The organism is Lysobacterales bacterium (assembly GCA_019634735.1).
Lineage (GTDB): Bacteria > Pseudomonadota > Gammaproteobacteria > Xanthomonadales > UBA2363 > Pseudofulvimonas.
On record JAHCAT010000015.1, the window covers coordinates 1 to 54828 of the forward strand.

The window sequence follows — 54828 nt, forward strand, 5'->3', positions numbered from 1 at the left end:
GTGTTGCACTCCAGTCTAGAGACCACCGCTACTTTCTCTTGGGCGAGCAAGAGAAAGTAGCTCGGCGCACAAGGATGTGCGACGAAAACGCCAGGGACGGCACCCCCACGCGTGCGGAGCACCCCAGGTTGCCGGGAAAGCCAGGCTATCGGCACGGCAATGGAGATCATCGCCAGTGCGAACCCTCTCCCCCGGCCCCTCTCCCAGAGGGAGAGGGGAGTACAACCTGGAGCGCGCAGCACGACTCGACCCGACCGCGCCCGCGGCGCGACGGAATTCAGCGCATGCTGGCCCGCTGCAACATCTCGCCGACACCGCGCAGCCCCTTGCGGTCCAGCCCACTGACCGTGCCGGCGCTGGTGCCGGCCTCGTCGAAGGCGGCGCGGTCCTTGCGCTCCAGCGGCGGCTGGCCGGCGCGTTCCAGGCGGCGGTTGGCGTCCGGCAGGCGGCTGGCCATCAGGTCCTCGAAGCGGCGGGTGGCGGCGTCCAGCTCGCCGCGCAGGCGCTGGTGGCTGGCGACCTGGGTGGCGGTCGGGCGGCCGTCGTAGCCGACCACGGCGCCGTACAGCTTGCCGTACTCCTCGCGCAGCTTCTCCTCGCCGGTGATCATCCCTGCCTTGCTTGCCGACAGGGCGTCGATCTGGGTCGCCAGTTCCCGGTCCAGCGCCGCCAGCGGCCGCGCCAGCGCCGGCGCCGCGGCGCTGCGCGCGGCGATCTGGGTGCGCAGGTCGGTGATCGACTCGGCCAGGAAGGTCAGGTCGGCCAGTTCCTCGTAGATCGCCACCGACAGCGCCTGCTGGGCGCGGCGGTCCTCGGCGCTGTGCGGCGAACGCGGGTCGGCGACCAGCTCGATGCTGCCCTCGACGCGCTGCTCGCCGCGCACCAGCTCGACGCGGTAGCGGCCTTCGGCCAGGCGCGGTCCGACGAAGGCGGGCACCAGCTGGGTCGAGGCCGGCAGGCGCGGCGCCTTCATGCGCATCGGCCAGTCGACGCGGTTCATGCCGCGGCGCTTGCCGCCCGGCAGGCTGGCGATGCGCTCGCCGGCCTCGTCGTAGATGTTGACGCGCAGGTCGCCGAACATGTGCCGGCGCTTGAGGTGGTAGGCGATCACCGCCGACTCCGAACGCGACTGCCCGTAGAACTCGTCGTTGCCGCCGAACTCCTGCAGGGCGCCGCCGCTCCACATCGCCTGCGGCCGGCTGGGCAGCAGGGTGGCGTCGGCGGCCAGCGCCTGGGCGTCGAGGGCGCGCAGCGGCGTCAGGTCGTCGATGATCCAGACGCCGCGGCCATGGGTGCCCAGGATCAGGTCGTGGTCGCGCGGGTGGATCACGAGATCGTGCACCGGGACCGGCGGCAGGCCTTCCTCGAAACGCGCCCAGCGCTCGCCGGCGTCGATGCTGATGTACAGGCCGGCCTCGGTACCCAGGTACAGGATGTGCGCGGCGACCGGGTCCTGGCGGATCACCCAGGCGAAGCCGGCCACGCCCTCGGTGGGCAGGCGCCGGAAGCTGGCGCCGAAGTCGGTGGTGGCGTACACGTAGACGCCGTCGTCGCCGCTGCGGTGGCCGTCGACGGTGACGTAGGCGGTGCCGGCGGCGTGCGGACTGGCATCGACGCGCGAGATCCACAGCCCGCGCGGCAGGCCCGGCAGGTTGCGGGTGACGTTGGTCCAGTCGCCGCCGCCGTTGCGGGTGACGTGCACGAGGCCGTCGTCGGTGCCGACCCAGATCACCTGCGCGTCCAGCGGCGATTCGCTGATCGTGTAGATGGTGGTGTTGTTCTCGGCGGTGGAGTTGTCGATGGTCAGGCCGCCGGACTGCGCCTGGCGCTGGCGCTTCGGGTCGTTGGTGGTCAGGTCCGGCGAGATGCGCTGCCAGGAATCGCCGCGGTCGTTGCTGCGGTGCAGGTACTGCGAGCCGTAGTACAGCGTGCCCGGGCGCGAAGCGCTCAGGTGCAGCGGCGTGTTCCAGTTGAAGCGCAGGCGCGGCTCGCCCGGCGCGTGCGCGGGGGCGATCTGCCGGACCTCGTTGGTGCGCCGGTCGACGCGCATCAGGTTGCCGCCCTGGTACTCGGAATAGACCAGGTAGTCGAGCTCGGGGTCGGGGAAGGTCCAGAAGCCGTCGCCGAAGCCCACCGAGTCCCAGTGCTTGTTGCGGATCGCGCCGCTGCGGTGCGAAGGGCCGACCCAGGAGCCGTTGTCCTGCAGGCCGCCGTAGACGTTGTAGGGCACCTGCATGTCTGCGGCCACGTGGTAGAACTGCGAGACCGGCAGGCTGGCCACGAAGCGCCAGTGCACGCCGCGGTTCCAGGACACGTACAGGCCGCCGTCGGTGCCCAGGATCAGGTGCTGGGCGTCCTTGGGATTGATCCACAGCCAGTGGTGGTCCGGGTGGATGGCGCCGCCGACGCCGCTGAACATGCCGCTGAAGGTGCGGCCGCCGTCGTCGCTGGCCGTGAGCAGGAAGGCCGGCCGGTAGACGCGGTCGGGATCGGTCGGGTCGACCGCCAGCTCGCCGAAGTAGAACGGCCGGAACTGCACGCCCGCCGAGGTGTTCATCAGCCGCCAGGAACCGCCGGCGTCGTCGGAACGGTAGATGCCGGTCTGCTCGGCCTCGACCAGGGCGTAGACGCGGCTGGGCTCGCTGGCCGCCACCGCCAGCGAGACGCGGCCCAGGTCGCCCTGGGGCAGGCCCTGGCGCAGGCGCGTCCAGGTGGCGCCGCCGTCGGTGGACTTGAAGATGCCGCTGCCCGGGCCGCCGGAGCGGAAGAAGTCCGGTTCGCGCCGGAAGTCCCACATCGCCGCATACAGGGTGTCGGGCGCGGTGGGATCCATCACCAGGTCGGCGCAGCCGGTGCGCGCGTCGACGGCGAGCACGCGCTGCCAGGTGGCGCCAGCGTCATCGCTGCGGTAGACGCCGCGCTCGGCGCTGTCGGCGAAGGCATGGCCGGTTGCGCACACCCACACGCGCTTGCCGTCGCGCGGATCGACCAGCAGCTCGGCGATGTGCCTGGTTTCGGCCAGGCCGCTGTGCGTCCAGGTGTCGCCGCCGTCGCGGCTGACGTAGACGCCGTCGCCGGCGGAGACGCTGTTGCGCACCCGCGATTCGCCGGTGCCGACCCAGACCGTCTTCGCCTCGGAAGGATCGACGCGCACCGCGCCGATCGACTGCATGTGGCGGTCGAACACCGGCTGGAAGGTGGTGCCGTTGTTGCGCGAGCGCCAGACGCCGCCGCTGGCGGCGCCGACATAGATGGTCGCCGGCTCGGTGGCGGCGACGTCGAGCGAGGCGATCCGGCCGCTCATCACGGCCGGACCGATGTTGCGGGCCTTCAGGCCGGCCAGGGTGGCCGGGTCGAAGGCGGCATCCTGGCCGTGGCTGGCAGGGGCGGCCAGCGCGGCGGCGAGGGCCAGCGCGATGCGCATGGACATGGGTGTACTCCCTGGCGAGTCGGGCCGCGCCGACGCGCGGCGGGATGGCCGCGATGCAGCCCGCACGGGCTGCACCGCGGCCTGGCTGCGGCGGCGTTACTCGGCGGCGGTATCGGCGGCGGGGGTCGCCGCCTCCGGCATCTTGAAGCGGTCGTCGGCGATGCCGGTGTTCAGGGCGTAGGACTCCACGGTGTAGGTGGAGGCGCCGGGCATGCCGTCCATGGTCTGGGTGGTGGAGTGCGGCAGCATCAGCCCGTCGACTTCCTTGTAGTCGCCCTGGGAGATGCCGACCTTGACCTCCTGGCCGCGCATGGTGGTGCGCACGTCCCACTTCAGGTCCAGGAAATACTCGGCGTCCAGCCAGGTGGTGATCTGGTCGCCGCTGGCCAGGTCGATGCGCAGCTTGTAGGCGTCGGTGCCCTCGACCTGCTCGGAGCCGAGCAGCTCCACGGTGTGGCCCTTGGCCTGCCAGTCGACCAGCGGGCCGTCGATGTCGGCCTGCTGGGTGAAGCTGCGCAGCTCGTCGTCGCCCATCGGCTCGGGGTCGGTCTTGCCCATGAACGGCATGATCTGCCAGCCGCTGTCGCCGTCGACCGCCTGCACGCCGGTCATGCCCTGCAGGGTGAACTCCACGCGCAGCTTGTTGGGGCGCTTGGATTCCATGGTGAACGGCGCGGTCATCGGACCCATGGAGAAATTGCCTTCGGCGCGCACGTCCTGCACGGCCTTGATGCGCTCCAGGCCACCGCGCGCCTCGTAGTGGCGGGCCAGGACCTCGTCCAGGGACAGCTCGGCCGGGGCGGCCAGCAGGGGCAGCGGCGCCAGCAGGGCACAGGCAAGCAGGGACAGACGCTTCATGGGGATTCCTCGCGGTTGGGCGGCAATGGACAACGCCGCCATCCTAGCGGCCGGCGATGACGGCGTCGTAGTGACGAAGGTCACGGGCGTCTCCGGGGGCCGGAGGTGCCGGCCTTCACCTGCGTGACGATCGCGCGGGTCGGCCGCCCATCGCGGCGGCTGGTCGCCGGCACCCGGAGTTCGCGGCGTGGCACGCGGGGCGGCTCAGGCCCGGCGATGGCGCCGGCGCGACCACCACAGGGCGAGCACCGCACCCGGGCCGGGCGGCTGACGTGCGCCCTGCCAGGCGGCGGCGGGGCGTGCCTCGACCGCTGCCAGCAGGCGACGGGCCAGCTGGAGCTGGCCGTGCCGGTAGCCGCCGCTGGCGGCAAGCAGCGGCGCGGTGTGCGCCGACAGCTCGCCCGCGAAGCCGGCCAGGGCTGCGGCCAGAGCCGGATGCGGCGGACCGGCGCGCAGGTCGGCGCGGACCAGGCCCTGCGCCGCCAGCGCCGACAGCGGCAGGACCAGGTGGCCGGCCGCCGCCGGGGCCGCCAGGCCGGGCAGCGATTCGGCCAGCAGGGCCAGACCGTGCGCCTGGTCATCGGCAGCGTGCCCGCCGGGCAGCCAGGAGACAGTCGCCTCGGCCTGCCCCCGGGCGAACGCCTGCCAGCGCGCCAGGCGCTGTTCCGGCGTCGCATCGTCATGCCCCTGCGCCAGCGCCGTCGCGGCCTGCAGCCAGGCCAGCCCGCCGGCCGCGGCCGCCGCCGGCAACGGTGCGATCGCCGACAGCGCGCAGGTCAGCGGATGGCGTGGCGCCCTCGCCGCCAGCGCCTGCCATTCCTGCGCCCACCAGGCCAGCTTGGCGGCGCTGACCCGCGGATCGCTGGCGGCCAGGGCGGCCCGCCGCAGCTCGAAGCCCAGCGCCTCCAGAAGGCGGCGCGGCGCCCGCAGGCCGGGCGGCTCGAACAGCAGCAGCAGGCGATGCCAGGGTTCGGCGGCCAGCCACTTGCCGACGAAGGCGTCGGCACCGTCCGGCGCGGCGTCGCTCATTGCAGCCAGGCCAGCGCCTGGGCGGGGTCGTCGATCACGCGGTCGGCCCGCCATCCGGCGATCTCGCCAGGATCCGCATAGCCCCAGGTCACCGCCACGGTCAGGCTGCCGGCGGCGCGGCCGGCCTCGACGTCGCGGGCATCGTCGCCCAGGAACCAGGTCGCCTGCGGCGCCACACCCAGGCGTTCGCAGGCGGTCAGCACCGGCAGCGGGTGCGGCTTGCGCTCGGCCAGGCTGTCGCCGCCCAGCACCACCGGGAAATCCGCTGCCAGACCCATCGCCGCCAGCAGCTCCACAGCCATGCGCTCGGGCTTGTTGGTGACCACGGCCAGGGCGATGCCGTGACCGCGCAGGCCCTCCAGCAAGCCGGCCATGCCCGGGAACAGCACCGAGTCGCGGCACACCTGGCGCGCGTACTCCGCCAGCAGGCGCGCCACCCAGTCCGCCTGGCGGTCGGCATCGGCTGCGGCAAAGGCCGGGATGCCGGCAGCGAGCATGGCGCGCGCGCCCCGCGAGACCTGGCTGCGGAAGCCCGCCAGCGGCGCAGGCGGCAGAGCCTCGCCGGCGCGCAGGCGGTTCACCGCCGCCAGCAGGTCGGGCGCGGTGTCGACCAGGGTGCCGTCCAGGTCGAACAACACCGCCTCGGGCCGGCACGCCGTCACGCCGGCTTCCGCGCCGCCATCAGGTAGTTGACCGCCACGCCCTCGCCCAGCCAGGCGCGCTGCCGCAGCGGGTCGTAGTGCAGGCCGGTCAGCGGGCCGACCTCGAGGCCGGCCTGCCGGCACCAGCCGGCCAGCTCGCTGGGGCGCACCAGCCTGGCGTACTCGTGGGTGCCGCGCGGCAGCAGGCCGAGCAGGTATTCGGCGCCGACGATGGCCAGGGCGAAGGCGCGCGCGCTGCGGTTGATGGTCGACAGGCACAGCACGCCGCCGGGCCGCAACGCGACGGCGCAGGCGGCGACCACCGCGGCCGGCTCCGGCACGTGCTCGAGCATCTCCATGCAGGTGACCAGGTCGTACTCGCCGGGATGGGCCTGGGCATGGGCCTGCACGGTCTGCATGCGGTAGTCGACCGCCATGCCGGTGGCACCGGCGTGCAGGCGCGCGACCTCGAGCAGCGGCCCGGCCAGGTCCAGGGCGGTGACCGCCGCGCCGCGCGCCGCCATCGCCTCGCTGAGCAGGCCGCCGCCGCAGCCGACGTCGAGCGTGCGCGCGCCGGCCAGCGGCCGTTGCCCGGCGACGAAGTCCAGGCGCACCGGGTTGAGCACGTGCAGCGGCCGCATCGGTCCGGCCGGGTCCCACCACTGCCCGGCCAGGCGCGCGAAGCGTTCCAGTTCGGCGGCGTCGCCGTGGGTGGCGTCGTGCGCGGCGGTCATGGCCGGGTCCGGTCGGCGGTGGCGATGCGCTCGCGCCAGTCGCGGGCGCGCGCCAGTACGGCGTCGGTGTCGATGTCGCACAGAACGCCTTCGCGCAGGCGCCGGCGGCCGTCCAGCCAGACCTCGCGGACCTGGTCGCGGCAGGCCGCGTAGACCAGTTGCGAGACCGGGTCGTAGACCGGCTGGGTGGCCAGCGCCGACAGGTCGACGGCGATCAGGTCGGCGCGCTTGCCGGCCTCGACCGAGCCGATGCGCTCGTCCAGGCGCAGCGCGCGGGCGCCATCCAGGGTCGCCATGCGCAGCACCCGCGCGGCCGGCAAGGCCGCGGCGTCGCCGGCCACCGCCTTGGCCAGCAAAGCGGCGCTGCGCATCTCCCCGAACATGTCCAGGTCGTTGTTGGAGGCGGCGCCATCGGTGCCCAGCGCCAGCGTGACGCCGGCCCGGTCGAGCGCGTGTGTGGGACAGAAGCCGCTGGCCAGCTTGAGGTTGGATTCCGGGCAATGGATGACGCTGACCCCGGCGTGGGCGCACAGCTCGATCTCGGCGGCGCTGAGCTGGGTCATGTGCACCGCCAGCAGCCATTCGTTGACCAGGCCGAGCCGCTGCAGCCGGGCGAGCGGGCGGACGCCCTGCGCCTTGCGCGCCTCCTCGACCTCGTGGGCGGTCTCGTGCACGTGCATGTGCACCGGGATGCCCAGCTGGTCGGAGAGCAGGCGGATGCGCTCCAGGGAGGCGTCCTTGACGGTGTAGGGCGCGTGCGGCGCGAACGCCGTCGACACCAGCGGGTCGCCGCGCAGCTCGTCGTGCAGGGCCAGGGCCTTGCCGAAGTAGGCGTCGTCGTCGTCGGCCCAGGCGGTCGGGAAGTCGATCACCGGCAGGCCGACCACGGCGCGGAACCGGTGGCGCCGGTAGGTGGCGGCGATCACGTCCGGGAAGAAGTAGTTCTCATTGCAGCAGGTGGTGCCGCCGCGCAGCATCTCGGCGATCGCCAGCTCGACGCCGTCGCGCACGAAGTCCGGGCCGATGAAGCGCGCCTCGGTCGGCCAGATGTGCTCGTTGAGCCAGGTCATCAGCGGCAGGTCGTCGGCCAGCCCGCGCATCAGCGTCATCGGGTTGTGCGTGTGCGCGTTGACCAGGCCGGGCAGCAGCACGTGGCCGGGCAGCGGCACGTGTTCGGCGGCGCTGTACCGAGCGCGCGCCTGGGCGGCCGGCTGCACGTCGAGGATCGCGCCCTGGTGCACGGCCACCGCCATGCCGGTGCGCGGCTGGCAGTCCGGTGCCACCGTCACCAGCCATTCCGGCTCGATCAGCAGGTCGATCGGCTGCATCGTCATCCCGTGTCGGTGTGGGACCGGCAGTCTAGCCCGGATGATTCATGAGGCTGCTGCAGCGGCCGCCGATCCTGGCGCCGTGGCGCGGAGTGCACCGGTCGGCCGGCCCGACCGCGGTATCGACCACGCCCGCAGCGCAATGCGCTCCCCCGCCCGCACCCCGAGGCGGTCCGGACGACCTGGCATGCAACCCGGGCGGACGACCCGCGCCGCTCGCAGGCCGACGCACGACCGGGGCCATGGGGCGGCGCCGAAGCCGCCTTGGCGGAACCGGTGCGCCTGGCCGGCGCCGGATGCGGGCGCTGATGCGGCTACTTGCCGACGCGCGAGACGTAGGCGCCGGTGCGGGTGTCGATCTTGATCACCTCGCCGTTCTCGACGAACAGCGGCACGCGCACGGTGGCGCCGGTCTCCAGCTTGGCCGGCTTGCCGCCGCCACTGGCGGTGTCGCCGCGCACGCCGGGATCGGTCTCGACGATCTGCAGTTCGACGAAGTTCGGCGGCACGATGGTGATCGGGCTGCCGTTGTAGAGGGTGACCACGCAGCCTTCCTCGCCCTTCAGCCACTGCGCGGCGTCGCCCATCGCGGCGGCGTCGGCCTGGTACTGCTCGAAGCTGTCCGGCTGCATGAAGTGCCAGTACTCGCCGTCGCTGTAGAGGAACTGCATGTCGGTGTCCATCACGTCGGCGCCCTCGACGGTGTCGCTGGACTTCATGGTGCGCTCGACGACGCGGCCGGTCTTCAGGTTGCGGATCTTGATCCGGGTGAAGGCCTGGCCCTTGCCCGGCTTGATGAAGTCGGTGTCGACGATGGTGTAGGGGTCGCCGTCGACCAGGATCTTGAGGCCGGTCTTGACGTCGTTCAGGCCATAGCTAGCCATGGGAGCTCCGGAAGGCTGTGGGGGCGGGCGCGGGCGGCGTAGAATCGCGGACCGCTCCGGCAGACCCGCAATGATAGCCGCAAGCCCGGCCCACCCGCAGCCCACCGACCGGCAGCCCACCGACTCGCAGCCCTCCGACTGGCGGCGCCTCTGGCGCGAGGCGATCACCGACCCGGCCGAGCTGCTCGACCGCCTGGGCCTGGCCGCCCACGCCGCCCGGCTGCTGCCCGGTGCTGATACCGGTTTCCCGGTGCGGGTGCCGGCCGGCTTCCTGGCGCGCATGCGCCCCGGCGACCCGGACGACCCGCTGCTGCTGCAGGTGCTGCCGCGCGCCGCCGAGCTGCTGGAGGCGCCCGGCTTCGTCGAGGATGCGGTCGGCGACCACGCCGCCCGCGCCGCGGCCGGCGTCATCCACAAGTACGCAGGGCGCGCCCTGCTGGTCGCCACGGGCGCCTGCGCCGTGCACTGCCGGTACTGCTTCCGGCGACACTTCCCCTACGCCCGGGAACTGGCCGCGCGCGAGGACTGGCGGGAGGCGGTGGCCTGGATCGCCGGGCAGCCGGACGTGCACGAGGTGATCCTGTCCGGCGGCGACCCGCTGTCCCTGCCCACCGCGCGGCTGGCCAGCCTGACCCGGCAACTGGCCGGCATCGGCCACGTGCGCGCCCTGCGCCTGCACACCCGCCTGCCGATCGTGCTGCCCGAGCGGGTCGACGGCGAGTTTTTGGCGTGGCTGGCCGCCGTGCCCTGGCCGGTCGCCGTGGTGGTGCACGCCAACCACGGCAACGAGATCGACGCCGCCACGGCAGGCGCACTGGCGGCGCTGCGCCGGGCCGGCGCCACGGTGCTGAACCAGTCGGTGCTGCTGCGCGGGGTCAACGACCAGGTCGAGGCGCTGGCCGATCTCAGCCGGCGCCTGTACGCGGCCGGCACCCTGCCCTATTACCTGCACCTGCTGGACCGGGTGCGCGGCGCCAGCCACTTCGAGGTCGACGAGGCCCGGGCGCGGTCGCTGCATGCCGACCTGCGCGCCCGCCTGCCGGGCTACCTGGTGCCGCGGCTGGTGCGCGAGATCGCCGGCGAACCGGGCAAGACACCGGTCTGAGCCGGCCGGCCGCCGCGCGCGGCCGGCCGGGCGTGACGCAGTTCCTGTTTTCAATGGCAGCGGCGGCGGCCTGCGGTGTGGCGCTCCATCGCCGTTTCGGCCCATACTGGCCCGGCCTGGGGGGCTGGCCGCCCTCCGGTCGGCCGGGCGGCTTGGCGTCCGGCCGAATGACCCGTGGGAATCTACCGACATGGCGACTGCGCCCGTCCGGATCTGTTTCGTCGACGACCTGCTGGAAAACGCCGAGCGCCTGGTCAGCGTGCTGCGCAACGCCGGCCTGGCGGTGCGGCCCAACCACGTCGCCGACATCGAGGACTTCGCCGAGCTGATCGCCAAGGAAGCGCCGGACCTGGTCCTGGTCAGCGTGCCCGGCCCGGTCAGCCCGGCCGACCTGACCGACCAGATCGGCCGCGCCGGCAAGGACGTGGCGGTGATCGTGGTCGTCGAACAGATGGACGGCGAGGTCCGCATCAAGGGCTTCGACGACGGCGCGGTCGCGGTCGAGCTGCGCCAGCCGGCCCTGGTCGTGGCCGTGGTCAAGCGCCAGTTCGAGCAGCTGCGCACCCGCCGCGAGGTGCGCAAGCTGGAGACCGCGCTGCGCGAGAGCGAGCGCCGCTGCGACGCGCTGCTGGACAGCTCGCGCGATCCGGTCGCCTACGTGCACGAGGGCATGCACATTCGCGCCAACCGCGCCTACCTGGAGATGTTCGGCTTCGACGACTTCGAGGACATCGAGAGCATGCCCCTGCTCGACCTGGTGGCCAGCGCCGATGCCGAAGGCTTCAAGGCGGTGCTCAAGCGCATGGCCAAGGGCGAGCCGCCGCCGGACAGCCTGGAGCTGCACCTGCGCAGCCAGAGCGGCGAGAGCTTCCCCGGGCGCATGGAGTTCTCCAGCGCCAACTACGCCGGCGAGCCCTGCGTGCAGCTGATCATCCGCAAGCCGGCCGAGGACCCGGCGCTGGCCGCCGAGCTGGTGCGCCTGAAGGAACGCGACCTGGTCACCGACCTGTACAACCGCACCTACTTCACCAGCCTGCTGGAGAAGGCCGCCGACGAGGCCGCCGGCGGCAAGCGCAACCACGCCCTGCTGCTGCTCGAGCCCGACGACTTCGCCAACCTGCAGACCCAGGTCGGTGTCGGCCAGGGCGACCTGCTGCTGGCCGACCTCGCCAAGGCGACCGCCGCAGTGCTGGGACCCGACGACGTCGCGGCACGGTTCAGCGACCACCAGTTCGCGGTGCTGACCACCAGCGCCCACCTGGACGCCGCCCGCGAGCTGGCCGACCGCGTCCGCCAGCGCATGAGCGACCACATCTTCGAGATCGGCCAGCGCTCGATCTCGCTGACCATGAGCGTCGGCGGCGCGCTGATCTGCGAGAAGCTGAACCGGGTGCCGGCCCTGCTCACCCAGGCCACCGCCACCTGCCGCGCGGCGATCGCCGAGGGCGGCAATCGCGTGATCCTGCACGACCCCTATGCCGAGGAGCGCGCCGAGTCCTCGCGCAACGCCCACTGGCAGCGCCTGGTCAAGGAGGCGCTCGGCCACGACGACGGCTTCGTGCTGTTCTACCAGCCGGTGGTCTGCCTGCAGGGCGGCGACGGCGACTACCACGAGGTCCTGCTGCGCATGAACAGCCCGCGCGGCGAGATCCTGCCCAGCTACTTCCTGCCGGCCGCGCAACAGGCCGGGATGATGCCGCAGATCGACCGCTGGGTGGTCCGCCACGCCCTGCGCAAGCTGGCCAGCTACGGCAAGAAGCCGCCGACCTTCTTCGTCAGCCTGAGCGCCGAGACCCTCGAGGACGAGACCTTCGCCGGCTGGCTGGCCGAGCAGGTGCGCGAGCAGCGGGTCAGCGGCGAGCGCCTGGTGCTGCAGCTCAGCGAGAGCGAGGCGGCGACCAGCGTAAAGCAGCTCAAGACCCTGCTCGGCCACCTGTCGCAGTTGCACATCGCCTTCGCGATCAAGGATTTCGGCGCGGGTCTTGCGTCCTACCAGCTGCTCAAGCACGTGCCTGCGCAATACCTGAAGGTCGACAAGAACTATCTGTCCGACTTCGCCGGCAACACCGAGTTCCAGAAGAAGGTCACCGAGATCTGCGAGAAGGCCCATGCCAGCGGCATGATGGTGATCGCTCCGCACGTGGCCGACATGGCCAGCGTCAGCGTGCTCTACCAGTGCGGCGTGAACTTCGTGCAGGGCAACTTCCTGCATGAGCCGGCGCGCTCCATGGCCGCCGGCGCCGCAGCGGGCTGAGCGCCGCGGTCCGGCGACCGCAGGCGGCCTCGCCACGGGGGGCGCCCGACAGCCGGCATCGCAGCCCCACAGGGCGCGCATGCAGCCCGCGTGCGCCACAACCTCCGTGACGCCCCGGCGCGCGCAGTTGGATGCGGTCGCGGGGTCGTCACGCGACGACGACTGGCCCGGACATTTCCTGACGCCGCTACGGCCCGGGCTGGCGCGACCGGAAGTCGAGCGCTGCGGAGTTGATGCAGTAGCGCAGGCCGGTCGGCGCGGGGCCATCCGGAAACACATGACCCAGGTGCGAGTCGCAGTGCGCGCAGCGCACTTCGGTGCGGCGCATGCCATGGCTGGTGTCCACGTGTTCGGCCACGGCCCCGGCCCGGACAGGGGCGGTGTAGCTGGGCCAGCCGGAGCCGGAGTCGTACTTGGCGGCGCTGTCGAACAGGGCCGCGCCGCAGGCGACGCAGGCGTACTCGCCGTCCTCGTGGTGGTCCCAGTAGCGGCCGCTGAACGGCGGCTCGGTCGCCGAGCAGCGGCACACGGCGTATTGCTCGGGGGTCAGGCGCTGGCGCCAGTGCGCCTCGTCGGCCGGCAGGTCGGTTGGCTTCACGGTCGGACTCCTTGCCAGGACGGGCCGGATTGGCGGAACCGCGCGCGCGGCCGCCCCGGCGATGGCACCCGACATTGAGCCGGGCACCGCCGTGTGCGATCTTACCGGCCCGTCCCGTCGAGCCCGCGTCGCCTTGGACCGTCCCCGCCCTCCGCTCCGCCGGGCCCTGCTGCCCGCCGTGGTGGCCCTGCTGCTCGCTCCCGCGACCGCGCCGGCCCAGGGCTGCCTTCCCGGCGACAGCGACTGCCTGGAGCAGGCCCGGCGCTTCGCCCTGTGCAAGGTCAACCGCCTGCTGCCCTTCCACCGCGACGACCTCGGCCGGGCCAGCGAGCGCGAGGACGCCGAGATCCTCATGGACGCCGAGCGCTTCGACGTCAGCGACCGCCAGCGGATCACCCTGGAGGGCGCCGTGGAGCTGCGCCGGGCCGACCAGTTCCTGGCCGCCGGGCGGCTCGACTACGACACCGTGCTGCGCCAGTACGCAGTACCCGGCCCGATGACCTACCAGGACGAGGGCCTGCTGCTGTCCGCGGAGCGCGGCGAGGGCGACCTGGCCGCCGGTACCGCGGTGATGGAGGGGGTGCGTTACCAGTTCATGCGTGGCCGGGGCAACGGCCGCGCCGACCGCATCGAGGTGCTCACCCCCGAGCGCGCCCGGATGCAGTCGATGAGCTTCTCCACCTGCGACATCGACTCGCCGGACTGGGAACTGCGCGCCCGCCGCATCGACATCGACCAGGAGACCGGCACCGGCCGCGCACGCGGCGCCACCCTGCGCTTCCTGGGCGTGCCCCTGCTCTACGTCCCCTACGGCGAGTTCCCGATCGACGACCGCCGCAAGACCGGCCTGCTCTACCCCACGGTCGGGCGCTCCAACACCGGCGGCCTGGACGTCACCCTGCCGTGGTACCTCAACATCGCGCCCAACTACGACCTGACCCTGTACCCGCGGGCGATCAGCGAGCGCGGCTACATGCTGGGCGCCGAGTTCCGCTACCTGGCCGCGCCCGGCCACCGCGGCCGCCTGTTCGGCACCTGGCTGCCCGACGACAAGGACTACGGCGACAGCCGAGGCTATCTGGAGTTCGACCACCACAGCCGCCTGGGCGCGCAGTGGTGGCTGGACGCCAGCATCCGGCAGGTCTCCGACGATCGCTACTTCGAGGACCTGGGCGATTCCCTGAGCATCGCCGCGACCAGCATCCTGCCCTCGCGCGCCGGCATCTACGGACGCGGCCAGCAGTGGAACGCCGGCCTGGCCTTCGACGCCTACAAGATCACCGACCCGACCCTGCCGCCCGGTCTGGAGCCGTTCCGGCGGTTGCCGCGGATCACCTTCGACAGCCGCCACGATCTGCCGGTCGGCCTGGTCGCCGGCGTCGAGAGCGAGCTGGTGCGCTTCACCAAGAACCGCGGCCCGGAATCCGGCACCCGTCTCGACCTGTACCCCTATCTGGCGCTGCCGGTGGAGCGGTCCGGCTGGTTCCTGCGCCCCGAGCTGGGCTGGCGGCAGACCGAATACGAATTCGACCTGGGTCAGGGCAACCGCAGCGCCAGCCGCGGCCTGCCGGTGTTCAGCGTCGATGGCGGCCTGGTGTTCGAGCGGCCCCTGGCCTGGCGTGGCCGGGAGTACCTGCAGACCCTGGAGCCGCGCCTGTATTACCTGAACGTGCCCTACGAAGACCAGTCCAACCTGCCGGTGTTCGACACCCAGGAACTGACCTTCGGCTTCGGTCAGCTGTTCCGGCGCAACCGCTTCGTCGGCGCCGACCGTCAGGGCGACGCCCACCAGGCGACCGCTGCCCTGACCTCCCGGTTGCTCACCGCGGACGATGGCCGCGAGCGGGCCAGCGTCAGCCTCGGGCAGATCCGCTACTTCCGCCCGCAGCGGGTGCAGCTGCCCGGGCGACCGGTGCTGGACGCCAGCGGCTCGGCCTACGTCGGCGAGATCGGCGTACGGCTGTCGGACGACTGGTACGCCAGCTACGGCGGGCAGTGGAACCCGGAGACCGACCGCACCGATCTGTCCAACCTGCGCCTGCAGAAGCGCTTCGGCGAGCGCGGCGTGGCGAATTTCTCCTACCGCTACCGGCGTGACTCCCAGCAACAGCGCACCTTCGTGGAACAGCTCGACCTGTCCGGCTTCTACGCCCTCAACGAGCGTTGGCGCCTGGTCGGGCGCTGGAACTGGTCGATGCTCGACAAGACCACGCTGGAGGGCCTGGGCGGGCTGGAGTACGAGAGCTGCTGCTACGCGGTCCGCCTGCTGGCCCGCCGCTACGTCCGCAACACCGACGGCGACCGGAACAATGCGGTCTATCTCGAGGTCGAGCTGAAGGGCCTGGGCAACCTCGGACGCAAGTCGGAGGACGTCCTGCGGCGTGCTATCGTGGGCTACACCCGCTACGGCGAGTAGCCTGCCGGTCCGCCGCCCGGGCCCGCCGCGTGCGGCCGCCCCCAGGGCGGCCGGCCCCGGCCGACGACGCATCCACCGGCGCCCATGCGCCCACGACGCCAGCAACCGACCATGAACCTGCTCTCCCGCCTGTTTCTCCTGGCCCTGATGCCGCTGGCCGCCCTGCCGGCACAGGCCCAGTCGCTCGACAGCCAGCCGCTCGACGGCATCGTCGCCGTGGTCGACGAAGACGTGATCCTGCGCAGCGAACTGCAGCGCGCGGTCGCCAACATCGTCGGCCAGTACGGTGGCCGCACCGCCCAGTTGCCGCCCCGCGACGTGCTCGAGCGGCAGGTCCTCGACCGTCTGATCCTGATCAAGCTGCAGGCCCAGCGCGCCGCCACCACCGGCATCCGCGTCAGCGAGCCGGAGATCGATGGCGCGATCGCCGATGTCGCCCAGCAGAACGGCCTGACCATCGACCAGCTGCGCCAGGAACTGGCCCGCGACGGCTTCAGCTTCGCCGAGTTCCGCGAGACCATGCGCGACGAGCTGCTGATCCAGCGCATGCGCCAGCGGTTCGTGCAGACCCAGGTCGCGGTCAGCGACAGCGAGATCGATGCGGTGCTGGCCGGCGACATCAGCCTGGGCTCCGAGGTCCGGCTGGGCCATATCCTGGTCGCCGTCCCCGAGGGTGCCGACAGCCAGACCATCCAGGTCGGCCGCGAAAAGGCCGATGGCATCCGCCGGCTGATCGACGACGGCATGGAATTCAGCGCGGCCGCGATCCGCTATTCGAACGCGCCGAACGCACTGGATGGCGGCGAGCTGGGCTGGCGCAGCCTCAACGAGGTGCCGGTTGCCTTCGTCGAGCTCGTCAACTCGCTGCGCCCAGGCGAGACCAGCCCGCCGGTGCGCGGCCCGGCCGGTTTCCACATCATCCGGCTGCATGAGCGGCGCAGTGTCAGCCAGCGCATGGTCGACCAGTACAAGGCCCGCCACATCATGATCGGAGTCGACGAGCTGACCAGCAACGAACGCGCGCGCGCCCGAATCGAGGAGCTGCGCGCCCAGTTGCAGGCCGGCGCCGATTTCGCCGAGCTGGCGCGCGCCCACTCCACCGACCACAACACCGCGCCGCTGGGCGGCGACATGGGCTGGTTCCCGGTCGACGGCTATGGCAGCGGGGTCGGCGCCATGGTCGTCCGGCTTGCCGATGGCGAGCTTTCCGAACCCTTCCAGACCGACGTCGGCTGGCACATCATGCAGCGCGAGGGCAGCCGCCAGCAGGACGTCACCGAGTCCTACCAGCGCGCCCAGGCGCGCGAGTCGATCCGCGCCCGCAAGGCCGAGGAGGAATGGGACCGGTTCGTCCGGCGCATCCGCAACGAGGCCTATGTCGAGAACCGCATCCAGATCGGCGACGACAACGCTGGCTGACCGGCCTCGCCGGTGCCGCCCTGCGGCGGCACCGGCACCCTGACTGCGCCGACATGGCAACGACCTTCCTGCCGCGCCTGGCGGTCACGCCGGGCGAGCCGGCCGGCATCGGCATGGAACTGCTGGTGCGCCTGGCGCATGTGCCCGACCTGGCGGCGGACCTGGTCCTGGTCGGCGACGCCGACCACGCGCGGCGCACCGCCGACGCCCTGGGCCTGCCGCTGCAGCTCGATGAATTCGACCCGGCCCGGCGACTGGACGGCGAACCCCGCCCGGGTGTCGTGCGCTGCCTGCACCGGCCGCTGCCCCGCCCGCCCAGGCCCGGCGTGCTCGATCCCGACAACGCCGCCGGCGTGCTCGACACCCTGGCGCAGGCCTGCGACGGTTGCCTTGCCGGCCGCTTCGAGGCCTTGCTGACCCTGCCCGTGCACAAGGGCGTGATCAACGCGGGCGGCGTCGCGTTCACCGGCCATACCGAATACCTGGCCGGTCGCTGCGACAGCCCGGTGCTGATGCTGCTGGTCTCCGGCACCCTGCGCGTGGCGCTGGCCACCACCCACCTGCCGCTGCGCGCGGTGCCCGATGCCATCGACGGCGCCGGCCTCGCCGCCACCCTGGCGCTTCTCGATGGCGGACTGCGTCGCGACTTCGGCCTGACGGCGCCGCGCATCGCCGTGCTCGGCCTCAACCCCCATGCCGGTGAGGACGGCCACCTCGGCCGCGAGGAGATCGAGGTGATCGCGCCGGTGCTGGCCGACCTGCGCGGCCGCGGCCTGGCGCTGGCCGGGCCGTTGGCCGCCGACACCGCCTTCGTGGCCGGCCGCCGCGAGCAGCACGACGCCTTCCTTGCCATGTACCACGACCAGGGACTGCCGGTGCTGAAGGCGCTCGGCTTCGGCGCCGCGGTGAATGTCTCCCTCGGGCTGCCCGTGGTGCGCACCTCGGTCGACCATGGCGTCGCGCTGGACATCGCCGGCAGCGGCCGCGCCGACCCGGGCAGCGCCATTGCCGCGGCGCGCCTGGCGCTGGGCATCGCCGCCAACCGGGCCGCCCGGCGATGACCGCCACCGGGCACGTGCCGCGCAAGCGGTTCGGACAGCACTTCCTGCACGATCCCGGGGTGCTGGCGCGCATCGTCGCGGCGATCGCCCCGCAATCCGGCCAGCCACTGGTCGAGATCGGACCCGGCGAAGGCGCGCTCACCGATCCGCTGCTCGCCACGGGTGCGACCCTGACCGTGGTCGAACTCGACCGCGACCTCGCCGCCCGCCTGCGCGCGCGCAACGATCCACGGCTCGCCGTCCTGGAGGCCGATGCCCTGACGGTGGATTTCGGCCGCCTGGCTGCGGCCGGCGGCGGGCCGCTGCGCCTGGTCGGCAACCTGCCTTACAACGTCTCCTCGCCGATCCTTTTCCATTGCCTGGAGCACCTGGACGCCATCGCCGACATGCACTTCATGCTTCAGAAGGAAGTGGTCGACCGGATGGCGGCGCCGCCCGGCGACAAGACCTACGGGCGCCTGAGCGTGATGCTGCAGGCGCGCTGCTCGGTGGTGCCGCTGTTCGATGTCGGTCCTGGCGCCTTCCGGCCGCCGCCCAAGGTCGATTCCGCCGTGGTGCGCCTGGTGCCGCTGCCGGCCGATCGCCTTCCCGCACACGACGCCTCCCGCTTCGCGGCGATCGTCAAGGCCGCCTTCGCGCAGCGTCGCAAGACCCTGCGCAATGCCCTGTCCGGCGTGCTCGACGCCGACCGCATCGCCGCCGCCGGCATCGATCCCGGCAGCCGCGCAGAGCAGGTTCCGGTCGCAGGCTTCGTCGCCCTGGCCCGGGAACCGGCGCACACCAGCTGAGCGGTCCCCCGGCACACGATCCCGACCCGGCGCTGCGCCGGCGACGGCACCGTCGTTCGCCGGACGAACCTCGAACCGGAGCCTTTCCTGACCCCGCGTCCCGGCTATCATCCGCTGCCCGGTACAGGCTTGGACAAGGACCGTCATGTCACAACCCGATGCTGCAACCGAATTGGAAGAAACGATCAGCGACGAGATCGGGGCGCTGCCGCCCGTGGACCCGGTCAGCGAACCTGCGGCCCTGGATCGTCGCTGGCACATGGTTCGCCTGGTCCTGCTCGCCCAGGTCGTCGTCGCCCTCGTTGCCATCCTTGGCAACCTGGCGGAATACCGCCTGCTGGCCGACTTCCGGGACGGGCTCTACCAGGACGACATCACGGCGGACCGGGACGCCCAGGCCAGCGATCAGCGGCAGAGCCTGATCGGCATGACGCAGATCGCCGTGTTCGTGGTCAGCGGCGTGGTGATCCTGCTCTGGCTGTACCGCTCGGCGCGGCACGTGCGTGCCCTGGGCGCCACCCGCCTTCAGTACACGCCGGGCTGGACGGTCGGCTGGTTCTTCATTCCGCTGTTCTCCCTCTGGGTGCCGTACCTGGCCGTGCGCGAGCTCTGGGAAGCCAGCAACGATCCGGCGCGTCGACCGCGTGGCGAAGGCTGCGCGCTGCTCGGCTGGTGGTGGACCCTCTGGCTGGCGAACGGCTTCGCGGGTCAGGCCGTGTGGCGAATGGCGCGCTCCGCCGAGACCGTCGAGCAATTCATCCGCCTGAACGTCGTCGGAACCCTGGGCGAGGTCCTGGGCATTGCCCTGGCCGCGGTCAGCCTGGCCTTGTTCGCCGACATCCATGGCGCACAGCGGATGCATGCGGCCCGCCTGACGCAGCAGTCGTCGGTGCCGGGCTAGCCCGGGCTGTTTCATGGGGCCCGCTGTGGCGGCCTCATGGAACGGCCGGCACCAAGCCCGTTGCCTGCCGCGCGGGCACGCCCCCTGGCCATGGGCGCAGGCCGCCAGGCCCGGCCTGGGCTACCCTGTGCGACCCTTGGAGACCCGTCGATGAGCATTCCCCTGCCGCCGCTGCGCCTGAAGCGTGGCGAGGACCGCCGAGTCCGACATGGACACCCGTGGATCTACAGCAACGAGATCGACACCGCGCAGACGCCGCTGAAGGCCTTCGAGCCGGGCGACCAGGTGCAGGTGCAGGACAGCCGTGGCGAGCCGGTCGGCATCGCCTACGTCAATCCGCACAGCCTGATCAGCGCGCGGCTGCTGAGCCGGCGTCCGGACGGCGCCGCCGACCGCGGCCTGGTGGCGGAACGGCTGCGCGTGGCGCTGCGGCTGCGCGAGCGCCTGTATCCGACACCGCACTATCGCCTGGTGCATGGCGAAAGCGACGGCCTGCCCGGCCTGGTGCTGGACCGCTACGGCGAGGTGCTGGTCGGCCAGATCGCCACCGCCGGCATGGAACGGCTGCGGACGGAAATCGAGGCCGCAGTAGCCGAAGTGGTCGGCCCGGCCTGCCTGGTCTGGCGCAACGCCGGCAGCGCCCGTCGTCTTGAGAACCTGCCCGAGTACGTCGAGGCCGGCATCGGCGAACTGCCGGACCGCATCCAGGCGGTCGAGGACGGCGTGACCTTCACCGTGCCCCTGGTCAGCGCCCAGAAGACCGGCTGGTTCTACGACCAGCGCGCCAACCGCGACCTGCTGATGCGGCTCGGCCGGGGCGAACGCCTGCTCGACGTGTTCGCCTACCAGGGCGGCTGGGGGCTGCGTGCCGCCGCCACCTTCGCCCGCGAGGTGGTCTGCGTGGACAGCTCCTTGCCGAGCTGCGAGGCGATCGAGGCCAATGCCGCCGCCAACGGCCTGTCCGGGCGCGTCGACACCCTGCACGCCGATGCCTTCGAGGCACTAAAGGCCCTGCGCGAGGACGGCCAGCGCTTCGACATCGTGGTGCTCGACCCGCCGGCCTTCATCAAGCGCCGCAAGGACCACAAGGAGGGCGTGCAGGCCTACCGCCGGATCAACCAGCTCGCCATGAAGCTGCTGGCGCCGGACGGCATGCTGGTGACCTGTTCGTGCTCGCACCACCTGGCCGAAGAGGAACTGATGGCGGCGGTACAGGACGCCGCAGTGCGGACCGGCCGCCATGTCGCGGTGCTTGCCCGACTCCAGCAGGGTCCCGACCATCCGGTGCTGCCGGCGGTCGCCGAGACCGCCTACCTGAAGGGCCTGCTGTGCCGGGTGACCTGAGGCGCGCTGCCCGGGTCGGATGCCCCGGGCAGCATCGCGGCACCGCGGGCGGCTAGACTGGTCGCCCCGGCTGCCGTGGCGGCCGACGCCGAACCCCTGCCAGTGACCGGTCACGCCACCCGCGCCACCGCGCGCCATCTGTTCGCCGCGCTGTTCGCGGTGCTGGCGATGGTCCGCCTTTACGAGTTCGCCCGCCTCGGCCGCCCGCCGGAGCTGCTGGCGGGCTTGGGATTCGTCCTGCTCGCGGTCGCCGCCTTCCGCGACGCGCGTGCGGCCGCGCACGGCGGCGCCACCGATACGCTGACGCGGGGCGTCGGCCTGGGTGGCCTGGCGCTGGTGGCAGCGGCCATCGTGCTGCGCCTGATGGCCTGAGCCCGGACCCAGCCGTGCCCCGCCCTGGAAAAACGCTGCCGGAGGACGGACGCGTCGCCGTGGAGGCCTTCCTGGCGACCCTCGACGCACCCCGGCGGGCGACCGTCCAGGCGGTACGCCGCCTGGTCCTGGCGCTGGACCCGGCGATCGGCGAGTCGATCAAGTGGAACGCGCCCAGCTTCAGCGCCGGCCGGCACTTCGCGACCTTCAACCTGCGCCAGCGCGACGGCGTCGCGCTGATCCTGCATGGCGACGCGCGCGCCCGGCCACCGGGCGATCTGCGGGCGGCGATCGACGACCCCGCCAGCCTGCTGCGCTGGCTGGCCGCGGACCGCGCCATGCTGGTCTTCGAGGATGCCGGCCAGGTGCAGGCCCGGGCACCGGCCCTGGCTGGACTGATCCGCGCGTGGCGGCGGGCCTGGCCGGCATGAACGGACCGGCGCCGACCCGGGAAGCCCCGTTACGGTCGCATCACCCGAGGCGTGGCATGCTCCCCGCCTCGGTCCGCGGAGAACGTCGATGAAGCTCTACTACCTGCCCGGGGCCTGCCCGCTCGCCGTCCACATCGTCCTGGAGTGGATCGGCCGCCCGTTCGATGCGGTGCGGATGTCGCGCAGCGCCCTGAAGTCTCCGGAGTACCTGGCGCTGAACCCCAACGGATCGGTGCCGACCCTGGTCGAGGACGACGGCTGGGTGCTGGTCGAGAACGTCGCCATCCTCAACTACCTGGCCGACAGCCACCCGCAGGCGGGTCTCGGCGGCGACGGCAGCGCCCGGGGCCGGGCCCGCGTGAACCGCTGGCTGGGCATGCTGAACTCGGACGTGCACAAGGCCTTCCTGCCCCTGTTCCAGCCTGGCCGCTTCCTGGACGACGGCGAACAGCACGACGCACTCAAGGCGAAGGCGCGCGAGGCGGTCCGGACCCTGCTCGCGCGGATCGACGCGGACCTGGCAGGCGACGGGCGTCCGTGGCTGGCGGGCGACCAGCCCAGCATCGCCGATCCCTACCTCTACGTGGTCCTTCGCTGGGCGGCCGGCACCGGCGTCGAGCTCGACGGACTTCAGGCGCTGGCGGCGTTCCGCAGCCGGATCGAGGCCGATCCCGCGGTACAGCGGGCACTGGCTGCCGAAGGTCTCACCACCTGACCGCTGCGTGGCAGCGCGAGGCGACCGTGCCCGGCCCGGCGGCGCGGGCGCCGCCCGACGACGGCTGCCCTTTGACGCGTGCCCGGCGCCGCCGCGGGATGCTTGCCGCGCGCGACCCGCCGGGCCGGGGCGCGCAGACTCAGCGCGACTCGATCGGCGGATAGGGGCGCTCGTCCGGACCGGTGTAGTTGGCGCTGGGACGGATGATCTTGCCGTCCTCGCGCTGCTCGATCACATGCGCCGCCCAGCCGGTGGTTCGGGCGATCACGAACAGCGGCGTGAACATGGCGGTCGGCACGCCCATCATGTGGTAGGAGGAGGCCGAGTACCAGTCGAGGTTGGGGAACATCTTCTTGAGGTCCCACATCAAGGTCTCGATCCGCTCGGAGACCTCGAACAGGGTCGGATTGCCGCCCTCGCCGCACAGCGAGCGGCTGATCTCCTTGATGATCGGGTTGCGCGGATCGCCGATGGTGTAGACCGGGTGGCCGAAGCCGATGACGATCTCGCGGCGCTCGACGCGCGCCCGGATGTCGGCCTCGGCGGCATCGGCGCTGTCGTAGCGGGCGATGATGTCCATCGCCACCTCGTTGGCGCCGCCGTGCTTGGGCCCGCGCAGGGCGCCGATCGCGCCGGTGATGCACGAATGCATGTCCGAGCCGGTGCCGGCGATCACCCGCGCGGTGAAGGTGCTGGCGTTGAACTCGTGCTCGGCGTAGAGGATCAGCGACTTGTCCAGGGCGTCGACGTGCAGGTCCGCCGCCGGCCGGCCGTGGAGCAGGTGCAGGAAGTGGCCGGCCACGGTGGCGTCGTCGGTCTCGACCTCGATGCGCCGGCCGTGGCGCGTGAAGTGCCACCAGTACAGCAGCATGGCGCCGAAGCTCGCGACCAGGCGGTCGGCGATCTCGCGCGCCTCGGCGGCCGGGTGGCCCTCCCTCTCGGGCAATACGGTGCCCAGCACCGAGCAACCGGTGCGCATCACGTCCATGGGGTGGGCATTGGCCGGCACCAGCTCCAGGGCCTCCTGGACGATCGCCGGCAGGCCGCGCAGCCGCTGCAGCCGTGTCCGGTAGGCGCGCAGGCGATTGGCGTCGGGCAGCGCGCCGTGGATGAGCAGGTGGGCGACTTCCTCGAAGCTGGACCTCGTCGCCAGGTCCTTGATGTCGTAGCCGCGGTAGTGCAGGTCGTTGCCGCTGCGGCCGACCGTGCACAGGGCGGTGTTGCCGGCGGCGGTGCCGCTCAGGGCCACCGACTTCTTGGTCTTCGGCAGGGTGCTCTCGGACATGTCTGGCTCCGTCAGTTCTTGCTGGCGAACAGCGCGTCGAGGCGCCGCTCGTAGTCGTGGTAGCCGATCCGCTCGTACAGCTCCTCGCGGGTCTGCATGGTGTCGAGCACGGCCTTCTGGTGGCCGTCGCGGCGGATCGCCTCGTAGACGGCCTCGGCGGCGCGGTTCATGGCCCGGAACGCGCTCAGCGGGTAGAGCTGGATGGCGACACCGGCGCCGGCCAGCTCGTCGCGGGTGAACAGCGGCGTCTTGCCGAACTCGGTGATGTTGGCCAGCACCGGCACGCCGACGGCGTCGACGAAGCGCCGGTAGGTGTCGAGGTCGTAGGCGGCCTCGGCGAAGATGCCGTCGGCGCCGGCCTCGACGCAGGCGATCGCCCGCTCGATGGCGGCGTCGACGCCTTCCACGGCGATCGCGTCGGTGCGCGCGATCAGGAAGAAGTCCGGGTCGGTGCGGGCGTCGGCGGCGGCCTTGACGCGGTCGGCCATCTCGACGGTGGCGACGATCTCCTTGCCCGGCCGGTGCCCGCAGCGCTTGGCGCCGACCTGGTCCTCGATGTGACAGGCGGCGGCGCCGGCCTTGATCAGCGACTTCACCGTGCGCTCGATGTTGAACGCGCTCGGCCCGAAGCCGGTGTCGATGTCGACCAGCAGCGGCAGGTCGCAGACGTCGGTGATGCGGCGCACGTCGACAAGCACGTCCTCGAGACCGCTGATCCCCAGGTCGGGCAACCCCAAAGAGCCGGCGGCGACGCCGCCGCCGCTCAGGTAGATGGCCAGGTAGCCGGCGCGCCTTGCCAGCAGGGCGTGGTTGGCGTTGATCGCGCCGATCACCTGCAGGGGCGACTCGGCGGCGAGTGCGGCGCGGAAGCGCGCGCCGGGGGAGACGGTCGGGGTCATCGGAGCTCCAGTGGACGGGCCGGCGCGGGCGCCGGCCGCGAGGTTCAGATCAGATGGGCGACGCCAGCGCGCTCTTCCTCGAGCTCGGCCAGGGTCCTGTCCATCATGCTGCGGCTGAACTCGTCGATCGGCAGGTCGGCGATGCGCGTGTAGCGGCCGCCCTCGCAGGTGACCGGCACGCCGTACATCACGCCCTCGGGAATGCCGTAGCTGCCGTCGGACGGCACGCCCATGGTCACCCAGCGGCCGCCGCTGCCGAGCAGCCAGTCGCGGACATGGTCGATCGCGGCATTCGCCGCGGAGGCCGCCGACGACAGCCCGCGCGCCTCGATGATCGCCGCGCCGCGCTTGCCGACGGTGGGAATGAAGTCCTCGCGGTTCCAGGCCTCGTCGGCGATGCGCTCCCGGAGGGACGCACCGCCGGCGGTGGCGAACCGGTAGTCCGGATACATGGTCGGACTGTGGTTGCCCCAGACGATCAGCTTCTCGATGTCGGCGACGGCGACACCCGCCTTGCCGGCGAGCTGGGAGAGCGCGCGGTTGTGGTCGAGGCGCAGCATGGCGGTGAAATTGGCCGCCGGCAGGTCGGGCGCCGACTTCATCGCGATCCAGGCGTTGGTGTTGGCCGGGTTGCCGACCACCAGCACCTTGACGTCGCGGCTGGCCACCTTGTTGAGCGCCGCACCCTGGGCGGTGAAGATCTTGCCATTTTCGAGCAGCAGGTCGCGGCGCTCCATGCCCGGGCCACGCGGCCGGGCGCCGACCAGCAGGGCGACATCGGCGTCCTTGAAGGCGACCTCGGGGTCGTCGGTGCCGACCATGCCGGCCAGCAGCGGGAACGCACAGTCCTCGAGCTCCATCATCACCCCGCGCAGCGCCGCCTGGGCCTTTTCGACAGGCAGCTCGAGCATCTGCAGGATCACCGGCTGGTCCTTGCCCAGCATCTCGCCGGAGGCGATCCGGAACAGCAGGGAGTAGCCGATCTGGCCGGCGGCGCCGGTCACGGCAACGCGGACGGGAGTCTTCATGGGTGGGTCTCTTGCGCTATCGGGGAAGGGGACGAACGGGTTCAGGGGCGGCGCGCCAGCTCGAGGATGCGGCCGGGGTTGTAACCGTTGACCACGGTCTCGCCGACCAGGGTCAGCGGCACGCCGCGGCCGCCCAGGGCACGCCAGGCGTTGTAGTTGGCGGTCGACGCCTCGATGTCGCGCTCGGTCCAGGGAATGCCGGCCTGGCGGAGGTCGCGCCGCAGGCGCTCGCAGTAGCCGCAGTGCCGCGTGCTGAACATCACGACCTTGTCCTTGCCGACCACGGCGCGGGCCTGGGCCACGGCACGTTCCGCGCTGCCCGGCCAGAGCACCAGGGCGGCGAAGGCCAGACCGGCGAGGGCAAACAACAGTCGCGGCGATACGTTCATGCGGGGCGTCGGGGTGCGGTCAATCGGTCAGCTCGGCAAAGAAGTCCTGGATGCGCCGCAGACCGTCGGCGAGCTGCGCGGTCGGGCAGGTGTAGCTGATCCGCAGCGCGCGCGGCTCGCCGAACGCGCTGCCCGGCACGCAGGCCACGCCCTTGCTCTCCAGCAGGGCGGCGCACAGCTCGACATCGTTGCCGATCACCGCTCCGGCGTGCCGGCGCCCGTAGGCGCAGGAGACGTCCGGGAACACGTAGAAGGCCCCCTGCGGCTTCGGGCAGGCGACCCCCGGGATCTCCGCCAGCGCGGCCAGCACCTGGTCGCGCTTGCCCTGGAACTCGGCGCACTTGCCGGTCGGCACGTCCTGTGGCCCGGTCAGCGCGGCAACGGCCGCGGCGGTGACGATCTCGGGAATGTTGGTGATGTGGTTGGAGTTGAGCGTGGTGACGGCGCCAGCCACCGCCGCCGGCCCGGCCATCAGCCCGACCCGCCAGCCCGGCATGCCATAGGTCTTCGAGATGGAGTCAACGAAGACCACGCGCTCGCGCAGCGCCGGCACCGCCTGCACGAAGTTGTGGTAGCCGACGCCGTCGAACACCATGCGGTTGTAGATGTCGTCGGTGATCACCCAGGTGTCGGGGTGGCGTTCGATGACCTTCGCCAGCGCGGCGACTTCGGCCCGGCTGTAGACCATGCCGGTGGGGTTGCTGGGGTTGTTGAAAAGGAACACCCGCGGCTTCGCCGCCAGGGCCTCGTCGAGCTGCGCGGGGGTCAGCTTGTAGTCCTGCTCCGGCGGGCACGGCAGCAGCATGACCCGCGCGCCGACGATCTCGGCGATGTCCATGTAGCTGGTCCAGTACGGGGTCGCGAAGGCGATCGCGTCGCCCTCGTCGAGCATCGCCTCGAACAGGTTGTAGAGCATGTGCTTGGCGCCGACCGCCACCGCGCAGTTGCCGCGCGTGTAGCCATCGAGGCCGATCGCCGACATGTGCGCAAGGAAGGCGTCGAGCAGGTCGTCGCGGCCCCGGTTGGAGCCGTACTGCCCGGAATCGGCGTCCAGGGCCTTGCGGGCGGCCTCGTAGACGTGCGGGCCGGGCAGGAAGTTGGGCACGCCGATCGAGAAATTGACGACGTCGCGGCCGGCCGCCTTGAGCGCCTTGGCCTTTTCGGCGACGACCATGATGGCGCTGGGCTTGGCGCGGCCCACGCGCTGGGCGAGTTTCGGCATGGCAGGTTCCGGTCAGGCGGGTAAGCCTTGGGATTTTACCACGCTGAACGTACCCGCCCGCCCGGCGGACGCGGCCCGGGGGTCGCTCCGGCGCACTGCGCCACGCCAGGATCGCGCGCTGCGGACGCAGGGCGGTCCGGCACGCGGCCCGCCGATCCGACGGCTCGACGCCCTGCACCGTCGACGGGTCCGGCCCCGGGATCACGCACGGCGCCCCGGCGGCGCGGCCGCGCGGGGCGCCCGGCAAGGCTGTCCGTCAGGTGCGATCCAGCACGGCATTCCACTCGGCGACCCGCGCCGACTGGGCCGCCAGCAGGGCGTCGACGTCGCCGCTCACGGTCACCGACTCCAGGCTGTCGCCCTGGCGGATCGCGTCGACCACCTTCTGGTCGTCGCCGTCGACCACCACGCCGAACACGGTGTGCTTGCCGTCCAGCCAGGGCGTTGCGCCATGGGTGATGAAGAACTGCGAACCGTTGGTGCCCGGCCCGGCATTGGCCATCGACAGCACGCCGGCGCGATCGTGGCGCAGCTCCGGACGGCACTCGTCCTCGAAGCGGTAGCCGGGACCGCCAGTGCCGGTGCCGCGCGGGCAGCCGCCCTGGATCATGAAGTCCGCGATCACCCGGTGGAACGACAGTCCGTCGTAGAAGCCGCGCCGGGCCAGGTTGGCGAAGTTGGCCACGGTCACCGGTGCCTGGTCGGCGAACAGGCGCAGCCGGATCGGCCCACGGCTGGTGGTGAGGGTGGCGGTGAGCTCGGACATGCGGGAAATCCTGTGGGTATCGGGGAAGCTGAACAGTATGCCGGAGGCGGCGGCAGACCCGCCATGTTGCACTGCACAATCCCCGGCCAGCCCGCTATACTGGCGGACTTTCCCGAATAGCCGTCCGGCGGCCGTCCCAATGAGCCTGAACAACCTGCGCAACATCGCCATCGTGGCCCACGTCGACCACGGCAAGACCACGCTGGTCGACCAGCTGCTCAAGCAGTCCGGCACCTTCGCCGATCGCGACGCCGTGCCGGACCGGGTCATGGACAGCAACGACATCGAGCGCGAGCGCGGCATCACCATCCTGGCCAAGAACACGGCGATCCGCTGGACTTCGCCGGACGGCACCGAGTACCGGATCAACATCGTCGACACCCCGGGCCACGCCGATTTCGGCGGCGAGGTGGAGCGCGTGCTGAGCATGGTCGATTCGGTGCTGATCCTGGTCGACGCCTTCGACGGGCCGATGCCGCAGACCCGCTTCGTGACCCAGAAGGCCTTCCAGATGGGCTTCAAGCCGATCGTGGTCATCAACAAGGTCGACCGCCCCGGCGCCCGTCCGGACTGGGTGCTGGACGCCACCTTCGACCTGTTCGACAAGCTCGGCGCCAGCAACGAGCAGCTCGACTTCCCGGTCGTCTACGCCTCGGCCCTGCACGGCTACGCGGGCAACGAGCCGGATGTCCGTTCCGGCGACATGGGCCCGCTGTTCCAGGCGATCGTCGACCACGTGCAGGCACCGGAGCTGGATCCCGAGGGTCCGTTCCAGATGCGCATCAGCCAGCTCGACTACAACCCCTACGTGGGCATCGTCGGCATCGGCCGCGTGCAGCGCGGCCGGATCCGGCCGAATTCGCCGGTGGTGGCGATCGACCGCGACGGCAAGCGCCGCCAGGGACGCATCCTGCAGGTGCTGGGCTTCCACGGCCTGGACCGCCGCGAGGTCGAGGAGGCCCGGGCCGGCGACATCATCGCCATCAACGGCCTGGAGACGCTCGGCATCTCCGACACCCTGTGCCATCCGGACTCCCCGGAGCAGTTGCCGGTGATGACCGTCGACGAGCCGACCATCTCGATGTTCTTCAAGGTCAACAACTCGCCGTTCGCCGGCCGCGAAGGCAAGTTCCTGACCAGCCGGCAGATCCGCGACCGCCTTCAGCGCGAGCTGATGCACAACGTCGCGCTGCGCGTCGACGACACCGAGGACCCGGATACCTTCAAGGTGTCGGGTCGCGGCGAGCTGCACCTGTCGATCCTGATCGAGAACATGCGCCGCGAGGGCTTCGAGCTGGCGGTGTCGCGGCCCGAGGTGATCCTGCACGAAATCGACGGCCGCATCGAGGAGCCCTACGAGCAGCTCGTGGTCGATCTGGAGGAGAACTTCCAGGGCGCGGTCATGGAGCGCCTGGGCCTGCGCAAGGGCCAGCTGCGCGACATGATGAACGACGGCAACGGCCGCGTGCGCATGGAGTACCTGATCCCGGCGCGCGGCCTGATCGGCTTCCAGACCGAGTTCCGCACGCTCACCGCGGGCACCGGCCTGCTGTTCCACGTCTTCGAGAAGTACGGTCCCCGGCTGGACGGCGACATCGGCCAGCGCCTGAACGGCGTGCTGATCGCCAACGGCAGCGGCCCCTCCCCGGCCTATGCGCAGTTCGCCATGCAGGAGCGCGGCCGGCTGTTCATCTCGCCCGGCGACGAGGTCTACGAAGGCCAGGTGGTCGGCATCCACGCCCGCGACAACGACCTGACGGTCAACGCCCAGCGCAGCAAGCAGCTCACCAACTTCCGGGCCTCGGGCAAGGACGACGCCCTGGACCTGACGCCGCCGGTGCGCTACAGCCTGGAGCAGGCGCTGGAGTTCATCGACGACGACGAGCTGGTCGAGGTCACCCCGAAGTCGATCCGCATCCGCAAGAAGATGCTCAGCGAGACCGACCGAAAGCGCGCCTCGCGCGCCGCGGCCTGAGTCGGATCGAGGCGGCCCGGCCGGGCCCCGTGCCCGCGCGGCGCCTCAGGCGCCGCGCTTGCGGACGATCAGCATGGCCAGTTCCAGCGCCTGCTCGTAGTTGAGCCGCGGATCGACGCTGGACCGGTAGGCGCGCGCCAGGTCGGTTTCCGACAGGTCGCGCGCGCCGCCCATGCATTCGGTCACGTTGTCGCCGGTCAGCTCCAGGTGCACGCCGCCGAGCCGCGTGCCGGCCTCGCCGTGCAGGTCGAACGCGGCCTCGAGCTCGCCCCGGATGTTGTCGAAGCGACGCGTCTTGAAGCCGTTGCCCAGCGTCTCGGTGTTGCCGTGCATGGGGTCGCAGCTCCACAGCAGGCCGCGGCCGGTGCCGCGCACGGCGCGCAGCAGCGGCGGCAGGCGGCTTCCGATGTGGGCGGCGCCCATCCGGTGGATCAGGGTGAGCCGGCCGGGCTCATCGTCCGGGTCCAGGACGTCGAGCAGGCGCAGCAGGGCGTCCGGCGGCGTCGAGGGGCCGATCTTCACGGCGACCGGGTTGCGGATGCCGCGCATGTACTCGACGTGGGCGCCGTCCAGGTCGGCCGTGCGCATGCCGATCCAGGGGAAGTGCGTGCCCAGGTTGAACCAGCCCCACTGGCGGGGCACCTCGCGGGTGAGCGCCTGCTCGTAGTGCAGCAGCAGCGCCTCGTGCGAGGTGTAGAACTCCGCCCGGTTGAGGTTGCCGATGGGGTCGCCGACCAGGGTCTCCATGAACCGGATCGCGCGGCCGATGCTCTCCACCAGGCGGTGGTACTCGGCTTCCAACGGCGAATGGCGCACCCAGCTCAGATCCCAGTACTCGGGATGGTGCAGGTCGGCGAAACCGCCGTCGATCAGGGCGCGCACGAAGTTGATGGTCAGCGCCGAGCGCGCGTGGCCCTCGATCATGCGCGCTGGATCCGGGGTCCGGCTGGCGGCGTCGAAGGCGACATCGTTGACCAGGTCGCCGCGGTAGCTGGGCAGGGTGACGCCGTCGCGCGTTTCGGTGTCGGCCGAGCGCGGCTTGGCGTATTGCCCGGCGAAGCGGCCGACCCGGACCACCGGAAGCTGCAGGCCGTGCACCAGCACCAGGCTCATCTGCAGCAGCACCTTGAGGCGGTCGGCAATGATGTCGGAGCGGCAGTCCGCGAAGCTCTCCGCGCAATCGCCGCCTTGCAGGAGGAAGCGGCGGCCGGCGGCGGCTTCGGCGATCTGCTGCTTGAGCGCGAGGATCTCCCAGGAGGTGACCAGCGGCGGCAGGGCGCGCAACTGTCCGAGCGCGCCCTCCAGCGCCCGGGGGTCCGGGTAGGTCGGCTGCTGGCTGGCGGGACGCGCGGTCCAGGAATCCGGGCGCCAGTCCTGGGCCGGCCGGACGGCGGCGATCGGACTGCTGTGGCTCTTGCTCATCGGCGGGATCGTTCCATGCTGCTGCGCACCATCATGCCATAGCGCCCCACCGCGGTGGCGCCACGTACGTGGCCAGGCGGACGGCTTCGGGCCGGCCGTTCAGATCGTGCGCCGACGTGCCAGCACGGGCATCGCCAGCGCCCAGACCAGCAGGCCGACGAAGCAGATCAGGGTCCAGGCAGGCATCGACAGGCCGAGGAAGGTCCAGTCGACCTCGGCGCACTCGCCCGAGCCGCTGAACACCATGCGCAGCGTCTGGGAGAGCGGAAACGCCTCCATCATGTAGTCCAGCCCAGGCCCGCAGGCGGGCACCTGGTCGGCCGGCAGGGACTGCAGCCAGACATGGCGGCCGGCGACGCCGGCACCGAGTGCCGCGGCGGTGGCCGCGAGCAAGGCGTAGACCCACCGTCCGGCCGCCGCCGGCCCGTGCAGGGCCGCCGCCAGCAGCACTCCGCCGGTGGCGATCACCGCGACGCGCTGGAAGATGCACAGGGGACAAGGCTCGAGGCCGAGAACATGCTGGGCGTACAGGGCGTAGGCCATCAGGCCGGCACAGGCGAGGAAGCCGAGCAGCGCCAACTGGCGGAATCCTGGTTTCATGGGCGTGGCTTCCTGTGGGGTCCGGTCAACAACGGCTTTCGGATACGCAAAGGGCCCGGACGGTTCCCCGCCGGGCCCTGCCAGATCGGACACCGCGTGGCTCAGGCGGCGTCGGACTGCTCCGCGGCGTCGGTCTGCGGGCGATCGACCAGCTCGACGTAGGCCATCGGCGCATTGTCGCCGGCGCGGAACCCGCACTTCAGGATGCGCAGGTAGCCACCCGGGCGCTCGCGGTAGCGAGGACCCAGCTCGACGAACAGGCGGCCGACGGCGACGTCGTCGCGCAGGCGGGCGAACGCCAGGCGGCGGTTGGCGACGCCATCGGTCTTGGCCAGGGTGATCAGCGGTTCGGCAACCCGGCGCAGTTCCTTGGCCTTGGGCAGCGTGGTCTTGATGATCTCGTGGCGGAACAGGCTTGCGGCCATGTTGCGGAACATGGCTTCACGGTGGGCGCTGGTGCGGTTGAGCTTGCGCCCGGCTTTGCGGTGACGCATGACGGCGATTCCTGCTTGTGGACGTCCTGTCCGGATCAACCGGCCGATCCTGGCCGGTACCAATACGAGGGTTGTTATGGGTCGCCAACCTCGCCGGTCCTCACGCGGTCCGGCGGGTGGCGCCTGGTTTCTTGGTGTATCAGCCGGCCATCATGCCGGAGCCGAGCCCCGACGGCGGCCAGTTCTCGAGCTTCATGCCCAGCGACAGCCCGTGGGCCGCCAGTACGTCCTTGATCTCGGTGAGCGACTTCTTGCCCAGGTTCGGGGTCTTCAGCAGCTCGACCTCGGAACGCTGGATGAGGTCGCCGATGTAGTAGATGCTCTCGGCCTTCAGGCAGTTCGCCGAACGCACCGTGAGCTCCAGGTCGTCGATCGGGCGCAGCAGCATCGGATCGAAGCCGGCGGTCTCGGCACGCGACTTCTCCGGCTCGATCCGCGAGAAGTCCCCGAACACGGAGATCTGCTCGGCCAGGATGCCCGCGGCCTGGCGGACCGCGTCCTCGGCTTCGACCGTGCCGTTGGTCTCGACGTCCAGAACCAGGCGGTCGAGGTCGGTACGCTGCTCGACGCGGGCGGCGTCGACCTCGTAGGCGACCCGGCGCACCGGGCAGAACGAGGCATCGAGCTGCAGCTTGCCGATCGGGCGCGGCTCGTCGCCCGCCAGGCGGACGGTGGCCGGCTGGTAGCCCATGCCGCGGCTGATCTTCAGCCGCATGGTGAACTCGATGTCCTTGGTCAGGTGCGCGATCACGTGGTCGCGGTTGACGACCTCGACGCTGGCATCGCCCTGGATGTCGCCGGCGGTGATCACGCCCTTGCCCTTGCGGGACAGCTGGACCATGGTCTCGTCGCGCCCGTTCAGGCGGATCGCCACGTCCTTGAGGTTCAGCAGGACGTCCAGGACGTCCTCCTGCAGGCCCTCGACGGTGGTGTACTCGTGGAGCACGCCGTCGATCTCCGCCTCGACGATCGCCGCACCGGGGATCGAGGAGAGCAGGACTCGACGCAGCGCGTTGCCAAGGGTGTGGCCGAAACCGCGCTCGAGCGGCTCCACCACGACCTTGGCGCGGTGCGCGCTGAGCTTTTCCACGGTGACGCCGCGCGGACGCAGCACGCTGATGGGAGCGCTTGCCATTCAGGCTTTCTCCGGATTGCTTACTTGGAATACAACTCGATGATGAGGCTTTCGTTGATGTCGGCCGGCAGGTCAGAGCGCTCGGGGAGCGCCTTGAAGACACCGGTCATCTTCTTCGAATCGACCTCGATCCAGCCCGGCACCAGGTCCATCTGCTCGGCCACGGTGAGGGCCTCCTGGACGCGGAGCTGGCCCTTGGCGCGCTCGTGGATGGCGATCTCGTCGCCCGGCTTGACCGCAAACGACGGCAGGTTGACGCTGCGGCCGTTGACCATGACTGCCTTGTGGGAAACGAGCTGCCTGGCCTGGGCGCGGGTCACCGCGAAGCCCATCCGGTAGACGACGTTGTCCAGTCGGGTCTCCAGCATCTGCAGCAGGTTCTCGCCGGTGTTGCCCTTGCGGGTCGACGCCTTGGCGTAGTAGTTGCGGAACTGGCGCTCCAGCAGGCCGTAGATGCGCTTGACCTTCTGCTTCTCGCGCAGCTGCACCGCGTAGTCGGACAGCTTGCCGCGCTTGGCGACGGCGCCGTGCTGTCCGGGCTTCTGCTCGAACTTGCACTTCGACTCGATGCCGCGGGCGGGGCTCTTGAGGCTGAGGTCGGCGCCTTCGCGGCGGGCCAGCTTGCAGGTGGGACCGATGTAACGTGCCATGTGCTCTTTCCAGTGATCCGGCCATCGAAGGCCGGTTTCTCGAACTGTGCGATCGCGGGGATCGCAACAACCAGTTGACTTCAGACCCGGCGGCGCTTCGGCGGCCGGCAGCCGTTGTGCGGAATCGGCGTGATGTCGGTGATGCTGGTGACCTTGATGCCCAGGGCGTTCAGGGAACGCACCGAGGACTCCCGGCCCGGACCGGGACCCTTGACGCGGACCTCGACGTTCTTGACGCCGTAGTCGAGCGCGACACGGCCGGCCTTCTCGGCAGCCACCTGCGCCGCGAACGGCGTCGACTTGCGCGAGCCGCGGAAACCGGCACCGCCCGAGGTCGCCCAGGACAGGGCGTTGCCCTGGCGGTCGGTGATCGTGATGATCGTGTTGTTGAACGAGGCCTGGACATGGACGATGCCGTCCGTGACCACGCGCTTGATCTTCTTCTTGCCCTTGCTGGCGGCAGCCGGCTTGCTCATGTGCGGCAGTCCTTACTTCTTGATCGGGCGACGCGGGCCCTTGCGGGTGCGTGCATTGGTGCGGGTGCGCTGGCCCCGGGTCGGCAGGCCCTTGCGGTGGCGAAGGCCACGGTAGGTGCCCAGGTCGATCAGGCGCTTGATGCTCATGGCGTTCTCGCGGCGGAGGTCGCCCTCGACCGCGAACTTGCCGACCTCAGAACGGAGGCTCTCGACCTGCGCCTCGGTAAGGTCGCGGATCTTGGTGCTGGAGACCACGCCGGCGCTGTCGCAGATCTTGCGCGCGCGGGAACGGCCAATGCCAAAAATGCTGGTGAGGCCGATCCAGACATGCTTCTGGACCGGAAGGTTTACGCCTGCGATGCGCGCCATCTGATGCGTCTCCGAACTAACTACTGCGCAGTGAACCGGAAATTATAGTTAAACCTGGGCCTGGAACTCAAGTACCTATCGCCGGACCAGGCCGGAACGGCCCGATCCCTTGAGGTTGGCCTTCTTGAGCAGGCTTTCGTACTGGTGGGACATGAGGTGGGCCTGGATCTGGGACGTGAAGTCCATGACCACGACCACGACGATCAGCAGCGAGGTGCCGCCGAAGTAGAACGGCACGTTCCAGCCCGACCGCATGAACTCGGGGAGCAGGCAGACCGCGACCAGGTAGGCAGCACCGGCGGCGGTCAGCCGGGTCAGCACGCCGTCGATGTAGTCGGCGGTCGCCTTGCCCGGGCGGATGCCCGGGATCAGCGCGCCGGACTTCTTGAGGTTGTCGGCGGTCTCCTGGCTGTTGAACACGATTGCCGTGTAGAAGAACGCGAAACCGGCGATCAGGGCGCCGTACAGCAGCAGGTACAGCGGCTCGCCCGGCGACAGCGCCTGGGTGATCGACTGCAGTACCCGGGTGCCGGTGCCCGAGCCGGTGCCGAACCAGGAGGCGGCGGTGGCCGGGAACAGGATGATGCTGGACGCGAAGATCGCAGGGATCACGCCCGCCATGTTCAGCTTCAGCGGCAGGTGCGACGTCTGGTTCATGTAGGCGTTTCGGCCACCCTGCTTTCGTGCGTAGTTGACCGGGATGCGGCGCTGCGCGCGCTCCATGAACACCACGAACAGGGTGACGGCGAGCACGATCACCAGCACGAAGATCACGGTCAGGGGACTGAGGTCGCCATTGCGCGCCAGCTCCAGGGTCGCGGCGATCGCCGACGGCAGGCCGGCGACGATGCCGGCGAAGATGATCAGCGAGATGCCGTTGCCGACGCCGCGCTCGGTGATCTGCTCGCCCAGCCACATCAGGAACATGGTGCCCGCGGTCAGGCCGACCACGGCGCTGAACACGAACCCGAAGCCGGGGTTGATGACCACGGGCAGTCCGCCGCCCAGGGTCTGGTTCTGCAGCGCCACGGCGACGCCCATGGCCTGGAAGACGGCGAGGGCCACGGTGCCGTAGCGGGTGTACTGGGTCAGCTTGCGGCGGCCGGCCTCGCCTTCCTTCTTGATCGCCTGCAGGCTGGGCAGGACCGCCGACAGCAGCTGCACGATGATCGAGGCGGAGATGTAGGGGATGATGCCGATCGCGAAGATCGAGAAGCGCTCGAGCGCGCCACCGGAGAACATGTTGAACATGTCGACGATGGTGCCGCTCTGCTGGTCCATGAATTCGGCCATGGCGCCAGGGTTGACGCCGGGGACCGGGATGAACGTGCCCAGGCGGTAGACGATCAGCGCACCAACCACGAACAGCAGACGCTGCCGCAGCTCGGTCAGCTTGCCGAATCCCGCCATCGCTCCAGCATTTGGTGTCTTCAGTGCCACGTTAAGTCCCTAAGCTTTGAGATCGTCCGTGACCCAGGGGACCGGCCGCCATGGCCAGCCCCCGGATTGCGCGGGATCATCCCTGATCGAAGTACCGGCCGGTCCCGGCCGGTCCGGCCGTCACTCGACGCTGCCGCCGGCGGCGAGGATCATTTCGCGGGCACCGGCGGTGACCGCAACGCCCTTCACGTGCACGGCCCGGGCCAGCTCGCCCTTCTTCACGATCTTGGCGCGCACCGCGTGGCGGTCCACCAGGCCGGCGCCACGCAGGATGTCGAGGTCCACGGTGTCGCCCTGCACCATCTCCAGCTGGTAGACGAACACCTCGGCGCACTCGTGCTTCTTGCGCGAGCGGAAGCCGACCTTGGGCAGGCGGCGCTGCAGGGGCATCTGGCCGCCTTCGAAGCCGGCCTTGACCTTGCCCTTGCCGGCGCGCGCGTACTGGCCCTTGTGGCCGCGACCTGCGGTCTTGCCCAGGCCGGAGCCGATGCCGCGGCCGACGCGGGTGCGCTCCTTGCGGGCGCCCTCGGCGGGCTTGATGTCATTCAGGCGCATGATGTCACTCCTCGACTCGGACCAGGTAACCGACCTGGTTGATCAGGCCGCGGACGCTCGGCGAGTCCTTGAGCTCGCGCACGTCGTTGGTCTTGCGCAGGCCCAGGGCCTGCACGCTCTTGCGATGCCGCTCCTGGCAGCCGCGCAGGCCCTTGACCAGGCGGACGCGGACGGTCTTGTGGTTGTCAGTTGCCACCGGTCAGTTCCTCCACGCTCTTGCCGCGCTTGGCCGCGATGCGGGCCGGCGAGGCGATGTTCTTGAGACCGATGATGGTGGCGCGCACCAGGTTGATCGGGTTGCGCGAGCCCTGGGCCTTGCTCAGGATGTTGCGCACGCCGAGCACCTCGAAGACCGCGCGCATGGCGCCGCCGGCGATCACGCCGGTGCCCTCGGCGGCAGGCTGCATGTAGACCTTGGCGGCGCCGTGCTCGGCGGTCACCGGGTACCAGATGGTGCCTTCGTTGAGGGCGACGTCGACCATGCTCTTGCGGGCCTTCTCCATCGACTTCTGGATGGCCACCGGAACCTCTCGGGCCTTTCCGTAGCCGAAGCCGACCTTGCCGGCGCCGTCACCGACGACGGTCAGCGCGGCGAAGCCGAAGATGCGGCCGCCCTTGACCGTCTTGGAGACGCGGTTGACCGAAACGAGCTTCTCGATCAGGCCGTCGTTGTTGTCGCGATCGTTTGCCATTTTCTTGAATTCTCAGTCTCGTGGTCAGAACTTCAGGCCGGCTTCGCGGGCTGCGTCGGCCAGGGCCTTGACGCGGCCGTGGTAGCGGAACCCGGAGCGGTCGAAGGCGACCGAATCGACACCCTTGGCCAGCGCCGCCTCGGCGACGGCACGGCCGACGGCGGCGGCCGCGTCCTTGTTCTTGGTGCCCTTGAGGCCCTCGCGGACGGCCTTCTGGACGGTGGAGGCGGCGGCGACGACGCTCTGGCCGTCGGCGGCGAAGACCTGCGCGTAGAGGTGCTGGCCGGTGCGGTGCACGCTCAGGCGCGGCACGCCCAGCTCGCGGATGTGCATGCGCGAACGCTTGGCGCGGCGCAGGCGGGAAGTGTTCTTGTCCACGGTGCTCATCTCCGGATCAGGCCTTCTTCGCTTCCTTCATCACGATCTTCTCGCCGGAGTAGCGCACGCCCTTGCCCTTGTAGGGCTCCGGCGGGCGGAAGCCGCGGATCTTGGCCGCAACCTCGCCGACGACCTGCTTGTCCGTTCCCTTGACCAGGACCTCGGTCTGGGTCGGCGTCTCGATCGTGATGCCCTCCGGCGCCGTGAAGACGACCGGATGGGAAAAACCAAGGGCGAGGTTCAGGTCCCTGCCCTGCATGTTTGCGCGGTAGCCGACGCCGACCAGCTCGAGCTTGCGCTCGTAGCCCTGGCTGACACCGGTGACCATGTTGTTGAGCAACGCGCGCAGCGTCCCGGCCATCGCCCAGTCCTGGTCGGACCGCGCGGCCAGGGTGACCGTGCCGTTCTCGATGGAGATCTCGACGCCGTCCGGACGGGGGCCGATGAGGCTGCCCTTGGGACCCTTGACCTCGATCTGCTGCTCGCCGATGTGGCACTCGACGCCCTTCGGCAGCGCGATCGGCTTCTTGGCGACTCGCGACATGATTTCTCTCCTCAGGCGACCAGGGCGATCACTTCGCCGCCAAGACCCTTGTTGCGGGCCTGGGCGTCGGTCATGACACCGGACGATGTGGTGACGATGCTGATGCCGAGGCCGCCGAGCACCTTGGGCAGCTCGCTCTTGCCACGGTACTGGCGCAGGCCGGGCTTGCTGACGCGCTGCAGCCGGTCGATAACGGGACGGCCCTCGAAGTACTTCAACAGCACTTCCAGCTCCTTCTTGCCCGGGCCGGTCTCGCGGGTGGCGAAGTCGGCGATGTAGCCCTCGTCCTTCAGGACCCGGGCGATCTCGGACTTGAGCTTGGAGGCCGGCATGCGGACGCTCTGCTTGCGTGCCGCCTGCGCATTCTTGATGCGCGAGAACATGTCGGCGATGGGATCAGTCATGCTCATTTCGAATTGTTCCTTGGAATGTCTCTAAGCACCGATATCCGCGAGATCACCAGCTGCCCTTGCGCAGACCGGGGACGTCGCCGCGCATGGTGGCTTCGCGCAGCTTGTTGCGGCCCAGGCCGAACTTGCTGTAGGTGCCGCGCGGGCGGCCGGAAAGCGCGCAACGGTTGCGGACGCGCGCCGGCGAGGAGTCGCGCGGCAGCTTCTGCAGCTTGATGCTGGCTTCCATCTTCGCCTCGTAGGAGGCATTGGGGTCGGCGAGCACCGCTTTCAGCTCGGCGCGCTTCTTGGCGTGGCGCTTCACGAGCTTCGCCCGCTTGAGCTCGCGCTCGACCATGCTTGTCTTGGCCATTGCGTCGGATCCTGTCGATCAGTTGCGGAAGGGGAAGCTGAACGCTTCGAGCAGTGCCTTGGCCTCGGCGTCCGACTTCGCGGTGGTGCCGATGGCGATGTCCATGCCGCGCAGCGCGTCGACCTGGTCGAAATCGATCTCAGGGAAGATGATCTGTTCCTTGATGCCGAAGTTGAAGTTGCCGCGACCGTCGAACGAGCGGCCGGAGATGCCCCGGAAGTCGCGCACGCGCGGCAAGGCGATGTTGATCAGCCGGTCGAGGAACTCGAACATCTGCTTCCGGCGCAGGGTCACCTTGCAGCCGATCGGCCAGCCGTCGCGGATCTTGAAGCTCGCCACCGACTTGCGGGCCAGCGTGGTCACCGGCCGCTGACCGGCGATCTTGGTCATGTCGGCAAGCGCGTTCTCCAGCACCTTCTTGTTGCCCACTGCCTCGCCGACGCCCATGTTCAGCGTCACCTTGGCCAGGCGCGGGACCTGCATCGGGTTTCCGTAGCCGAACTTCTCGGTCAGCTTCGGGACAACCTCTTCCTTGTAGAACTTTTCCAGACGCGTGGACATGGCGTTTTCCTCAGGCGTCAACCACTTCACCGCTGGAGCGGAACACGCGAACCTTGCGTCCATCCTCCAGCACCTTGAAACCGACGCGCTCGCCCTTGCCCGTCGCCGGGTTGAGCAACATCACGTTGGAGCCGTGGATCGGCGCCTCCCGCTCGATGATCCCGCCCGGCTGGTTGGCCTGGGGATTCGGCTTGGTATGGCGCTTCACCAGATTCACGTTGGCCACGACGAGATGCTCGCCGCCGTTCAGGACGCGGATCACCTCGCCCTTCTGGCCCTTGTTCTTGCCGGTGATCACGAGTACCTGGTCACCCTTGCGCAGACGATTCATGACAGCGTTTTCCTTACAGCACTTCCGGCGCCAGCGACACGATCTTCATGAACTTCTCGGAGCGCAGTTCGCGCGTCACGGGCCCGAAGATGCGCGTGCCGATCGGCTCGTGCTTGTTGTTGAGCAGGACGGCGGCGTTGCCGTCGAAACGGATCAGCGAGCCGTCCGGACGACGGACGCCCTTGGCGGTGCGGACCACGACGGCGTTGTAGACCTCGCCCTTCTTGACCTTGCCGCGCGGGATCGCGTCCTTGATCGACACCTTGATGATGTCGCCGATGTTGGCGTAGCGGCGCTTGGAACCACCCAGCACCTTGATGCACATAAGTTCCCGGGCGCCGGAGTTGTCCGCCGCCTGCAGGGTGCTTTGCATCTGGATCATTGTCTCGATCTCCTGGTGATGGCGGTCTGATCAGCGCTGCGCGCGCTCGAGCACCTCGACCACCTGCCAATTCTTGGTCTTGGACAGGGGGCGGCACTCGGCGATGCGGACGAGGTCGCCCTCGCGGCACTGGCCTTCGGCGTCGTGGGCGTGCACCTTGGTCGAGCGGCGCAGGTACTTGTTGTACATGCCGTGCTTGACCTGGCGCTCGATCAGCACCGTGACGGTCTTCTGCATCTTGTCGCTGACCACCCTGCCTTCCAGGGTGTTGGCGACCTTATCGGGCGTGTTCATGGCTCGCGGGTCCTTACTTCTTCTCGCCGAGCGCGGTCTTGAGGCGCGCGACGTCACGGCGGGCACGCCGGATCTCGTGGGTCTGCGTGAGCTGGCCGCTGGCCTTCTGCATGCGCAGGTTGAACTGCTCGCGCTTCAGCTCGACGAGCTGTTCGGCCAGTTCCTTGTCCGACTTCTTGCGGAGGTCGTTCATCTTCATCACAGCACCGTGCGGGTCACAAAGGTGGTCTTCACCGGCAGCTTGGCGGCGGCCAGTGCGAACGCGGCCCGGGCATCGGCCTCGGAAACGCCTTCGATCTCGTAGATCATCCGGCCCGGCTGGATCACGGCCGCCCAGAACTCGACGTTGCCCTTGCCCGAACCCATGCGCACCTCGATCGGCTTGCGGGTGATCGGCTTGTCCGGGAACACGCGGATGAACAGCTTGCCGCCGCGCTTCACGTGGCGCGAGATGGTCCGGCGCGCGGCCTCGATCTGGCGGGCGGTCAGCATGCCGTGCTGGGTCGCCTTCAGGCCGAACTCGCCGAAGCTCACCTGGTTTGCGACGAAGGTGAGGCCCCGGTTGCGGCTCTTGTGGACCTTGCGGAACTTGGTTCGCTTGGGTTGCAGCATTGTCGTTTACTCCTTGCCGCGGGCGCCGCGATCGCGGTCGCCACGGTCGCCACGATCACCGCGGTCGCCCTTGCCCTTCGGGGCCGGCGCTTCCTCGGCCTGCGGAGCGTGCAGATCGAACACCTCGCCCTTGTAGACCCAGACCTTGACGCCGATGATCCCGTACGTGGTCTTCGCCTCGGCGAAGCCGTAGTCGATGTCGGCGCGCAGCGTGTGCAGCGGCACCCGGCCCTCGCGGTACCACTCCGACCGCGCGATCTCGGCGCCGTTGAGGCGGCCGGCGACGTTGATCTTGATGCCGAGCGCGCCGAGGCGCATGGCATTGCCGACCGAACGCTTCATCGCGCGACGGAACATGATGCGGCGCTCGAGCTGGCCGGCGATCGACTTGGCGACAAGCTGGGCGTCCAGCTCGGGGCGGCGCACCTCGACCACGTTGATGTGCGTCGGGACGCCCATCACCTGGGTGGCGCGCTTGCGCAGCCGCTCGATGTCCTCGCCCTTCTTGCCGATGACGACGCCGGGACGCGCGGTGTGGATCGTGATGCGGGCGGTCTTGGCCGGGCGCTCGATCTGGATGCGGCTGATGTCCGCGTCCTTCAGGCGCTCGTCCTTGAGCAGCATCTCGCGGACGCGCAGGTCGGCGGCGAGGTAGCCGGCGAACTCGCGCTTGCCCGCGTACCACTTGGAGTTCCAGTCCTTGGCGATGCCAAGCCGGATGCCGATAGGATGAACCTTGTGACCCATCTTTGCGTCCTCAGTTGTCGCCGACGACGACGGTGATGTGGCTGGTGCGCTTGACGATGCGCGTGCCACGGCCCTTGGCGCGGGCGGCGAAGCGCTTCAGGCGCGGGCCCTCGTCCACGAAGATGCGCGCGACCTTCAGCTCGTCGACGTCGGCACCCTGGTTGTTCTCGGCGTTGGAGACGGCCGAGAGCAGCAGTTTCTTGATCAGCGCCGCGCCCTTCTTGGGGCTGAAGGCAAGCACGTCGGTGGCGCGACCCACCGGCATGCCGCGGACCTGGTCGGCGACCAGCCTGGCCTTCTGGGGGGAGATGCGCGCACCGCGCAGGATCGCTCTGGCTTCCATTGCTGTGCTCCCTTACTTCGACTTCTTGTCGCCCGAGTGACCCTTGAAGGTCCGGGTCGGGGCGAACTCGCCGAGCTTGTGCCCGACCATGTTCTCGTTGACCATGACCGGAACGTGCTGGCGGCCGTTGTGCACGGCGATGGTGAAACCCACCATCTCCGGGAGGACCATTGAACGCCGCGACCAGGTCTTGATCGGCTTCTTGCTGCTGCTGGCCAGAGCGGACTCCACCTTGTTCTGCAGGTGGTGATCCACGAACGGACCCTTCTTGAGTGAACGAGCCATTTATCTCAACCTCATCACTTGCGGCGGCGCACGATGAACTTCGTCGTGCGCTTGTTCTTGCGGGTCTTGTAACCCTTGGTCGGCACACCCCAGGGGGTCACCGGATGGCGGCCACCCGAGGTGCGACCCTCGCCACCGCCGTGCGGATGGTCGACCGGGTTCATCACCACGCCGCGGACGGTCGGGCGGATGCCCAGCCAGCGCTTGGCGCCGGCCTTGCCCAGCTTGCGCAGGTTGTGCTCGCTGTTGCCGACCTCGCCGATCGTGGCGCGGCAGTCGGCCGGCACCTTGCGCATCTCGCCGGAGCGCAGCCGCAGCGTCGCGTAACCCTGCTCGCGCGCCACCAGCTGGCAGCCGGCACCGGCGCTGCGGGCGAGCTGCGCGCCCTTGCCGGGCTTCATCTCGATGCAATGCACGGTCGAGCCGATCGGCATGTTGCGCAGCGGCAGGGTGTTGCCGACGCGGATCGGCACGTCGGTGCCCGACATCAGCTGGTCGCCCACCTGCACGCCCTTCGGCGCGATGATGTAGCGGCGCTCGCCGTCGACATAGCACAGCAGCGCGATGTGCGCGGTGCGGTTGGGATCGTACTCGATCCGCTCGACGCGCGCCGGGATGCCTTCCTTGTCGCGCTTGAAGTCGATGATCCGGTAGTGCTGCTTGTGGCCGCCGCCACGATGCCGGGTGGTGATCCGGCCGTGGTTGTTGCGGCCACCGGTCTTGCTCTGGGGCTCGACCAGCGGCTGGTACGGACCACCCTTGTGCAGGTCCGGCGACGTCACACGGACCATTGCGCGGCGGCCCGGGGAGGTCGGCTTGAGTGTCATCAGTGCCATCGGAATATTCCTCGGATCAGGCCTTCGCACCCAGGTCGATGCTCTGGCCGTCGGCCAGGCTGACATAGGCCTTGCGGCGATCGCTGCGACGACCCGGCTGGAACCGGAAGCTCTTGTTCTTGCCCTTCAGGTTCACCACGGTGACCTTGTCGACCTTGACGCTGAAGAGCTTCTCCACGGCCGCCTTGACGTCGGCCTTGGAGGCGCTCTGCGCCACCTCGAACACGTACTGGTTGCCGGACTCCTGCAGACGGGCGCTCTTCTCGGAGACGACCGGTGCGCGGATCACGTCGTACACGCTGTGCTTGCTCATGCCAGCCACTCCTCGATCTTCTTGACCGAGTCGACGGTCATGTAGACGCGCTCGGCGTTGACCAGGCTGACCGGATCGAGCGCGCCCGCGTCGGTGACGAACACGTACGGGATGTTGCGCGCGGCCAGGTACAGGTTCAGGTCGTCGGCCTCGGTGACGATCAGGGCCCGGTCGGCCTTCCACTCGGCCAGCTTGCCGAGCAGCAGCTTGGTGCGCGGCTCGGCGATCTCCAGCGAGTCGATCACGTGCAGGCGGTCCTGGCGGACCAGCTCGGACAGGATCGAGCGCAGCGCGCCACGGTACATCTTGCGGTTGACCTTCTGCTCGAACGAACGCGGGCGCGCCGCATGCGTCTTGCCGCCACCGCGCCACAACGGGCCGCGGGTGGTGCCGGCGCGGGCGCTGCCGGTGCCCTTCTGCTTGAACGGCTTGCGGCCGCCGCCGGAAACCTCGGCGCGGGTCTTCTGGGCCTTGGTGCCGGAGCGGGCGGCCGCCTGGTAGGCGACCACGACCTGGTGAACGAGGTCCTCGCGGAACGACTCGCCCCAGATGGTCTCCGAAACGGGCAGCTTGGCGCCGCCCTGGATCTGCAGTTCCATCGTGCTTCTCCTTATGCCTTGGCCGCCGGACGGACGACGACGTCGCCACCCGGCGCGCCCGGCACCGAACCCTTGACCGCGATCAGGCCGCGCTCGACGTCGACCTTGACGACCTCGAGGCCCTGCGCCGACTGGTTCACGTGGCCCATGTGTCCGGACATCTTCTTGCCCTTGAACACGCGACCCGGGGTCTGGCGCTGGCCGATCGAGCCCGGCGAGCGGTGGCTCAGCGAGTTGCCGTGCGTGGCGTCGCCCATGGTGAAGCCCCAGCGCTTGATGGTGCCCTGGAAGCCCTTGCCCTTGGTGACGCCGGCCACATCGACCATCTGGCCGACCTGGAACAGGTCGCACTTGATCTCGCCGCCCACCTCATAGCCGCCGACCGCATCGTCGGCTACCCGGAACTCCCACAGACCACGCCCGGCCTCGACCTTGGCGCGCGCGTAGTGGCCGGCGAGCGGCTTGCTCACCAGCGCGGCGCGCTTGTCGCCGGCGGCGACCTGGATGGCGCTGTAGCCATCGGTCTCCGTGGTCTTGACCTGGACGATGCGGTTCGGGCTGGCCTCGATCAGGGTCACCGGGACCGATCGGCCATCTTCCGTGAACACGCGGCTCATACCGGCCTTGCGGCCAACAATTCCGACTCTCATGACTGCAATCCCGTCAGTACAGCTTGATCTGCACGTCCACGCCGGCGGCGAGGTCGAGCTTCATCAGCGCGTCGACGGTCTTGTCGTTGGGATCGACGATGTCCATCACGCGCTTGTGCGTGCGCATCTCGTACTGGTCGCGCGCGTCCTTGTCGACGTGCGGCGACACCAGCACGGTGTAGCGCTCCTTCTTGGTCGGCAGCGGAATCGGACCGCGCACCTGGGCGCCCGTCCGCTTCGCCGTCTCGACGATTTCGCTGGCCGAACGGTCGATCAGGCGGTAATCGAACGCCTTCAACCTGATGCGGATCTTCTGCTGTGCCATGACCTGTTTTCCTGTCTGGAGCCCGGGACCCCGGGCTCCTTCTGCACTGTTGCCTTGCGGACTGCGCTTCGGGACGACCCGCAGCCGCTTACTCGATGACCTTCGCCACGACGCCGGCGCCGACGGTGCGGCCGCCCTCGCGGATCGCGAAACGCAGGCCGTCTTCCATCGCGATCGGGTTGATCAGCGTCACCACCATCTTGATGTTGTCGCCCGGCATCACCATCTCGACGCCTTCCGGCAGCTCGCACGAACCGGTCACGTCGGTGGTCCGGAAGTAGAACTGCGGACGGTAGCCCTTGAAGAACGGCGTGTGACGACCGCCCTCCTCCTTCGACAGCACGTACACCTCGGCCTCGAACTTGGTGTGCGGCTTGATCGTGCCCGGCTTGCACAGCACCTGGCCGCGCTCCACGTCGTCGCGCTTCGTGCCGCGCAGCAGCAGACCCGCGTTGTCGCCCGCCTGGCCCTGGTCCAGCAGCTTGCGGAACATCTCGACGCCCGTCACCGTCGTCTTCACGGTCGGACGGATGCCGACGATCTCGACCTCCTCGCCCACCTTGATCACGCCGCGCTCGATGCGCCCGGTCACCACCGTGCCGCGACCGGAAATCGAGAACACGTCCTCGACCGGCATCAGGAACGGCTTGTCGATGTCGCGCTGCGGCTCCGGAATGTAGCTGTCCAGCGCGTCCACCAGCTTGATGATCGCCGGAACGCCGATCTCCGACTGGTCGCCTTCCAGCGCCTTCAGCGCCGAGCCCTTGATGATCGGCGTGTCGTCGCCCGGGAACTCGTACTTGCTCAGCAGCTCGCGGACTTCCATCTCCACCAGCTCCAGCAGCTCGGCGTCGTCCACCATGTCCGCCTTGTTCAGGAAGACCACGATGTACGGCACGCCCACCTGCCGCGCCAGCAGGATGTGCTCGCGCGTCTGCGGCATCGGGCCGTCCGCCGCCGAACACACCAGGATCGCGCCGTCCATCTGCGCCGCACCGGTGATCATGTTCTTCACGTAGTCGGCGTGACCCGGGCAGTCGACGTGCGCGTAGTGGCGGGTCGGCGACTCGTACTCGACGTGCGCCGTCGAGATCGTGATGCCGCGCGCCTTCTCTTCCGGCGCCGCGTCGATCGCGTCGTAGGCCTTGAACTCGCCACCGAAACGCTCGGCACCCACCTTCGTCAGCGCCGCCGTCAGCGTCGTCTTGCCGTGGTCGACGTGACCGATCGTGCCGACGTTCACGTGCGGCTTGGTGCGCTCGAACTTACCCTTGGCCATGGCTGAATAACCTCGTATCGAATCTTGTGGGACAGGTTGGGATCAGGACTTCTTGGTAACCGCTTCGGCGATGTTGGTCGGCGCATCGGCGTAATGGTCGAACTCCATCGTGAACGTCGCACGGCCCTGGCTCATCGAGCGCAGGCTGGTCGCGTAGCCGAACATCTCGCCGAGCGGCACGGTGGCGTTGATGACCTTGCCGGACGGGCTCTCGTCGGAACCCTGCAGCACGCCGCGCCGGCGGCTGAGGTCGCCCATGACGTCGCCCATGTAGTCCTCGGGGGTGACCACCTCGACCTTCATGATCGGCTCGAGCAGGACCGGGCTGGCCTTGTGGAAGCCCTCCTTGAAGCCCATCGAGCCGGCGATCTTGAACGCCATTTCGTTGGAGTCGACCTCATGGTACGAGCCGTCGATCAGGCGGACCTTGATGTCGACCACCGGGAAACCGGCCATCACGCCGGAGGCCATCGCCTCCTGGATGCCCTTGTCCACCGCCGGGATGTATTCCTTGGGGACCACGCCGCCGACGATCGCGTTCTCGAACTCGTAGCCGGCGCCGCGCTCCTGGGGCTGGATCTCGAGCACCACGTGGCCGTACTGGCCGCGGCCGCCCGACTGGCGGACGAACTTGCCTTCCTGCTTGACCGCCTTGCGGATGGTCTCGCGGTAGGCGACCTGCGGCTTGCCGACGTTGGCCTCGACGTTGAACTCGCGCTTCAGTCGATCGACGATGATCTCCAGGTGCAGCTCGCCCATGCCGGCGATGATGGTCTGCCCGGATTCCTCGTCGGTGCGCACGCGGAAGGAGGGATCCTCCTGCGCAAGACGGCCCAGGCCGATGCCCATCTTCTCCTGGTCGCCCTTGGTCTTGGGCTCGATCGCCATGGCGATGACGGGCTCGGGGAAGACCATCCGCTCCAGGGTGATCACGTCGCCGGTGGCGCACAGGGTGTCGCCCGTGGTGACGTCCTTCAGGCCGACCGCGGCGGCGATGTCGCCGGCGCGGACTTCCTTGATCTCCTCGCGGTTGTTGGCGTGCATCTGCAGGATGCGGCCGACGCGCTCCTTGCGCCCCTTGACCGGGTTGTACACGGTGTCGCCGGACGAGATCACGCCCGAATACACGCGGAAGAAGGTCAGCGTGCCGACGTAGGGGTCGGTCGCGATCTTGAACGCCAGGCCCGAGAACGGCGCCTCGTCGGAAGCCGCCCGGGTGGCCTCGGCCTCGTCCTCGTCGACACCGGTCACCGGCGGACGGTCGGACGGCGCGGGCAGGTAGCGGATCACGCCGTCCAGCATCGCCTGCACGCCCTTGTTCTTGAAGGCGGTGCCGCAGAAAACCGGGATCAGCGTATTGGACAGGGTGCCAGCGCGGATTCCGGCGTAGATCTCGTCCTCGCTCAGCTCGCCCGACTCCAGGTACTTGTCCATCAGCTCCTCGGAGGTCTCGGCAGCCGCCTCGACCATGAAGGAGCGCGCCTCGTTGCACTTCTCGACGAGGTTGGCCGGGATGTCCTGGTACTCGAAGTTCATGCCCTGGGACGCGGTGTCCCAGACGATCGCCTTCATCTTGACCAGGTCGACCACGCCCTCGAAGTTGTCCTCGGCACCGATCGGCACCTGCATCGGCACCGGGTAGGCGCCCAGGCGGGCCTTCAGCTGGCCGACCACCTTGAAGAAATCGGCGCCGGAGCGGTCCATCTTGTTGACGAAGGCCAGGCGCGGCACGCCGTACTTGTTGGCCTGGCGCCAGACGGTCTCGGACTGCGGCTGGACGCCGCCGACCGCGCACAGCACGAACACGGCGCCGTCGAGCACGCGCAGCGAACGCTCGACCTCGATGGTGAAGTCGACGTGGCCGGGCGTGTCGATGATGTTGAAGCGGTGCTCCTTGAAGTCGCGGCCCATGCCGCTCCAGAAGCAGGTCGTCGCGGCCGACGTGATGGTGATGCCGCGCTCCTGCTCCTGCTCCATCCAGTCCATGGTGGCGGCACCGTCATGCACCTCGCCGATCTTGTGCGAGACGCCGGTGTAGAACAGGATGCGCTCGGACGTCGTCGTCTTGCCGGCATCGATGTGCGCCATGATGCCGAAGTTGCGATAACGGTCGATTGGAGTAGTACGCGCCACGTCTTGGATCCTTGCTTAGTTGGGTACTCAGCCCGGCGGCAGCTGCGGCGCCGGGGCCGCGCTCCGCGCCACCGGGCCGATGCTCACCAGCGGTAGTGCGAGAAGGCCTTGTTGGCCTCGGCCATGCGGTGGGTCTCTTCGCGCTTCTTCACGGCGCCGCCGCGGTTCTCGGAGGCGTCCATGAGCTCGCCCGCCAGCTTGCGCGGCATGGTGTTCTCGGAACGCTTGCGGGCCGCGTCGATCAGCCAGCGCATCGCCAGGGCCTGGCGACGGGCAGGACGAACCTCGACCGGCACCTGGTAGGTGGCGCCACCGACGCGACGGCTCTTCACCTCGACCACCGGGGAGACGTTGTCGAGCGCCTTCTCGATGGTGGTCAGCGGCTCGGAACCGGCCTTCTCGCCGATGTGCTCGAGCGCGCCGTAGACGATCCGCTCGGCCACCGACTTCTTGCCGCTGCGCATCACCATGTTGATGAAGCGCGCGACCATCTGGCTGGAGTGCTTCGGATCCGGCAGCGTGACGCGCGCGGGATGGGAGCCCTTTCTCGACATGACTTGAGTTCCTGGAAACCTTAGGACTTGGGACGCTTGGCGCCGTACTTGGAGCGGGCCTGCCTGCGCTTGGCCACGCCGGAGGCGTCAAGCGAGCCGCGGACCATGTGGTAGCGCACGCCGGGCAGATCCTTGACGCGGCCGCCGCGGATCAGCACGACCGAGTGCTCCTGGAGGTTGTGACCCTCGCCGCCGATGTAGGAGATGACCTCGAAACCGTTGGTCAGACGCACCTTGGCGACCTTGCGAAGGGCCGAGTTCGGCTTCTTCGGGGTGGTCGTGTAGACGCGCGTGCAGACGCCACGCTTCTGCGGACAGGACTCCAGCGCCGGCGAGGCGCTCTTGTAGCTCTTGGGGTGCCGACCCTTGCGGACCAGCTGGTTGATCGTTGCCATCGTCAGCCTCGGAGAAACAAAAACACAGGCCGAGCGAAACCCCGGCCTGTGAGCTTTGAGAGTTTAACGGTATCTTCAGAAACCTGTCAACACCTTGCGCGGCATCCTGCCGCCGAACACGAGGCCGGTCCGTGGCCTCATTTCGTTTTGGGGTGCGGCTTAGCTCAATCGGTCGAAGCCGTGATCTCCTGGTCGGTGCCGGTACCCGGCTCCGCGGCGGGGATCTCCCCCGCAAGCGTCGCCCGCTCGGCCTCGGTCAGCACGCTGCCTTCCTGGCGGCGGGCGTTGTGGTAGGCCAGTCCGGTACCAGCCGGAATCAAGCGGCCTACGATAACATTCTCCTTCAGGCCCCGCAAGCCGTCCTTGGTGCCGCGCACGGCCGCCTCGGTCAGAACGCGGGTGGTCTCCTGGAAGGACGCGGCCGAGATGAACGACTCGGTGGCCAGCGACGCCTTGGTGATGCCCAGCAGCACCGGGTCGGCCTTCGCCGGCTCCTCGCCGCGGGCGTTGCAACGGGCGTTCTCCTCGAGCAGGCGGACCCGCTCGACCTGCTCGCCGCGCAGGAACTTCGAATCCCCCGCCTCGGTGATCTCGGCCTTGCGGAGCATCTGGCGGATGATCACCTCGATGTGCTTGTCGTTGATCTTGACGCCCTGCAGCCGGTAGACGTCCTGGATCTCCTTGACCAGGAAAGCGGCCAGCTGCTCGACGCCGAGCAGGCGCAGGATGTCCTGGGGGTTCGACTCGCCGTCGACGATTACTTCGCCACGGCTGACCGACTCGCCCTCGAAGACGTCGACGCGACGGTGCTTGGGGATCAGGATCTCGATGACGTCGCCGCCGTCCTCGGGGGTGATCAGCAGGCGGTTCTTGCCCTTGGTCTCCTTGCCGAACGACACGGTGCCGGCGATCTCGGCCAGGATGGCCGGCTCGCGCGGCACACGCGCCTCGACCAGGTCGACCACGCGCGGCAGACCGCCGGTGATGTCGCGGGTCTTGGACGCCTCGCGGGGGATGCTGGCCAGCGGCTGGCCGCGCTCGACGTGGGTGCTCGCCGACACCGCCAGCACGGCACGGGCCGGCAGCGGGTACAGGCCCGGCAGGTCCTTGCCCTTCTGGACGACCCGGATCGCCGGACGCATCGCCTCGACCGCCTTGACCGTGCTTTCGCCGACCTGCTTGCCGTTGAGGTCGATCAGTCGGATCTTCTTGTTCTGCTTCTCCTGCTCCTTCAGGCCCGCGCCCAGGCGCTTGGGATCGAGGATCACGATCGACTCGACGCCGGTAAGGTCGTCGATCCGGCGCTCGAAGGTGGCGCCCTCGAACAGCTCGACGAACTCCGCCTCGCCGGAGACTTCGGCAATGACCGGGTGGTTATGCGGATCCCAGGTCGCGACGCGCTGGCCGGCCTTGACCGGGCCGTGGTCCTGGACGTGCACCTGGGCGCCGTAGGGCAGCTTGTAGCGCTCGCGCTCGCGGCCGTGGCCGTCCAGCACCGAAAGCTCGCCCGAGCGGGAGGTGGTGATCACCGTGCCGTCCTCGCGGTCCACGTACTTCAGGCGGTTGAACCTGATCACGCCGGTGGTCTTGACGGTGACGTTGTCGACCGCCGCGGCACGGGAGGCCGCGCCACCGATGTGGAAGGTGCGCATGGTCAGCTGGGTGCCGGGCTCGCCGATCGACTGCGCGGCCATCACGCCCACCGCCTCGCCGTCGTTGACCAGGTGGCCGCGGGCCAGGTCGCGGCCGTAGCAGGCCGCGCACACGCCGTAGCGGGTCTCGCAGGTGATCGGCGAGCGCACGATGATGGACTGCACGCCGAGTTCCTCCAGACGGTCCACCCACTTCTCGTCGAGCAGGGTGCCGCGGGTGACCACCGGATCCTCGTCGTCGCCGGGCAGGAACACGTCCTGCGCCACGACCCGGCCCAGGACGCGCTCGCGCAGCGGCTCGACCACGTCGCCGCCCTCGACGATCGGCGCCATGGTCAGGCCCTGATCGGTGCCGCAGTCGCGGTCGGTGACCACCACGTCCTGGGCGACGTCGACCAGGCGGCGGGTCAGGTAACCGGAGTTGGCGGTCTTCAGCGCGGTGTCGGCCAGGCCCTTTCGCGCGCCGTGGGTCGAGGAGAAGTACTCCTGGACGTTCAGGCCCTCGCGGAAGTTCGCCTTGATCGGCGTCTCGATGATCGAACCGTCGGGCTTGGCCATCAGGCCGCGCATGCCCGCCAGCTGGCGGATCTGGGCCGCCGAACCGCGCGCGCCGGAGTCGGCCATGATGAACAGCGAGTTCATCGACTTCTGCTTGACCGTGCTGCCGTCGGCCGCGGCGACCTCGTCGGTGCCGAGGTGGTCCATCATCGCCTTGGCGACCAGCTCGCTGGTCCGCGACCAGATGTCGACGACCTTGTTGTAGCGCTCGCCCGAGGTGACCAGGCCGGAGGCGTACTGCTCCTGGATCTCCAGCACCTCGGTCTCGGCCGAGTCCAGGATCCGGCGCTTCTCCTCCGGGATGTTCATATCGTTGATGCCGATCGAAATGCCCGCGCGGGTCGCGTAGCGGAACCCGGTGTACATCAGCTGGTCGGCGAACACGACCGTGGGCTTGAGGCCCAGGCGGCGGTAGCACTCGTTGATCAGGCGCGAGATCGCCTTCTTGTTGAGCTCCTGGTTGACCAGCGCGTACGGCAGGCCCTCGGGGAGGATCTCGCGCAGCAGCGCGCGACCGACGGTGGTCTCGACGATGCGGCGCACCGGGGTGCGACTGCCGTCGTCGCCGACCTCGATCTCCTCGATGCGCACCTTGACCTTGGCGTGCAGCTCGGCGACCTTGTTCTGGTAGGCGCGCTGAACCTCGCTGATGTTGGCGAAGGCCATGCCCTCGCCCTTCTGGTTCACCAGCTCGCGGGTCATGTAGTACAGGCCGAGCACGACGTCCTGGGTCGGCACGATGATCGGCTCGCCGTTGGCGGGCGACAGGATGTTGTTCGACGACATCATCAGGGCGCGCGCCTCCAGCTGGGCCTCGAGGCTCAGCGGCACGTGCACGGCCATCTGGTCGCCGTCGAAGTCGGCGTTGAAGGCGGTGCAGACCAGCGGATGCAGCTGGATCGCCTTGCCCTCGATCAGCACCGGCTCGAACGCCTGGATGCCCAGGCGGTGCAGGGTCGGCGCGCGGTTGAGCAGGACCGGATGCTCGCGGATGACCTCCTCGAGGATGTCCCAGACCGCGCCTTCCTCGCGCTCGACCATCTTCTTGGCGGCCTTGATGGTGGTCGCCAGGCCGCGTCGCTGCAGCTTGCTGAAGATGAACGGCTTGAACAGCTCGAGCGCCATGCGCTTGGGCAGGCCGCACTCGTGCAGCTTGAGGGTCGGGCCGACCACGATCACCGAGCGGCCGGAGTAGTCGACGCGCTTGCCCAGCAGGTTCTGCCGGAAGCGGCCCTGCTTGCCCTTGATCATGTCGGCCAGCGACTTCAGCGGGCGCTTGTTGGTGCCGGTGATGGCGCGGCCGCGACGGCCGTTGTCCATCAGCGCGTCGACCGCCTCCTGCAGCATGCGCTTCTCGTTGCGGACGATGATGTCCGGCGCGTTGAGCTCGAGCAGGCGCTTGAGGCGGTTGTTGCGGTTGATGACCCGGCGGTACAGGTCGTTCAGGTCGGAGGTCGCGAAGCGGCCACCGTCCAGCGGCACCAAGGGACGCAGGTCGGGCGGCAGCACCGGCAGCACGGTCAGCACCATCCACTCGGGACGGTTGCCGGACTCCAGGAAGGCCTCGATCAGCTTGACGCGCTTGGTGAGCCGCTTGAGCTTGGTCTCCGAGTTGGTGGCGCGCATGTCCTCGCGCAGCGAGACCAGCTCGCTCTGCAGGTCGATCGTGCGCAGCAGCTCGTGGACGGCCTCGGCGCCCATCCGGGCGTCGAACTCGTCGCCGAACTCCTCGACCGCCTGCAGGTACTGCTCCTCGCTGAGCACCTGGCCCCGGCTGAGCGCGGTCAGGCCCGGGTCGACGACGACGAACGCCTCGAAGTAGAGGATCCGCTCGATGTCGCGCAGGGTCATGTCCAGCATCAGGCCGATGCGCGAGGGCAGCGACTTGAGGAACCAGATGTGCGCGGTCGGGCTGGCCAGCTCGATGTGGCCCATGCGCTCGCGACGGACCTTGGCCAGGGTGACCTCGGTGCCGCACTTCTCGCAGACCACGCCGCGGTGCTTCATGCGCTTGTACTTGCCGCACAGGCACTCGTAGTCCTTGACCGGTCCGAAGATCGCGGCGCAGAACAGGCCGTCACGCTCGGGCTTGAACGTGCGGTAGTTGATCGTCTCCGGCTTCTTCACCTCGCCGAAGGACCAGGAACGGATCAGCTCCGGGGACGCAAGGCCGATGCGGATGGCGTCGAAATCCACCACCTGGCGCTGCTGGTTGAACAGGTTGAGCAGGTCTTTCATGGCTTATCTCCGCGTCCCGGTTAATCGGTTTCCAGTTCCATGTTGATGCCCAAGGAACGGATCTCCTTGACCAGCACGTTGAACGACTCCGGCATGCCGGCGACCATCTCGTGGTTGCCGTCGACGATGTTCTTGTACATCTGGTTGCGGCCGCCGACGTCGTCGGACTTGACGGTCAGCATCTCCTGCAGGGTGTACGCCGCGCCGTAGGCCTCGAGCGCCCAGACCTCCATCTCGCCGAAGCGCTGGCCGCCGAACTGCGCCTTGCCGCCCAGCGGCTGCTGTGTGACCAGGGAGTACGGACCGGTCGAGCGGGCATGCATCTTGTCGTCGACCAGGTGGTTCAGCTTGA

General features: G+C 69.7%; 61 protein-coding genes (1 of these 61 only partly in view). 12 read left to right on the forward strand and 49 right to left on the reverse strand.

The genetic code is table 11. From position 1 onward, the window contains the following. Window positions 1-277 precede the first annotated feature (277 nt). The 7 genes from KF823_13500 to efp all read right to left on the reverse strand — a co-directional run bounded on the left by KF823_13500 (window position 278) and on the right by efp (window position 8904). Complete coding sequence (locus KF823_13500) at window positions 278-3430, reverse strand: hypothetical protein (GenBank protein ID MBX3726921.1); 3153 nt, start codon at window positions 3428-3430, stop codon at window positions 278-280. A gap of 96 nt (window positions 3431-3526) precedes the next feature. Further along, window positions 3527-4288, reverse strand: a complete 762-nt coding sequence (locus tag KF823_13505; protein MBX3726922.1) for a hypothetical protein — start codon at window positions 4286-4288, stop codon at window positions 3527-3529. A 204-nt stretch (window positions 4289-4492) separates the two neighbouring features. Beyond that, entirely contained in the window at window positions 4493-5317 is an 825-nt protein-coding gene (locus tag KF823_13510; GenBank protein MBX3726923.1) for a hypothetical protein, read from the reverse strand. Then, window positions 5314-5979 carry a phosphoglycolate phosphatase gene (gph, locus tag KF823_13515; protein MBX3726924.1) on the reverse strand — a complete coding sequence of 222 codons (666 nt, stop codon included), beginning with the start codon at window positions 5977-5979 and terminating at the stop codon, window positions 5314-5316. The genes KF823_13510 and gph overlap by 4 nt, the downstream gene beginning before the upstream one ends. Further along, window positions 5976-6692 (reverse strand): bifunctional 2-polyprenyl-6-hydroxyphenol methylase/3-demethylubiquinol 3-O-methyltransferase UbiG, encoded by a 717-nt coding sequence (gene ubiG, locus KF823_13520; protein ID MBX3726925.1) that lies wholly within the window; start codon window positions 6690-6692, stop codon window positions 5976-5978. Before ubiG ends, gph begins: the two co-directional genes overlap by 4 nt. After that, window positions 6689-8026, reverse strand: coding sequence for a TRZ/ATZ family hydrolase (locus tag KF823_13525; GenBank protein MBX3726926.1), 1338 nt, complete (start codon window positions 8024-8026; stop codon window positions 6689-6691). The genes ubiG and KF823_13525 overlap by 4 nt, the downstream gene beginning before the upstream one ends. A 308-nt stretch (window positions 8027-8334) precedes the next feature. Next, complete coding sequence (efp, locus tag KF823_13530; GenBank protein MBX3726927.1) at window positions 8335-8904, reverse strand: elongation factor P; 570 nt, start codon at window positions 8902-8904, stop codon at window positions 8335-8337. 70 nt (window positions 8905-8974) lie between these two features. Between efp and epmB the strand changes: the two genes are divergently transcribed. Together epmB and KF823_13540 are read left to right on the forward strand one after the other, a co-directional pair. Next, complete coding sequence (epmB, locus tag KF823_13535) at window positions 8975-10009, forward strand: EF-P beta-lysylation protein EpmB (GenBank protein MBX3726928.1); 1035 nt, start codon at window positions 8975-8977, stop codon at window positions 10007-10009. A 190-nt stretch (window positions 10010-10199) separates the two neighbouring features. After that, a complete protein-coding gene (locus KF823_13540; protein MBX3726929.1) occupies window positions 10200-12263 on the forward strand; it encodes an EAL domain-containing protein in 2064 nt (687 codons plus the stop codon). Between the two features lie 187 nt (window positions 12264-12450). Here the strand turns inward: KF823_13540 and msrB are convergent, their stop codons facing one another. Beyond that, window positions 12451-12936 (reverse strand): peptide-methionine (R)-S-oxide reductase MsrB, encoded by a 486-nt coding sequence (gene msrB, locus KF823_13545; GenBank protein MBX3726930.1) that lies wholly within the window; start codon window positions 12934-12936, stop codon window positions 12451-12453. 58 nt (window positions 12937-12994) lie between these two features. On the opposite strand from msrB, the gene lptD reads away from it, so the two are divergent. From lptD to KF823_13590, 9 genes are all read left to right on the forward strand, one after another. After that, window positions 12995-15277 (forward strand): LPS assembly protein LptD, encoded by a 2283-nt coding sequence (gene lptD, locus KF823_13550; GenBank protein ID MBX3726931.1) that lies wholly within the window; start codon window positions 12995-12997, stop codon window positions 15275-15277. A 111-nt stretch (window positions 15278-15388) separates the two neighbouring features. Continuing rightward, window positions 15389-16696, forward strand: a complete 1308-nt coding sequence (locus KF823_13555) for a peptidylprolyl isomerase (protein ID MBX3726932.1) — start codon at window positions 15389-15391, stop codon at window positions 16694-16696. A 53-nt stretch (window positions 16697-16749) separates the two neighbouring features. Then, window positions 16750-17757, forward strand: coding sequence for a 4-hydroxythreonine-4-phosphate dehydrogenase PdxA (pdxA, locus tag KF823_13560; protein ID MBX3726933.1), 1008 nt, complete (start codon window positions 16750-16752; stop codon window positions 17755-17757). Then, the gene (gene rsmA, locus KF823_13565; protein ID MBX3726934.1) at window positions 17754-18545 is read left to right on the forward strand and encodes a 16S rRNA (adenine(1518)-N(6)/adenine(1519)-N(6))-dimethyltransferase RsmA; all 792 of its coding nucleotides are present in this window, start codon (window positions 17754-17756) and stop codon (window positions 18543-18545) included. The genes pdxA and rsmA overlap by 4 nt, the downstream gene beginning before the upstream one ends. A gap of 145 nt (window positions 18546-18690) precedes the next feature. Beyond that, window positions 18691-19446: a DUF4328 domain-containing protein gene (locus KF823_13570; GenBank protein MBX3726935.1), complete on the forward strand. Its 756-nt coding sequence runs from the start codon at window positions 18691-18693 to the stop codon at window positions 19444-19446. A gap of 150 nt (window positions 19447-19596) precedes the next feature. Further along, window positions 19597-20790: a class I SAM-dependent rRNA methyltransferase gene (locus KF823_13575; GenBank protein ID MBX3726936.1), complete on the forward strand. Its 1194-nt coding sequence runs from the start codon at window positions 19597-19599 to the stop codon at window positions 20788-20790. 75 nt (window positions 20791-20865) lie between these two features. After that, window positions 20866-21162: a hypothetical protein gene (locus tag KF823_13580; protein ID MBX3726937.1), complete on the forward strand. Its 297-nt coding sequence runs from the start codon at window positions 20866-20868 to the stop codon at window positions 21160-21162. 14 nt (window positions 21163-21176) lie between these two features. Beyond that, window positions 21177-21593, forward strand: a complete 417-nt coding sequence (locus tag KF823_13585) for a DUF1801 domain-containing protein (protein ID MBX3726938.1) — start codon at window positions 21177-21179, stop codon at window positions 21591-21593. Window positions 21594-21681: 88 nt separating this feature from the next. Further along, on the forward strand, window positions 21682-22308 hold the full coding sequence (locus tag KF823_13590; protein ID MBX3726939.1) for a glutathione S-transferase N-terminal domain-containing protein: 627 nt from the start codon (window positions 21682-21684) through the stop codon (window positions 22306-22308). Between the two features lie 139 nt (window positions 22309-22447). On the opposite strand, the gene prpC is transcribed toward KF823_13590, so the two are convergent. From prpC to KF823_13620, 6 genes are all read right to left on the reverse strand, one after another. Beyond that, a complete protein-coding gene (gene prpC, locus KF823_13595; protein ID MBX3726940.1) occupies window positions 22448-23593 on the reverse strand; it encodes a 2-methylcitrate synthase in 1146 nt (381 codons plus the stop codon). An 11-nt stretch (window positions 23594-23604) separates the two neighbouring features. Continuing rightward, window positions 23605-24492, reverse strand: a complete 888-nt coding sequence (gene prpB, locus KF823_13600) for a methylisocitrate lyase (protein MBX3726941.1) — start codon at window positions 24490-24492, stop codon at window positions 23605-23607. Window positions 24493-24536: 44 nt separating this feature from the next. Continuing rightward, complete coding sequence (locus KF823_13605; protein ID MBX3726942.1) at window positions 24537-25520, reverse strand: malate dehydrogenase; 984 nt, start codon at window positions 25518-25520, stop codon at window positions 24537-24539. A 41-nt stretch (window positions 25521-25561) separates the two neighbouring features. Next, window positions 25562-25909 carry a glutaredoxin family protein gene (locus KF823_13610; protein ID MBX3726943.1) on the reverse strand — a complete coding sequence of 116 codons (348 nt, stop codon included), beginning with the start codon at window positions 25907-25909 and terminating at the stop codon, window positions 25562-25564. A gap of 19 nt (window positions 25910-25928) precedes the next feature. Continuing rightward, entirely contained in the window at window positions 25929-27131 is a 1203-nt protein-coding gene (locus KF823_13615) for an aminotransferase class I/II-fold pyridoxal phosphate-dependent enzyme (protein MBX3726944.1), read from the reverse strand. Between the two features lie 256 nt (window positions 27132-27387). After that, complete coding sequence (locus KF823_13620; GenBank protein MBX3726945.1) at window positions 27388-27897, reverse strand: peptidylprolyl isomerase; 510 nt, start codon at window positions 27895-27897, stop codon at window positions 27388-27390. Between the two features lie 139 nt (window positions 27898-28036). On the opposite strand from KF823_13620, the gene typA reads away from it, so the two are divergent. Beyond that, window positions 28037-29872: a translational GTPase TypA gene (gene typA, locus KF823_13625; GenBank protein ID MBX3726946.1), complete on the forward strand. Its 1836-nt coding sequence runs from the start codon at window positions 28037-28039 to the stop codon at window positions 29870-29872. A 45-nt stretch (window positions 29873-29917) separates the two neighbouring features. On the opposite strand, the gene KF823_13630 is transcribed toward typA, so the two are convergent. The 35 genes from KF823_13630 to rpoB all read right to left on the reverse strand — a co-directional run. Further along, a complete protein-coding gene (locus KF823_13630; GenBank protein ID MBX3726947.1) occupies window positions 29918-31294 on the reverse strand; it encodes a 3-deoxy-7-phosphoheptulonate synthase class II in 1377 nt (458 codons plus the stop codon). Window positions 31295-31393: 99 nt separating this feature from the next. Beyond that, on the reverse strand, window positions 31394-31894 hold the full coding sequence (locus KF823_13635) for a disulfide bond formation protein B (GenBank protein ID MBX3726948.1): 501 nt from the start codon (window positions 31892-31894) through the stop codon (window positions 31394-31396). A gap of 101 nt (window positions 31895-31995) precedes the next feature. Beyond that, window positions 31996-32388, reverse strand: a complete 393-nt coding sequence (rplQ, locus tag KF823_13640) for a 50S ribosomal protein L17 (GenBank protein ID MBX3726949.1) — start codon at window positions 32386-32388, stop codon at window positions 31996-31998. A gap of 139 nt (window positions 32389-32527) precedes the next feature. Further along, entirely contained in the window at window positions 32528-33523 is a 996-nt protein-coding gene (gene rpoA / locus KF823_13645; GenBank protein ID MBX3726950.1) for a DNA-directed RNA polymerase subunit alpha, read from the reverse strand. Between the two features lie 20 nt (window positions 33524-33543). Next, window positions 33544-34173: a 30S ribosomal protein S4 gene (gene rpsD, locus KF823_13650; protein ID MBX3726951.1), complete on the reverse strand. Its 630-nt coding sequence runs from the start codon at window positions 34171-34173 to the stop codon at window positions 33544-33546. 80 nt (window positions 34174-34253) lie between these two features. After that, window positions 34254-34649: a 30S ribosomal protein S11 gene (rpsK, locus tag KF823_13655; protein ID MBX3726952.1), complete on the reverse strand. Its 396-nt coding sequence runs from the start codon at window positions 34647-34649 to the stop codon at window positions 34254-34256. Window positions 34650-34661: 12 nt separating this feature from the next. Beyond that, complete coding sequence (rpsM, locus tag KF823_13660; protein MBX3726953.1) at window positions 34662-35018, reverse strand: 30S ribosomal protein S13; 357 nt, start codon at window positions 35016-35018, stop codon at window positions 34662-34664. A 75-nt stretch (window positions 35019-35093) separates the two neighbouring features. Next, the gene (gene secY / locus KF823_13665) at window positions 35094-36428 is read right to left on the reverse strand and encodes a preprotein translocase subunit SecY (GenBank protein ID MBX3726954.1); all 1335 of its coding nucleotides are present in this window, start codon (window positions 36426-36428) and stop codon (window positions 35094-35096) included. Between the two features lie 150 nt (window positions 36429-36578). Then, entirely contained in the window at window positions 36579-37013 is a 435-nt protein-coding gene (gene rplO, locus KF823_13670) for a 50S ribosomal protein L15 (GenBank protein MBX3726955.1), read from the reverse strand. 4 nt (window positions 37014-37017) lie between these two features. Then, the gene (gene rpmD / locus KF823_13675; GenBank protein ID MBX3726956.1) at window positions 37018-37209 is read right to left on the reverse strand and encodes a 50S ribosomal protein L30; all 192 of its coding nucleotides are present in this window, start codon (window positions 37207-37209) and stop codon (window positions 37018-37020) included. Further along, window positions 37199-37705, reverse strand: coding sequence for a 30S ribosomal protein S5 (gene rpsE / locus KF823_13680; protein MBX3726957.1), 507 nt, complete (start codon window positions 37703-37705; stop codon window positions 37199-37201). The genes rpmD and rpsE overlap by 11 nt, the downstream gene beginning before the upstream one ends. A 24-nt stretch (window positions 37706-37729) precedes the next feature. Beyond that, window positions 37730-38092: a 50S ribosomal protein L18 gene (gene rplR, locus KF823_13685; GenBank protein MBX3726958.1), complete on the reverse strand. Its 363-nt coding sequence runs from the start codon at window positions 38090-38092 to the stop codon at window positions 37730-37732. A 7-nt stretch (window positions 38093-38099) separates the two neighbouring features. After that, window positions 38100-38627 (reverse strand): 50S ribosomal protein L6, encoded by a 528-nt coding sequence (gene rplF, locus KF823_13690; protein MBX3726959.1) that lies wholly within the window; start codon window positions 38625-38627, stop codon window positions 38100-38102. Between the two features lie 11 nt (window positions 38628-38638). Continuing rightward, window positions 38639-39037, reverse strand: coding sequence for a 30S ribosomal protein S8 (rpsH, locus tag KF823_13695; GenBank protein ID MBX3726960.1), 399 nt, complete (start codon window positions 39035-39037; stop codon window positions 38639-38641). Between the two features lie 46 nt (window positions 39038-39083). After that, window positions 39084-39389, reverse strand: coding sequence for a 30S ribosomal protein S14 (rpsN, locus tag KF823_13700; GenBank protein ID MBX3726961.1), 306 nt, complete (start codon window positions 39387-39389; stop codon window positions 39084-39086). A gap of 18 nt (window positions 39390-39407) precedes the next feature. Beyond that, entirely contained in the window at window positions 39408-39950 is a 543-nt protein-coding gene (rplE, locus tag KF823_13705) for a 50S ribosomal protein L5 (GenBank protein MBX3726962.1), read from the reverse strand. Between the two features lie 10 nt (window positions 39951-39960). After that, window positions 39961-40281 (reverse strand): 50S ribosomal protein L24, encoded by a 321-nt coding sequence (rplX, locus tag KF823_13710; protein ID MBX3726963.1) that lies wholly within the window; start codon window positions 40279-40281, stop codon window positions 39961-39963. Between the two features lie 13 nt (window positions 40282-40294). Beyond that, complete coding sequence (rplN, locus tag KF823_13715; GenBank protein ID MBX3726964.1) at window positions 40295-40663, reverse strand: 50S ribosomal protein L14; 369 nt, start codon at window positions 40661-40663, stop codon at window positions 40295-40297. Window positions 40664-40693: 30 nt separating this feature from the next. Beyond that, window positions 40694-40957 (reverse strand): 30S ribosomal protein S17, encoded by a 264-nt coding sequence (gene rpsQ, locus KF823_13720; GenBank protein ID MBX3726965.1) that lies wholly within the window; start codon window positions 40955-40957, stop codon window positions 40694-40696. Window positions 40958-40970: 13 nt separating this feature from the next. Next, window positions 40971-41156, reverse strand: coding sequence for a 50S ribosomal protein L29 (gene rpmC / locus KF823_13725; protein ID MBX3726966.1), 186 nt, complete (start codon window positions 41154-41156; stop codon window positions 40971-40973). Continuing rightward, window positions 41156-41569 (reverse strand): 50S ribosomal protein L16, encoded by a 414-nt coding sequence (rplP, locus tag KF823_13730; protein ID MBX3726967.1) that lies wholly within the window; start codon window positions 41567-41569, stop codon window positions 41156-41158. The genes rpmC and rplP overlap by 1 nt, the downstream gene beginning before the upstream one ends. Window positions 41570-41575: 6 nt before the next feature. After that, the gene (gene rpsC / locus KF823_13735; GenBank protein ID MBX3726968.1) at window positions 41576-42316 is read right to left on the reverse strand and encodes a 30S ribosomal protein S3; all 741 of its coding nucleotides are present in this window, start codon (window positions 42314-42316) and stop codon (window positions 41576-41578) included. Between the two features lie 10 nt (window positions 42317-42326). Next, window positions 42327-42659 (reverse strand): 50S ribosomal protein L22, encoded by a 333-nt coding sequence (gene rplV / locus KF823_13740; protein MBX3726969.1) that lies wholly within the window; start codon window positions 42657-42659, stop codon window positions 42327-42329. Window positions 42660-42671: 12 nt separating this feature from the next. Beyond that, window positions 42672-42944, reverse strand: a complete 273-nt coding sequence (rpsS, locus tag KF823_13745; protein MBX3726970.1) for a 30S ribosomal protein S19 — start codon at window positions 42942-42944, stop codon at window positions 42672-42674. Window positions 42945-42958: 14 nt separating this feature from the next. Next, entirely contained in the window at window positions 42959-43780 is an 822-nt protein-coding gene (rplB, locus tag KF823_13750) for a 50S ribosomal protein L2 (GenBank protein ID MBX3726971.1), read from the reverse strand. A gap of 16 nt (window positions 43781-43796) precedes the next feature. Beyond that, window positions 43797-44093: a 50S ribosomal protein L23 gene (gene rplW, locus KF823_13755; protein ID MBX3726972.1), complete on the reverse strand. Its 297-nt coding sequence runs from the start codon at window positions 44091-44093 to the stop codon at window positions 43797-43799. Next, window positions 44090-44692 carry a 50S ribosomal protein L4 gene (gene rplD, locus KF823_13760; protein MBX3726973.1) on the reverse strand — a complete coding sequence of 201 codons (603 nt, stop codon included), beginning with the start codon at window positions 44690-44692 and terminating at the stop codon, window positions 44090-44092. Before rplD ends, rplW begins: the two co-directional genes overlap by 4 nt. 11 nt (window positions 44693-44703) lie before the next feature. After that, window positions 44704-45342, reverse strand: a complete 639-nt coding sequence (gene rplC, locus KF823_13765) for a 50S ribosomal protein L3 (protein MBX3726974.1) — start codon at window positions 45340-45342, stop codon at window positions 44704-44706. Window positions 45343-45355: 13 nt separating this feature from the next. After that, window positions 45356-45667 carry a 30S ribosomal protein S10 gene (gene rpsJ / locus KF823_13770; protein ID MBX3726975.1) on the reverse strand — a complete coding sequence of 104 codons (312 nt, stop codon included), beginning with the start codon at window positions 45665-45667 and terminating at the stop codon, window positions 45356-45358. A gap of 88 nt (window positions 45668-45755) precedes the next feature. Continuing rightward, entirely contained in the window at window positions 45756-46946 is a 1191-nt protein-coding gene (gene tuf, locus KF823_13775) for an elongation factor Tu (GenBank protein ID MBX3726976.1), read from the reverse strand. A gap of 42 nt (window positions 46947-46988) precedes the next feature. Further along, window positions 46989-49079, reverse strand: a complete 2091-nt coding sequence (gene fusA, locus KF823_13780) for an elongation factor G (GenBank protein MBX3726977.1) — start codon at window positions 49077-49079, stop codon at window positions 46989-46991. Window positions 49080-49162: 83 nt separating this feature from the next. Then, window positions 49163-49633 carry a 30S ribosomal protein S7 gene (gene rpsG, locus KF823_13785; protein ID MBX3726978.1) on the reverse strand — a complete coding sequence of 157 codons (471 nt, stop codon included), beginning with the start codon at window positions 49631-49633 and terminating at the stop codon, window positions 49163-49165. Between the two features lie 20 nt (window positions 49634-49653). Then, a complete protein-coding gene (gene rpsL / locus KF823_13790) occupies window positions 49654-50028 on the reverse strand; it encodes a 30S ribosomal protein S12 (protein MBX3726979.1) in 375 nt (124 codons plus the stop codon). A gap of 164 nt (window positions 50029-50192) precedes the next feature. After that, window positions 50193-54476 carry a DNA-directed RNA polymerase subunit beta' gene (gene rpoC / locus KF823_13795; GenBank protein MBX3726980.1) on the reverse strand — a complete coding sequence of 1428 codons (4284 nt, stop codon included), beginning with the start codon at window positions 54474-54476 and terminating at the stop codon, window positions 50193-50195. A 20-nt stretch (window positions 54477-54496) separates the two neighbouring features. After that, window positions 54497-54828: the end of a DNA-directed RNA polymerase subunit beta gene (gene rpoB / locus KF823_13800; protein MBX3726981.1), read on the reverse strand. It continues 3754 nt past the right edge of the window; the window shows 332 of its 4086 coding nt (coding positions 3755-4086); the start codon falls outside the window, past its right edge; its stop codon occupies window positions 54497-54499.

Excerpts from the sequence above, each read along its gene's own strand:
- rpoA (MBX3726950.1), bottom strand. The coding sequence starts at position 33,523 with ATGGCAAGCGCTCCCATCAGCGTGCTGCGTCCGCGCGGCGTCACCGTG.
- rpsM (MBX3726953.1), bottom strand. The coding sequence starts at position 35,018 with ATGGCGCGCATCGCAGGCGTAAACCTTCCGGTCCAGAAGCATGTCTGG.
- KF823_13575 (MBX3726936.1), top strand. The coding sequence starts at position 19,597 with ATGAGCATTCCCCTGCCGCCGCTGCGCCTGAAGCGTGGCGAGGACCGC.
- rpsC (MBX3726968.1), bottom strand. The coding sequence starts at position 42,316 with ATGGGTCACAAGGTTCATCCTATCGGCATCCGGCTTGGCATCGCCAAG.
- ubiG (MBX3726925.1), bottom strand. The coding sequence starts at position 6,692 with ATGACCGCCGCGCACGACGCCACCCACGGCGACGCCGCCGAACTGGAA.
- KF823_13525 (MBX3726926.1), bottom strand. The coding sequence starts at position 8,026 with ATGACGATGCAGCCGATCGACCTGCTGATCGAGCCGGAATGGCTGGTG.
- rpsG (MBX3726978.1), bottom strand. The coding sequence starts at position 49,633 with ATGTCGAGAAAGGGCTCCCATCCCGCGCGCGTCACGCTGCCGGATCCG.
- rplE (MBX3726962.1), bottom strand. The coding sequence starts at position 39,950 with ATGTCCACGCGTCTGGAAAAGTTCTACAAGGAAGAGGTTGTCCCGAAG.
- rplN (MBX3726964.1), bottom strand. The coding sequence starts at position 40,663 with ATGATCCAGATGCAAAGCACCCTGCAGGCGGCGGACAACTCCGGCGCC.
- rpsL (MBX3726979.1), bottom strand. The coding sequence starts at position 50,028 with ATGGCAACGATCAACCAGCTGGTCCGCAAGGGTCGGCACCCCAAGAGC.
- rpsN (MBX3726961.1), bottom strand. The coding sequence starts at position 39,389 with ATGGCCAAGACAAGCATGGTCGAGCGCGAGCTCAAGCGGGCGAAGCTC.
- rsmA (MBX3726934.1), top strand. The coding sequence starts at position 17,754 with ATGACCGCCACCGGGCACGTGCCGCGCAAGCGGTTCGGACAGCACTTC.
- rpoC (MBX3726980.1), bottom strand. The coding sequence starts at position 54,476 with ATGAAAGACCTGCTCAACCTGTTCAACCAGCAGCGCCAGGTGGTGGAT.
- KF823_13620 (MBX3726945.1), bottom strand. The coding sequence starts at position 27,897 with ATGTCCGAGCTCACCGCCACCCTCACCACCAGCCGTGGGCCGATCCGG.
- secY (MBX3726954.1), bottom strand. The coding sequence starts at position 36,428 with ATGGCGGGATTCGGCAAGCTGACCGAGCTGCGGCAGCGTCTGCTGTTC.
- KF823_13505 (MBX3726922.1), bottom strand. The coding sequence starts at position 4,288 with ATGAAGCGTCTGTCCCTGCTTGCCTGTGCCCTGCTGGCGCCGCTGCCC.
- rplQ (MBX3726949.1), bottom strand. The coding sequence starts at position 32,388 with ATGCGTCACCGCAAAGCCGGGCGCAAGCTCAACCGCACCAGCGCCCAC.
- rpsQ (MBX3726965.1), bottom strand. The coding sequence starts at position 40,957 with ATGAACACGCCCGATAAGGTCGCCAACACCCTGGAAGGCAGGGTGGTC.
- KF823_13615 (MBX3726944.1), bottom strand. The coding sequence starts at position 27,131 with ATGCCGAAACTCGCCCAGCGCGTGGGCCGCGCCAAGCCCAGCGCCATC.
- KF823_13630 (MBX3726947.1), bottom strand. The coding sequence starts at position 31,294 with ATGAGCAAGAGCCACAGCAGTCCGATCGCCGCCGTCCGGCCGGCCCAG.
- typA (MBX3726946.1), top strand. The coding sequence starts at position 28,037 with ATGAGCCTGAACAACCTGCGCAACATCGCCATCGTGGCCCACGTCGAC.
- rplO (MBX3726955.1), bottom strand. The coding sequence starts at position 37,013 with ATGCGCCTGAATGACATCAAGCCCGCCGAGGGCGCCCGCAAGGAGCGC.
- rpsE (MBX3726957.1), bottom strand. The coding sequence starts at position 37,705 with ATGGCAAACGATCGCGACAACAACGACGGCCTGATCGAGAAGCTCGTT.
- rplR (MBX3726958.1), bottom strand. The coding sequence starts at position 38,092 with ATGAGCACCGTGGACAAGAACACTTCCCGCCTGCGCCGCGCCAAGCGT.
- rpsJ (MBX3726975.1), bottom strand. The coding sequence starts at position 45,667 with ATGGCACAGCAGAAGATCCGCATCAGGTTGAAGGCGTTCGATTACCGC.
- KF823_13635 (MBX3726948.1), bottom strand. The coding sequence starts at position 31,894 with ATGAAACCAGGATTCCGCCAGTTGGCGCTGCTCGGCTTCCTCGCCTGT.
- KF823_13555 (MBX3726932.1), top strand. The coding sequence starts at position 15,389 with ATGAACCTGCTCTCCCGCCTGTTTCTCCTGGCCCTGATGCCGCTGGCC.
- prpB (MBX3726941.1), bottom strand. The coding sequence starts at position 24,492 with ATGACCCCGACCGTCTCCCCCGGCGCGCGCTTCCGCGCCGCACTCGCC.
- rpsH (MBX3726960.1), bottom strand. The coding sequence starts at position 39,037 with ATGAGCATGACTGATCCCATCGCCGACATGTTCTCGCGCATCAAGAAT.
- rpmC (MBX3726966.1), bottom strand. The coding sequence starts at position 41,156 with ATGAAGATGAACGACCTCCGCAAGAAGTCGGACAAGGAACTGGCCGAA.
- rpsK (MBX3726952.1), bottom strand. The coding sequence starts at position 34,649 with ATGAGCAAGCCGGCTGCCGCCAGCAAGGGCAAGAAGAAGATCAAGCGC.
- tuf (MBX3726976.1), bottom strand. The coding sequence starts at position 46,946 with ATGGCCAAGGGTAAGTTCGAGCGCACCAAGCCGCACGTGAACGTCGGC.
- prpC (MBX3726940.1), bottom strand. The coding sequence starts at position 23,593 with ATGTCCGAGAGCACCCTGCCGAAGACCAAGAAGTCGGTGGCCCTGAGC.
- rplP (MBX3726967.1), bottom strand. The coding sequence starts at position 41,569 with ATGCTGCAACCCAAGCGAACCAAGTTCCGCAAGGTCCACAAGAGCCGC.
- KF823_13500 (MBX3726921.1), bottom strand. The coding sequence starts at position 3,430 with ATGTCCATGCGCATCGCGCTGGCCCTCGCCGCCGCGCTGGCCGCCCCT.
- rplD (MBX3726973.1), bottom strand. The coding sequence starts at position 44,692 with ATGGAACTGCAGATCCAGGGCGGCGCCAAGCTGCCCGTTTCGGAGACC.
- KF823_13510 (MBX3726923.1), bottom strand. The coding sequence starts at position 5,317 with ATGAGCGACGCCGCGCCGGACGGTGCCGACGCCTTCGTCGGCAAGTGG.
- KF823_13590 (MBX3726939.1), top strand. The coding sequence starts at position 21,682 with ATGAAGCTCTACTACCTGCCCGGGGCCTGCCCGCTCGCCGTCCACATC.
- KF823_13570 (MBX3726935.1), top strand. The coding sequence starts at position 18,691 with ATGTCACAACCCGATGCTGCAACCGAATTGGAAGAAACGATCAGCGAC.
- rpsS (MBX3726970.1), bottom strand. The coding sequence starts at position 42,944 with ATGGCTCGTTCACTCAAGAAGGGTCCGTTCGTGGATCACCACCTGCAG.
- msrB (MBX3726930.1), bottom strand. The coding sequence starts at position 12,936 with ATGTCGGGTGCCATCGCCGGGGCGGCCGCGCGCGCGGTTCCGCCAATC.
- epmB (MBX3726928.1), top strand. The coding sequence starts at position 8,975 with ATGATAGCCGCAAGCCCGGCCCACCCGCAGCCCACCGACCGGCAGCCC.
- KF823_13605 (MBX3726942.1), bottom strand. The coding sequence starts at position 25,520 with ATGAAGACTCCCGTCCGCGTTGCCGTGACCGGCGCCGCCGGCCAGATC.
- rplC (MBX3726974.1), bottom strand. The coding sequence starts at position 45,342 with ATGAGAGTCGGAATTGTTGGCCGCAAGGCCGGTATGAGCCGCGTGTTC.
- rplF (MBX3726959.1), bottom strand. The coding sequence starts at position 38,627 with ATGTCGCGAGTCGCCAAGAAGCCGATCGCGCTGCCGAAGGGCGTCGAG.
- KF823_13540 (MBX3726929.1), top strand. The coding sequence starts at position 10,200 with ATGGCGACTGCGCCCGTCCGGATCTGTTTCGTCGACGACCTGCTGGAA.
- efp (MBX3726927.1), bottom strand. The coding sequence starts at position 8,904 with ATGGCTAGCTATGGCCTGAACGACGTCAAGACCGGCCTCAAGATCCTG.
- KF823_13610 (MBX3726943.1), bottom strand. The coding sequence starts at position 25,909 with ATGAACGTATCGCCGCGACTGTTGTTTGCCCTCGCCGGTCTGGCCTTC.
- rplW (MBX3726972.1), bottom strand. The coding sequence starts at position 44,093 with ATGAGCAAGCACAGCGTGTACGACGTGATCCGCGCACCGGTCGTCTCC.
- rplB (MBX3726971.1), bottom strand. The coding sequence starts at position 43,780 with ATGGCACTGATGACACTCAAGCCGACCTCCCCGGGCCGCCGCGCAATG.
- rplX (MBX3726963.1), bottom strand. The coding sequence starts at position 40,281 with ATGAATCGTCTGCGCAAGGGTGACCAGGTACTCGTGATCACCGGCAAG.
- rpsD (MBX3726951.1), bottom strand. The coding sequence starts at position 34,173 with ATGGCACGTTACATCGGTCCCACCTGCAAGCTGGCCCGCCGCGAAGGC.
- pdxA (MBX3726933.1), top strand. The coding sequence starts at position 16,750 with ATGGCAACGACCTTCCTGCCGCGCCTGGCGGTCACGCCGGGCGAGCCG.
- rplV (MBX3726969.1), bottom strand. The coding sequence starts at position 42,659 with ATGGAAGCCAGAGCGATCCTGCGCGGTGCGCGCATCTCCCCCCAGAAG.